We start from the raw sequence: 57671 nt of genomic DNA, 5'->3' as shown, positions 1-57671 counted from the left end.
GCGCGTGTAGCGACCGGAAAGCCGTCTTTCGGCTTCCTCGAAAATCCATTGATCGTCCGGCAGGGATGACAATGGCACGAGACCGCCCGCGCCATTCTCCTCAACCGTGACGAACAGACCGAAGCGTGTCACCCCCGAAATGCGCGCAGCGAACATGCTGCCGACGCGGGACGCCATGTGCAGCGTCAGGTAGCGCTCCACCGCCTCGCGCTCGGCCGCCGCGGCGCGGCGCTCGGTGCGGGTGATGTGCTCGCCGGTGTCGGGCAGGCGGGCGATCTCCTCCGGGGTCAGCCCGTCCGGGCCGAGCTTCAGGCCGCGGATCAGCGCCCGGTGCACGACCAGATCGGCGTAGCGGCGGATCGGGCTGGTGAAATGCGCGTAGCGCGCCAGGGCCAGGCCGAAATGGCCGATATTCTCGGGCGCATAGGCGGCCTGGGACTGGGCGCGCAGCACCGTCTCGTGCAGCAGCCGCGCCTCCGGCCGGCCTTCCATGCGCTCCAGCAGGCGGGCGAAGTGGATCGGCCGCAGCTCCCCCGCCGCCGGCAGGTCGAGATCGAAGGAATCGAGGAATTGCCGCAGCCCCTCCAGCTTGGCGTCGGAGGGTCGGTCATGCACGCGGTAGAGCAGGGGCTGGGCCAGCCGCTCCAGCTCCTCCGCCGCGCAGACATTGGCGGCGACCATGAACTCCTCGATCAGCCGATGGGAATCGAGGCGCTGGCGCGGCAGCACGTCGCGCAGCTGGCCATCGGGGTCGAGCAGCACGCGCCGCTCCGGCAGGTCGAGGTCCAGCGTGCCGCGTTTCTGCCGCGCGGCGTGCAGGGCGGCGAAGGCACCGTAGAGATTCGCGATCTCCCCGCCGGGCAGCTCGGACGGGGCGCCGTGGTCGCGCGCCGCCTGCACCTGCTCATAGGTCAGCCGGGCCAGCGAGCGCATCAGCCCGCGGCCGAAGCGGTGGCCGAGTTTTTGTCCGTGGGCATCGAAGCGCATCTCGACGAAGAGGCAGCCGCGCTCCTCGTCCGGGCGCAGGCTGCACAGCCCGTTGGACAGCGCCTCGGGCAGCATCGGCACGACACGGTCGGGGAAGTAGACGCTGTTGCCCCGGCCCCAGGCGGCGCGGTCCAGCGCGCTGCCGGGGCGGACGTAGTGCGCCACATCGGCGATGGCGACCACCACGCGCCAGCCGGCCTCTTCCGGCGCGGCCCAGACGGCATCGTCGAAATCCCGCGCATCCTCGCCATCAATGGTGACCAGGCGCAGGGCGCGCAGATCCTCCCGCCCCGCCAGCCCGACCGGGGCGGCGGCCTCGGCCTCTGCCACGGCCTCGGGCGGGAAGGCATCCGGGATGCGGTGGGCGTGGATGCAGAGGATGGAAACGGCACCGGCGGCCTCCATCGGTCCCAGCCGCTCGACGATGCGGGCAGGGCTCAGGCCGAAGGGGCGGCCGGGCAGGGGCTCGGCCAGCACCAGTTCGCCCGGCTCGGCGCCGGCGGCATCCTCGGGCGCCACGCTCCACTCGGCCTTCTGGCGGCGGTCGGTCGGCTGCAGCCGGCCCTCCTGGTAGACACCCAGGATGCGCGCCGTCTCGGATCGGCCGAGGCGCTTGAAGGTGCGCCCCTCATAGCGGAAGGGACCGATCGGCTTCAGCCGCGCCATCACCCGGTCGCCGGGGGCGAGCGCCGGCTGGCCGGGGCGCTCGGGCCGCATATGCACCAGGGGCGGGCGGCCCTCGCCGCGCCAGTCCAGCGGCCGCGCCAGCGGCTCGCCATCCGGATCGGTGCCGAACACCTCCACCGGCGCCATCTCCGGCAGCAGGGTGCTGTGCCGGACCTGCCGGCCGGTGTCGCGCAGCAGGGTGCCCTCCTGCTCCAGTTCCCTCAGCAGCGCGCGCAGCGCCGGGCGCTGCTCGGTGCCCAGGCCGAAATGGCGGGAGATCTCGGTCTTGCCGACACGGCCCGGCGCCTCCCGCAGGAAGCGCCGCAGCGCGTCACGCGAGGGCAGAGGGGCCGGGGGCGTGTCCCCGGCCACCCTTACGCCTTCGCCTTGGCGGGCGCCTTGACCTTGGCCGCTGCCTTCGGCTTGGCCGTGGCGCTCTTGGCCGTCTTAGCCGTCTTGGTCGTGGCGGCCTTGGTGACCGCCTTGGCGGGGGCCTTGCGCGCCGGCTTGGCCGCCGGCTCGGTGCCCTCGGCCGCCGGGGCGGCGGCCTTGGCGGTGCGCGCCTTGCCCTTGGCGGCGCCCTTCTTGGCGCCGAGCGGCGGCAGCTTCTTGCCCTTCTCGGCCAGCAGCTGCACCGCCTGCTCCAGGGTGATCTCCTCCATGGTCAGGTTGCGCGGCAGGCTGGCGACCATGCCGGCATGCTGGGCATAGGGGCCGAAGCGGCCGCGCTTGATCTCCACCGGCTCGCCATCCTTCGGATGCGGGCCCATGCTGCGCAGCTTCGCCTTGGCATCCGCCAGCAGCGCCACGGCGCGGTTGATGCCGACGGTCAGCACGTCGTCATCCTTGTCCAGCGACTTGTAGATGCTGCCCATCTTCACATAGGGGCCGAAGCGGCCGATGGCGGCCGAGATCTCCTCCCCCGATTCCGGATGCACGCCCACGATGCGCGGCAGGGCCAGCAGCGCCAGCGCTCGGTCGAGGTCGAGCGAATCCGGGTCCATGCCCCGTGCCAGGCTGGCCCGCTTCGGCTTGGTGGGCTTGCCCTTGGCGTCCGTCCCGGCCTCGCCGAGCTGGACATAAAGGCCATAGGGGCCGCGGCGCAGGGTCACCGGCGCGCCGGTCACCGGATCGGGGCCCAGCTCCTTCATGCCGCCGGCCAGCGCGCCCTCCTGCTCGGCCTCGGCGCCCGAGACTGAGAGCGGGCGGGTGTGGCGGCATTCCGGGTAGTTGGAGCAGCCGATGAAGGCGCCATTGCGCCCTAGCCGCAGGCCGAGCCGCCCATTGCCGCAGGCCGGGCAGGCGCGCGGGTCGCCGCCATCGGCCGGGGTGGGGAAGAAATGCGGCCCCAGCTCCTCGTCCAGCGCGTCGATGACCTCGCTGATGGTGAGGTCCTTGGTGGCGGCGATGGCGGCGTTGAAGTCGCGCCAGAACTGCCGCATCACCTCGCGCCACTCGGCGCGGCCGCCGGAGATGTCGTCGAGCTGCTCCTCCAGCGTCGCGGTGAAGCCGGTGTTGACGTAGCGCTCGAAGAAATTGACCAGGAAGGCGGTGACCAGACGGCCACGGTCCTCCGGCACGAAGCGCCGCTTGTCCAGCGCCACATAGTCGCGGTCCTGCAGCGTCTGCAGGATGGAGGCATAGGTGGAGGGGCGGCCGATGCCGAGCTCCTCCATCTTCTTGACCAGGCTCGCTTCGGAATAGCGCGGCGGCGGCTGGGTGAAGTGCTGGTCGGCCTGGGCGGCGGAGAGCTTCGCCGGGTCCTTCTCCCGCATCGGCGGCAGGGTGCGGGTGTCCTCCTCCTCGCCGGCGCTGGCGCCGGCCGGGGCGTCGTCCACATCCTCGCGGTAGAGCTTCAGGAAGCCGTCGAAGGCGATGACGCTGCCATTGGCGCGCAGCCGGGTGCGGCCGGCCTCGTCGGCCAGGTCGACCACGGTCTGGTCCAGCTCGGCCGACTGCATCTGGCTGGCGACGGCGCGCTTCCAGACCAGCTCGTAGAGCCGGCGCTGCTCGGGGTTCAGGAAGCGGGCCATCTGCTCCGGCGTGCGGGTCACGTCGGTCGGGCGGATCGCCTCATGCGCCTCCTGCGCGTTCTTGGCCTTGGAGGAATATTCGCGCGGCGCGGCCGGGATGTAGTCGGGGCCGAAGCTCTCCTTCACATGGTCGCGGATGGCGAACATCGCCTCCCGCGCCATCTGCACGCCATCGGTCCGCATATAGGTGATCAGGCCGACCGTCTCGCCCTGGATCTCGGCGCCCTCGTAGAGCTGCTGCGCCAGGCGCATGGTCTGCTGCGCGCCGAAGCCGAGCTTGCGCGAGGCCTCCTGCTGCAGGGTCGAGGTGGTGAAGGGCGGCGGCGGGTTGCGCCGGCTGCGCTTCTTCTCGACGCTGGCGATGCTGAAGCGCCCGGCCTCCACCGCGGCCTTGGCGCGCATCGCGCTGGCCTCGTCCGGCAGGTCGAACTGGTCGAGCTTCCTGCCCTCCAGATGCGTCAGCCGGGCGGAGAAGGGGGCGGCGTCGGCGGTGAGGAAACGCCCCTCGACCGTCCAGTATTCGCGCGCCTTGAAGACCTCGATCTCCGCCTCGCGCTCGCAGATCAGCCGCAGCGCGACCGACTGCACGCGCCCCGCCGAGCGGCTGCCCGGCAGCTTGCGCCACAGCACGGGGGAGAGGGTGAAGCCCACCAGGTAGTCCAGCGCGCGGCGGGCCAGGTAGGCCTCGATCAGCGGCGTATCCAGCTCGCGCGGATGCGCCAGCGCGTGCTGCACGGCGCGCTTGGTGATCTCGTTGAAGGTGATGCGGTGGACCTGCACCCCCTTCAGCACGCCCTTCTGGCGCAGCATCTCCTGGACGTGCCAGGAGATCGCCTCGCCCTCGCGATCCGGGTCGGTGGCGAGGTAGAGGTTGCGCGCGCCGCGCAGCGCCTTGGCGATGGCGGCGACCTGCTTCTCGCCCCGGTCCTCGGAGCTCCAATCCATCGCGAAGTCTTCCTCGGGGCGGACGCTGCCATCCTTGGGCGGCAGGTCGCGCACATGGCCGAAGCTGGCGAGGACGGTGAAATCCTGCCCCAGATACTTGTTGATGGTCTTCGCCTTGGCCGGCGATTCGACGACGACGACGTCGGTCATGGCGGGTGCGGTGCGCTCTCTCTTGTCGCCTGCGGGCATTGCGGCCTGGCGGTGTCTTTACCGTAATCCGCTGCGGACCACGCGGTTGCCTGGGAGGGCCTGGATCCGCCCTTCCAGCTCCAGATCGAGCAGGAGCGCCTGCACCGCAGCGGCAGAGAGGTGGCAGCGTCGCAACAGCTCGTCAACCACAACCGGAGAACTGCCTATCAGATCAAGCAGTTGTCCGGCCTCGTCCAGGGGCGAGGCGAGGGGGAGGGCGGCCTCCACCGGCGCCGGGCGCCGCGCCGCGCCCGCTGTCCGGCGCGGCGCGCTTGGCAGGGTGTCGAGCACGTCCCGCGCCCGCTCGGTCAGCTGCGCGCCATGGCGCAGCAGGTCGTTGGAGCCGGCGCAGCGCGGGTCGAGCGGGCTGCCCGGCACCGCATAGACCTCCCGCCCGGCCTCCAGCGCCAGGCGCGCCGTCATCAGCGTGCCGGAGCGCAGCCCGGCCTCGACCACCACCACGCCCAGGCTGAGCCCGGCGATGATGCGGTTGCGGCGCGGGAAATGCCGGGCGATGGGCGCGGTGCCGAGCGGTGCCTCGGCCACCACCAGCCCGCGCTCGGCGATCAGGGATTGCAGCTCGGCATGCTCGGGCGGGTAGGCGCGGTCCAGCCCGCCGGGGATGACGGCGATGGTCGCCCCGGTGCGCAGCGCGCCGCGATGCGCCGCCCCATCCACCCCGCGCGCCAGGCCGGAGGTGACCACCAGCCCGGATTCGGCCAGCCCCTCGGCCAGTTCCTCCGCCATGCGAAGGCCGAGCGCGGAGGCGTTGCGGGCGCCGACCAGCGCCACCTGCGGCTGGCCGAGAAGCTCCGTGTCGCCGATGCAGGCCAGGGCGGGGGGCGCGCTGGGCAGTTCGGCCAGCAGGGGGGGATAATCGTCGTCGCCCAGGAAGAGGAAAGCCCCGCCCATGCCCGCCACCTCCTCCATCTCGCGGTGGATGGCGTCGGCGGGGGGCGGGACGAGGCTGAAGCCGCGCTGCGGCAGCGAGGGCAGGGCATCCAGAGCGGCCTCGGCGGTGCCATGCCGCTCCAGCAGGCGGCGGAAGGTGAGGGGGCCGATCCCCTCCGTCCGCGCCAGGCGCAGAAGCGACAGCGCCGCCCTTGGCTTCACCTTGTCTTCTCGCCGATCCTCGGTTCGGTGCCGGCCATCAGGCGGCGGATGTTCTCATGATGCCGGGCGATGATCAGCAGCGCCAGCACCAAGGCGAAACCGGCCAGCAGAAAATCACCCGAGAGGAGAGCGACGACCGGCGCCGCGGCGCAGGCGGTGAGCGCCGAGGCGGAGGAGATGCGCGTCACCTTGGCCATCACCAGCCAGATCACGGCGCAGACCAGCCCGACCCACCAGGCGGCGGCCAGCAGCACGCCGGCGCCGGTGGCCACACCTTTGCCGCCCTTGAAGCCCAGCCAGACGGGGAAGAGATGGCCGACCAGCGCGGCGAGACCCGCGACCAGCCCGGCCTCCCGCCCCCACAGCGCGCCCAGCAGCAGCACCGGCACCACGCCCTTCAGCGCGTCCAGCAGCAGCGTCGCCGCCGCCACCTTCTTGTTGCCGGTGCGCAGCACATTGGTGGCGCCGATATTGCCGCTGCCGATCTGGCGGATGTCGCCGAGCCCGGCGGCGCGGGTCAGCAGCAGCCCGTAGGGCACCGAGCCGGAGAGATAGCCCAGCAGGGCCGCCAGCAGCAGCATCATGCGCCGAACACCCGCCGGCCGGCCTTCCAGGTGCCGAGCACCTTGCCCTCCAGCGCCCGCCCGTCGAAGGGCGAGTTCTGCGCCTTGCCGGGCAGCTTGCCGGATTCGACCTTCCAGGCGCGCTCCGGGTGGAACAGCACCAGGTCGGCCGGCGCGCCGCGCTCCAGCCGGCCGACCGGCAGGCCGAGCAGATCGGCCGGGCGGCAGGTCAGCAGCGCCAGGGCGGCACCCAGAGAAAGATCGCCGCCATGCACCCGCGCCAGGGTGATGCCGAGCAGGGTGGCCAGCCCCGTGCCGCCGGCCGAGGCCTGGGCGAAGGGCAGGCGCTTGTCGTCCGGGTCCGCCGGCTGGTGGTCGGAGGCGATGGCGTCGATCGTGCCATCCGCCAGGGCGGCGACCACCGCCAGCCGGTCCGCCTCCCGCCGCAGCGGCGGGGAGAGCTTGGCATAGGTGCGGAAATCGCCGATCGCCGTCTCGTTCAGGTCGAAATAGGGCGGCGCGGTGTCGCAGGTGACGCGCAGCCCCTCCGCCTTGGCGCGGCGGATCAGCTCGAGCGCCTCGGCGGTGGAGACATGGGCGAAATGCACATGGCCGCCGGTCAGGCGGGCCAGGGCGATGTCGCGTGCCACCATCATCGACTCGGCGGCGGGTGGAATGCCGGGCAGGCCAAGGCGGGTGGCCAACTCGCCCTCGGTCGCGGCGCCGCCGCGGGCCAGGCTCGGCTCCTCCGGGTGCTGCACGATGAAGCTGCCGAAGGCGCGGGCATAGGAGAGGGCCAGCCGCATGGCGCGGGCGCTGGCGATCGCCCTGGTGCCATCGGTGAAGGCGACCGCGCCGGCCTCCTTCAGCAGGCCGAACTCGGCCATCTCCTGCCCGGCGCAGCCCTTGGTGGCGGCGCCATAGGGCAGGATGGACAGGCTGCCGGTGGCCTCGCCCTTGCTGCGGACGAACTGCACCAGGGCGGGATCGTCCAGCACCGGCTGCGTCTCGGGCAGGGCGCAGAGCGTGGTGATGCCGCCCGCTGCCGCCGCCTGCGCCGCCGATTCGATGGTCTCGCGGTATTCGGCGCCGGGCTCGCCCAGCGCGGCGCGGAGGTCGACCAGGCCGGGCGCCAGCACGGCGCCGGCGCAATCGACCACCTCCGCCGCGTCGGGCTGGCCCAGGCTGCCGCCATGGTCGGCGATGACGCCGCGGCTGACCAGCAGGCTGCCCGGCGCGTCCAGCCCGGTGGCCGGGTCCAGCAGGCGGGCGTTGACGAAGAGGGTGTCAGGCATCGGGGTCATCACAGCCGGGCATTCCGCCGCGCATTGCGGGAGAGGATGTCGAGCACCGCCATGCGCACGGCGACGCCCATCTCCACCTGTTCGCCGATCACGCTGCGCGCCGGGTCGTCGGCGATGGCGCTGTCGATCTCGACGCCGCGGTTCATCGGGCCCGGATGCATGACGATGGCGTCCGGCCGGGCCACCGCCAGCTTGGCGGCGTCCAACCCGTAGAAGCGGAAATACTCCCGCGCCGAGGGGATCAGCCCGCCCGCCATGCGCTCCTTCTGCAGGCGCAGCATCATCACGACATCGGCGTCCTGGAGGCCCGCCTTCATGTCGTGGAACACCTCGACGCCGAGGCGCGTGGCCTCGGCCGGCATCAGCGTCGGCGGGCCGACCAGCCGGACGCGGCAATTCATCGCCAGCAGCAGGTGGATGTTGCTGCGCGCCACGCGGCTGTGCGCCACGTCGCCGCAGATGGCGACCACGAGGTTCTCCAGCCTGCCCTTGCGGCGGCGGATGGTCAGCGCGTCGAGCAGCGCCTGGGTCGGATGTTCATGCGTGCCGTCGCCGGCATTGATCACCGCCGCGTCCACCTTGCGGCTGAGCAGCGCCGGCGCGCCGGACTGGGCGTGCCGCACCACCAGCAGGTCGCAATGCATGGCGTTCAGGGTGGCGGCGGTGTCGAGCAGCGTCTCCCCCTTGTTCACGCTGCTGGTGGAGACCGTCATGTTGACGATGTCCGCGCCCAGCCGCTTGCCCGCCAGCTCGAAGCTGGTGCGGGTGCGGGTGCTGTCCTCGAAGAACAGGTTGATCAGGGTGCGGCCCTTCAGCAGGTCCCGCTGGGTTTTGCCGCTGCGGTTCAGCAGGGCGTAGGATTCCGCCAGATCCAGCAGATCGGCGATATAGGGCGGCTCCAGGCCCTCGAGGGCGAGGAGGTGCCGGTGAGGATAGGGCAGCATGAGGACCAGTCCGGCTAGAGGCGGGGGACCATACCGAGCCACGGCCCGCACCGGAAGGCCCCGCGCCCGGTGGGGTGCCACGCCATGGCTGCCACGCCATGGCTGCCACGCCCTGGGCGCCACGCTGCCGCCGCTAGGCCTCGGGCGGTGCCAGGCGCGGCAGGCTGAGCAGCAGGCGCAGCAGCTCGCCCTGCCTGTTGGTGCCGGTCTTGGCCAGCAGCGACTGCACCTGGCTGCGGATGGTGGTCAGCCGCACGCCGCGCGCCAGCGCCACCTCCTCGACGCTGAGGCCGGTGGCCAGGCTGGCCGCCACCTCGGCCTCGGCCCGGGTGACGTTGAACATGGCCATCACTTGGTCGCCGAGCTGCCCGGGCGCGGCGTTGGGGTCGGAGGCCAGCAGCAGCGCCAGCGGCCCCGGCACCGGCGGCAGGTCGGGCAGCGGCAGGCGGAACGGCACCAGCATCAGCGCCAGATGGCCCTCCGCGCTGGGACAGCGCATCGAGCCGGCGCGCGAGGGCTGCCCGGCGGTGGCCTGGCCCAGCAGGGTGGCGAACATCGCGTCCGCCGAGGGTTGCAGCAGCCGCAGCCGCCCGCCACCCGATTGCAGCATCGGCCCGCCGCGGCGCAGCAGCATCCGCCGCCCGGCGCGGTTCATGAAGATGCAACGGCGGTCGGCGCGCAGGATGGCGATGCCGCTCGGCAGCTCGTCCAGCGCGGCATAGCCGATGCGCGCCAGGGTGCGGCTGGCCAGCAGCTGCTCCTCCACCCGCATCGCCCGCATCAGGTGCGGCCAGAGGATCTGCAGCGTGGCCATCTGCTCGGGCGTGTAGGGGCCCATCTCGCGCGCCCGGTGCAGGCCCAGCACCAGGGTCTGGTCGCCCAGCGGCGCCTCGACGCCGGCCACGTAGAAGGCATTGCCCAGACCCGGCCGCAGCAGGTCGTTGTAGAATTCGGACGCCTCCACCTCGGCGTCGGACAGGTAGGTCTGGGTATAGAAGGCTTGGCCCTGCGGGGCGCGCGCCAGCCGCATCAGGGCGATGTCGCGGCTGAAGAAATATTCGCGATAGGCGCGCGCGGTCTCGGACGGGACGTTCAGCGTGGCCAGGATGGTCGGGCGGGGCAGGCTGCCGCCCTCGCGGTGCATCGACACATTCTGGGCACCCAGCAGGGAGGCCAAGCCGCGCAGGATGGCCGGCCAGCCTTCCTCCGGGCCACCGCCCGTCGCCAGGTCGTAGAGATCGCCGATCAGCCCGTGGACACTGGCTTCAGCCATGACGGACCGTGCCGTTTCGCATGGAAGGTATTATAACAATCCGTCAAGAACCTGGCCAGGATTGCGCGCTGGCGTCGAGAGCCGCCTGCAGCATGTAGGCCGCCGCCGCGGCATCCACCGCCTTGGCCCGCTTGGCCCGCGTCAGATCCGCCTCCTGGATCAGCATGCGGTTGACCGCCGAGGAGGAAAGCCGCTCATCCCACAGCGCGGCCGGCAGGCCGGTGGCCTCCGACAGGGCGCGGGTCCAGTCCTTGGCCGCCTGGGCGGCGGGCCCGAAGCTGCCATCCAGCCCGAGCGGCAGCCCGACCACCAGCCCCCCGGCCCCCTCCCTGCGGGCGATGGCGCCGATCTCGGCCGCATTGGCGGCCAGCTTGCCGCGCGCCAGGCCGCGATAGGGGCTGGCCAGCATCAGGGTCACGTCCGTCAGGGCGACGCCGATGATCTTCTTGCCGGGATCCAGGCCGATCAGCCTCTGGTCGGGGGAAAGGGCGGCGCGAAGCTCGCTCAGGTTGATGATGGGCATGGCGGTGTTTATGGTCCGCCCCCGTTTGCGCGCAAACCTGACCTGACCCTTTCCGGAAGAAAACACAGAATGTCGCTCGACACCGCCACAGTCCGGCGCGTCGCCTCGCTCGCCCGCCTCAGGGTGGAGGAGCAGGATCTGCCGCGCCTCGAGGCCGAACTGAACGGGATCCTGGGCTGGATCGAGCAGCTGCAGGCCGTCGACACCAGCGGCGTGGAGCCGATGGCCGGCGGCGGCGCCGAGCGCCTGCGCCTGCGCGAGGACAAGGTGACGGACGGCGACCTGCAGCAGCAGGTGCTGGCCAACGCCCCGGACCGTGCCGACACCTTCTTCGCCGTGCCCAAGGTGGTGGAGTAAGCCATGACCGCCCCGACCGACCTCACCATTGCCGGCGCCCGCGCCGCGCTCGATGCGCGCGAGATCAGCGCCGTCGAGCTGACCCGCGCCCATCTGGACGCGGTGGAGCAGCTGAACCCGCGGCTGAACGCCTATATCACCGTCACGCCCGAGCTGGCGCTGGCCCAGGCCGAGGCCGCCGATGCGGCGATCGCCCGCGGCGAGGCCGGGCCGCTCGCCGGCATCCCGCTGGCGATCAAGGACCTGTTCTGCACCGCCGGCACCCGCACCACGGCGGGCAGCAAGATCCTCGGCAATTTCGTGCCGCCCTATGAGAGCACGGTGACCGCCCAGCTGCTGCGCGACGGCGCGGTGTTCCTGGGCAAGGCCAATCTCGACGAATTCGCCATGGGCTCATCCAACCTCAGCTCCGCCTATGGCGCGGCCGAGAATCCGTGGAAGCGCGCCGGCGAGCCCGACACGGTGCTGGTGCCCGGCGGTTCCTCCGGCGGCTCGGCCGCGGCGGTGGCGGCGCGGCTGGCGCTGGGGGCGACGGCCACCGACACCGGCGGCTCGATCCGCCAGCCGGCGGCCTTCTGCGGCGTCACCGGCATCAAGCCGACCTATGGCCGCTGCTCGCGCTACGGCATCATCGCCTATGCCTCCAGCCTCGACCAGGCCGGGCCGGTGGCGCGCACGGTCGAGGATTGCGCCATCCTGCTGCGCTCCATGGCGGGCTTCGACCCGAAGGATTCGACCAGCGCCGACCGCGCCGTGCCGGATTTCGCCGCCGCCGTCGCGCGCGGGGTGAAGGGGCTGCGCATCGGCATCCCGCGCGAATACCGCCTCGAGGGCCTGTCGCCCGAGATCGACGCGCTGTGGCAGCAGGGCATGGAGTGGCTGCGCGCCGAGGGCGCGGAGCTGGTCGAGATCAGCCTGCCGCATGCCGGCCACGCGCTGCCGACCTACTACATCGTGGCGCCGGCCGAGGCCTCCTCGAACCTTGCCCGCTATGATGGCGTGCGCTTCGGCCTGCGCGAGGATGGCCGCGACCTCAAGGAGCTGTATGAGCGCAGCCGCGCCGCCGGCTTCGGCGCCGAGGTGAAGCGCCGCATCCTGATCGGCACCTATGTGCTCTCCGCCGGCTATTACGACGCCTACTACGTCAAGGCGCAGCAGGTGCGGGCGCTGATCAAGCGCGATTTCGACGAGGCCTGGGGCAAGGTGGACGCCATCCTGACGCCCGCCACGCCGACCGCCGCCTTCGGCCGCGACGAGACGCAGGACGACCCGGTGGCGATGTATCTGAACGACGTCTTCACCATCACCGCCAATTTGGCGGGCATTCCGGGCATGGCGCTGCCGGCCGGGCTGGACGCGAAGGGGCTGCCGCTCGGCCTGCAGATCCTCGGCCGGCCCTTCGACGAGGAAACCCTGTTCGCGATTGGCGGCGCCATCGAGCGCGCCGCGGATTTCAAGGCCACCCCGGCGGTGAGGGCTGCGGCATGAGCTACACGATCGAGGGCACGACCGGCCCCTGGGAAGTGGTGATCGGGCTGGAGGTGCATGCCCAGGTCACCTCCGAGGCCAAGCTGTTCAGCGGCGCCGCGACCGAGTTCGGCGCCGAGCCGAACACCCAGGTCAGCTTCGTCGATGCCGGCTTCCCCGGCATGCTGCCGGTGATCAATGGCGAGTGCGTGGCGCAGGCGGTGCGCACCGGGCTCGGCCTGAACGCGCAGGTCAATCTGTGGTCGCGCTTCGACCGCAAGAACTACTTCTATGCGGACCTGCCGCAGGGCTACCAGATCAGCCAGTACCAGTTCCCGATCATCGGCACCGGCCAGATCGAGATCGAGCTGGCCGATGGCACGCGCAAGCCGATCGGCATCACCCGCCTGCATCTGGAGCAGGATGCGGGCAAGTCGCTGCACGACCAGCACCCGACCAAGAGCTATATCGACCTCAACCGGTCGGGCGTCGCGCTGATGGAGATCGTCTCCGAGCCCGATCTCCGCTCCCCGGAGGAGGCCGGCGCCTACCTGACCAAACTGAGACAAATCCTGCGCTACCTCGGCACCTGCGACGGCAATATGGAGCAGGGTTCGCTGCGCGCGGACGTCAATGTCTCGGTGCGCAAGCCGGGCGAGGGGTTCCGCACCCGCTGCGAGGTGAAGAACGTCAACTCCATCCGCTTCGTCATGCAGGCGGTGGAGGCCGAGGCGCGGCGCCAGGTCGAGCTGTGGGAAGCCGGCGAGGAGGTGGTGCAGGAAACCCGCCTGTTCGACACCAGCCGCGGCGTGACGCGCTCCATGCGCTCCAAGGAGGATGCGCATGACTACCGCTACTTCCCCGACCCCGACCTGCCGCCGTTGGTGATCGAGCAGGCCTGGGTCGACCAGCTGAAGGCCGCCCTGCCGGAGCTGCCCGATGCCCGCCGCGCCCGCTATGTGGGCGAGTTCGGGCTGACGCCCTATGACGCGCATGTGCTGACGCTGGAGAAGGAGACGGCCGCCTTCTACGAGACCGTCGCCCGCGGCCGCGACCCCAAGGTCGCCGCCAACTGGGTGACCGGCGACTTCTTCGCCGGCCTGAACCGCACCGGCCACGGCATCGGCGACAGCCCGGTCAGCGCGGAGAATCTGGGCGCGCTGCTCGACCTGATCGCGGACAACACCCTCTCCGGCAAGCTGGCCAAGGAGGTGCTGGAGGCGATGTTCGAGACCGGCAAGGCGCCGGGCGAGATCGTCGAGGAGCGCGGCCTGAAGCAGGTGACCGACACCGGCGCGATCGAGGCGGTGATCGACCAGGTGATGGCCGCCAATGCCGGCAAGGTCGAGGAATACCGCAGCGGCAAGGACAAGCTGTTCGGCTTCTTCGTCGGCCAGACGATGAAGGCGATGCAGGGCAAGGGCAACCCGGCCCTGGTCAACGAACTGCTGAAGAAGAAGCTGGGCTGACCGGCCTGACCTGCCGGGGCTGACGCAGGCCCCGGCGCGTGCTTCCCTTCCGGCCCTGAAGCAACAGGGCCGGGAGGATTGCCGCGATGATCACACTCTACAGCTGGGACACCCCCAACGCGCGCAAGATCAGCGTCGCGCTGGAGGAGATGGGGCTGCCCTACACCGTCAAGCCGGTGGACATCACCCGCAACGAGCAGTTCGAGCCGGGTTTCCTCAAGCTCTCCCCCAACAACCGCATCCCCGCGATCGTCGACGAGGACGGGCCGGACGGGCAGCCGATCAGCGTCTTCGAATCGGGCGCCATCCTGCTCTATCTGGCCGAGAAGACCGGGCGCTTCCTGCCGGCCGATCCGCGCGGCCGCGTCGCCGTCTGGGAATGGCTGATGTGGCAGATGGGCGGCTTCGGCCCGATGCCTGGCCAGGTGCATCATTTCCTGACCCGTCCCGATGGCCCGGCGCGTGATTACGGGCTGGAGCGCTACCGCAGCGAGACGCGCCGTCTCTATGGCGTGCTGGATCGCCGCCTAGCGGGGCGTGACTTCGTGGCGACCGAAGGCGCGCCGAGCATCGCCGATTTCGCCATCCTGGGCTGGGCCTGGCGGCATGAGCGGCATCTGGGCAGCCTGGAGGAATTCCCGGCTGTGGCGGCGTGGTATGCCGGCATGATGGCGCGCCCGGCGGTGGCGCGAGGCATGGCAATCCCTCTGCGCTGAGCCAGGGCGGCGGAAGGGCGCTGCCTTTCCGCCGTCTATCCCCAGCTTTTTCGTCTCCACGGTGCCCAGGCCGTTTGACGTGGCCCGCCCGGACCGCTAGAAGCGGCCTCGCATACGCCGTGCAACTTCAACACCCTGCGGAGGGGTGGCCGAGTGGCCGAAGGCGGCGGTTTGCTAAACCGTTAAACGGGGATAACCCGTTTCGTGGGTTCGAATCCCATCCCCTCCGCCACCTATCCGCCATAAAATCCTGATTTTCTTACACTTCCTGTGGCGGCACTTTCTTGCACCCCCAACTCTACCCCCATTCCCGTCCTCGATTGGCATAGACGCCGGTGGATACCATGCGTGGGTCGAGGCACCGCGCACCTCCGCCTCGGGGCGGACCTGCCTCCCGGGGAATAGGCGGCTCAGGCGAGTGATCATTCGATCGGCGGCGGTCTGAGGGCGGCGGTCAGCCGCACGCAGCATTGCCCGTTCCATGGTGCGCAGAACCGCGCTGGCGAGCGCCATGGGTCGCGCCCGTCAGCTCCTCCCGGCCGAGATCCCGCAGCGAAAGCGCGCCCTGATCGACTGTCAGTCCTTGCAGGCCAGCGACGTCCTCGGCCTGGCGCCGATAGATGCGGCTGAAGCCGAGCGTTTCCGCCTCATCATTCCCCTGGCCGAGCTCCGTGATGCGGAAGCGGCCGGCCCTCTCTTGCTCGATCATCACCACCACCGAGGCGCCGGAGGGCAGCAGCATGGGCGTGCGGAGGTAGGCGCGGCCGCCGAAGACCTGGGCACTGGCCAGGCCACGGCTGATCTCCCACGCGATCTCGTCCAGGTCGGGCGCTGCCGGTGGCGTCGCGATGAAGCTTGTGATGGTCACCCGCCACGCCCTCCCCGTCGTGCCGTGTCCGCGAATGGCAGAAGGTCATACTGTTATGGCGGTGGGGGCAGCAAAGGAGCCGCGGTCGCCAGGTCGCGGGCGCGGGCGGCCATGGCCGCCTCCGTGTCGAGGAGGACCGTCTCCGGGCGGCCCATATTGAGGTAGCTGATCGCGGTTGACGCCGCGACCGCCTCGCGCAGGATGCGGCCCGCGACGGCCTCAGACAGCCCCTCGTTGACGAGGCGCGCGCGGACCGCGCTAAACGGATCGGGTGCACCCGCATTGATCTGGAGGTTCGCCCAGACGGCGATCTCCTCGTACTGATCCGCGCGGAGCGCGCCGGCCCTGACGAGCCCCCGGAGCCAGTCGGTCATCGCCTGCATGCGCAACATCCCTCCGACCACCTCGGTCCAGGTGACGGGCCTTCCGAGAATGCCGACCGCCGGCGGCACGAACCGCGCCACGCGGAGCAGCAGGCGCGCCACGAACGCCGCCGCGTCGGCTGCATGCAGGGGCAGCGCGGAGCCGAGCACGGCCCGGCACCCCAGCGCCAGGAAGCCGCTGGCGGAGGTCGCGTGGTTGCGGTCGGCCGCGTGCGTGTCGCAGGCGCTAAGCACGACGAGCGGGGGCGGGTTCGGCAGCTGCCGCTGCAGGCCCCACACCTCGCAGCGCTCGTCGCGCAGGTGCAGCACGGCCGCGCCGTCGGGGTCGTGCGACCCGTGTCCGTCGAAGACGACCAGCGCACCATCGAAGCGACGCAGCGCGTCCAATAGTGCGTCGCGGCTCGCCACCTCCACCGTCCGGAGGCGGATGGTGTCCTCCCACTGGGGTGCGCTGACCTCGAGGGCGGTGCGCATCATAGGGCCGATGGGATCGTCGCGCTTCAGGGCCGCGATGACGAGCACATTCCCCAGCGCCTCCGGGGTAAGCCACACGGGCGGCATCGGGAGCAGTTGCCCCACGAGGAGGTTCCCGGGCGTGGCTGGCACGCGCGACAGGTTGCGGCGGAGGCAGAGGGGCAGGCCGTCCATCTCCAGCCACTCCAGGTGGGCATCGGCGACAATGCGGATGTCTCCCTCGGCGTCGCGCAGGATCTCCCGGAAGCGCTGCGGCACGGAAGCCGTGATCCGCGACATCGCCGCTGCGAACGCCTTGGCCGTCTTGCCACCCCGCCGCGCTGTGGAGCGGAAGTGCTCAGCGTACTGGCGGACGGCGCCGATCGTCCGGTTGACCTCGTTCGGCAGACGCAGCACGGCGGAGGCATCCGCAGCGGCAAGGGCTGCCATCACCTCCGTCGCGGCCGACAGCTCCGCCGCCCGCACCCGCACGAGCGGATGCGGGTCCGGCCGGAACCCGGGCTTCCGCCACGCCGCCATCGGCGTCCTAAAAATCGCCGAAGCGGCCGCGTCATTGCGGAGCTCGAAGCCGTAGCCGCGCTGATCCGCGAGCATCCTCCACGCCACGTCGAAGCGCCTCTCTTCCTCGCGGGACGGCTGCCCGCTAAGCCGGGGCCGGTTCGCGGCGGGGAACATCGCGGGCGCAAAAAGCGTCAGCGAGGGACGGCGCGGTGCGGCCGAGTCCAGGGCCGTTCGTGGGAGCCGGGCACGCTCCTCCAGGACGAGGCTCGCCGTGCGCGCGATCGCCTCCACGTAGGGTCCGTCGCCGTTGCCGATCTCCCGGAAGGGCCCGTCCACCGGATCGTCGTAGCCGAAGGCCGCATGCAGGGCGCTCACGTTGGGTGCGACGGCGTTGTGGCCGCCAACTCGGAACGGCGGCGTACGCAGGACACGAGGCCGCCACCCCTCGATCGCGTCCCGCGCCCGCATGGCGTCGCCCGCCGCGGCCGTCCCGGGTGCGGCGGCGACGAGGCGATCGCAGGCGGCGAGCATCCAGGACCGGATGCCCTCGAGGTGGAGATCGGCCCAGGTGAGATCCCCGCCCGTCTCTGCGACGAGGCATGGCCGGCACGGGCCCGCGCCCGCCCACGCACGGTAGTCGCCCGCGTCCTCGCCGGGCCCGAGGAGGACGAAGGCGAAGGGCGCCTCTGCGAGCGGCGGCTCCGACCGCAGTGCCCGCGGGGAGATGGGGATCCAGTAGGGCCCGCCCAACCCGTTCGCGTGGCGCGCAGGCAGGCTGGCGTGGTGCTCCGGCAGCGGTTCGAGGACGTGCGACGGCAGGAGGCTCACCGCGCGGAGTAGGGAGGTAGATAGGAGCAAGCTCGGCGCGAAGCCCGTGAGTGGGGTGGCCTCCGCCGGCGCGTGGTCCGGGACGGTGACGAAGAAGAACAGCCGGGGATCGAGGCTTGCGAACGCACCGGCGTCCGCCGCCGGGCCGTCTACGTTCATCGCGCGCGGGCTGCCAAAGGGACCGCCCTCACGATAGGCGGGCCGCAACGGCGCGGAAGCGCGCCAACGCCGTCTCCAGGTCCTCGGCGATGCTGGCGGCGATCTCGGCGGGCGGCGGCAGGCTGGCGGGGTCGGTGGCGCCGTCCTCGCGCAGCCAGGTCAGGTTCAGGTCCAGCTTCTCGCGTGCGGCCAGCTCGGCGTAGGTGAAGCGCTTGAAGCGCTCCGTCTCCTGGCGCTTCGCGCGGTCGGAGAGCTTCGCCAGGCTCACGAACTCCGCCATGTCGGCGTCGCGCAGAGGGCGTTCCTTCAGGGTGAAGCGCTTGTTGGTGCGGAGGTCGTAGACCCAGAGGGCCTCGGTCCAGGGGGTCTTGCGGCGCGGGCGGGCCTCGAAGAACAGCACGTTCGCCTTCACGCCCTGGCGATAGAAGATGCCGGTCGGCAGGCGCAGCAGGGTGTGGCACTCGAACTCGTCGAGCAGGCGGCGGCGGATCTTCTCGCCGGCGCCGCCCTCGAACAGCACGTTGTCGGGCAGCACCACGGCGGCGACGCCGCCCGGCGCCAGCACGGTCATGATGTGCTGGACGAAGTTGAGCTGCTTGTTGCCGGTGGTGACATTGAAGTCGGGGCGCTGGTAGTCCTCGCGCTCCGTCTCCGCCTCGCCGTCACCGGTGAAGACCTGGATGGACTGGCGGCGGCCGAAGGGCGGGTTGGTCAGGATCACGTCCCAGCGCCGGCCCGGATCGGCCAGCAGCGCGTCCGCGCGGTGGATCGGCGTGACGTCGGCGCGGCCGAGGCCATGCAGGTAGAGGTTCATGGCGGCGAGCCGCGCGACGCCGGCGACGATGTCGTAGCCGGTGAAGCCTTCCTCCCGCATCCTGCGCCCCGTCTCGCGGTCGCGCGCCTCGGGCTTCTGGCGCATGTGCTCGAAGGCGGCGAGGAGGAAACCGGCGGTGCCGCAGGCGGGGTCGCAAATGGTCTGGCCGGGCCTGGGGTCCACCACCTCAACACAGGCCTGGATGACGGGGCGCGGGGTGAAATACTGGCCGGCGCCGGACTTGGTGTCGGAGGCGGTGCGTTCCAGCAGGCTCTCGTAGATCGCGCCCTTCACGTCGACGCCGAACCCCGACCAGTTCTCCGCGCCGATCATCCGCACCAGGCGGTGCAGGTGGGCCGGTTCCTCGATAGTGTTGCGGGCGCGGGTGTAGATGGTGCCGACGAGCCCGGGCTGGCCAGCGAGCGTCTCCAGCGTGCGAGCGTAGTGCTGCGCGAGTTCGCGGCCGGAGAGGGCGGCGAGGCGCGCCCAACGGCATTCCTCCGGCAGCAGGGAGGGCAAGCCGTCTTCCTCCCGCTCCGTGTCGAGCTTGAGGAACAGCAGATAGGTGACCTGCTCCACATAGTCGCCGGAGCCGACGCCGGCGTTGTTCATCACATGGGCGAGGTTCCAGACCTTTGCGGTCAGGACGTTCTCGGTATCGCTCATGCTGGTGTCTCGATCAGGTCGGGCTGCGTTGAGGTGCGACGCGCACGGGAACGGCGTGCCACAGCCGGCGCGGCGCGGAGGCGCGCGAGCAGGACGGCGGCGGGCTCGTCGGCCGGGTCTTGCGGGACGAGGCGGCCGGTAAAGGCGGCGTGGAGGATGGATTGGCGGAGGGCGGAGCCGTCAGCAATTGTGCCCACTGGCTCGACGGCCTCCGTATGCACATCGTCGACGGCACGAACGATGGCCTCGATCTCCATAAGGGGAGGCAAGGGCACGGCGACGGTGTTGAGAATTTCTAGGTTGATGTTCTTCTGTGCTGTAGCCGGAGCGTAAGCTTCCAGGTTGGCACGCGCCGTCTGCATGAACAGCTCGACATAGCGTGCAAGCGCTGCGTGCGGCGTGACCAAGCCCACGACGCTGTCGGGGAAGCACGCGTCGAACGTCAGGATTCCCGAAGCGGCGATGTTCGCTGCGATGGTGATGCACACGGTCCCGGCGGGCCAGACCTTGCTCTGCGCAACGCCGAAATCGCTATACATCCTGGACCAGGATGTGATTCGACCCCGGCTGCGGCTGACCTCTCCAGTCTGGATGAAGGGCATCGCAGCACCGTAGAGTCGTGCGTCGTCGCGCGGGCGGTGCTTCGACTTGCCGCGGCCGAACTCGCCGAGCTGCGGCAGCGACGCCCAGATCCAGCCTTCCGGCAGGGTCGGCAGCGTCGCCGTACCTACAGCGCTTGCTGCGGCGAGCGGCTTCAATCCTCGCGCGGCGCGCCACGCCGCGACTTCGGCCAGCAGATCGGCAGCGGTTTGATTCGTCGGGTTGGCAGTGCGCCAATCGGCGGTGAGGGCGCCGGTGCAGGCGGCGTGGAGGAGGCTGGTGCGGAACTGCGTCAGACCCTCGCGCGCCCGCGCCAGCGAGGCTTCGCCGGCCTCCACCTCGTCGAACAGCGCGTTCACCGCGGTGACGATGCGGTCCTGCTCGGCTCGTGGTGGCAGCGCGATGGGATACTTGGAAATGTCGGCCCACTCGACGCGTGGCCGGTCGCCCGACGACGCATGGCGCGCGAACTCCACAAAAGGCCGATGGTGGAGAAGCAGCGCAAGAAAGTCGGGGTGCACGCGACCAGATCGCGGGAGAACCAGGAACTCCGCAGAGGCAACGCCCTCGCGATCCGCGTGCCAGACCTTGTTCAAGTAGGGTCGCATCCGCGCGTAGAGGACGTCGCCCGGCGTGAAGGGTGACGCAGCACTCCGCATGTCACCGAAGCGGCCGAACCCATGCGGGCGCAAGGCGTGCGGCGCGATGTGCTCCAAGCCGACAAACGGCAGGTTGCTCTTCGCATCGGCAGGGACCCGGGCCCGTGGTTCGCCGGCGACCTCGCCGAGCGTTGTGTGCGCCCAGCCCGCCGGCAGCCCCTCAGTCGGCAGAGCATCCATGCTCACGCCACCAGCGCATCGGTCAGGTCATCCACCAGCGCCGGCAGCCGCTCCGCGCCGAACAGCGCGCGCGCCCGCGCGGTGCCGCCGCGCGACGAGAAATCCGAGGCCTCGCGCAGATCGGCCAGCGTCAGTTCCACATTGCTCGCCGCCCAGTCCTTCATCAGCCGCAGCCACTCCATCTGCGCCTCGGTGTAGTCGCGCCCGGCCTTCTTCTCGCGGCCGAGCCATAGCTCGAAATTGCGGTTCACATCCGGCGCGAAGGGGGCCAGCACCGCGCGCGCCCCTATGGCGTAGCGCACCAGCCCCACCAGGTCGGTCAGTAGCCCGGCTGGCGCGCGGGTCTGCCCCGCATGCAGGCGCCGGTAGCACGCCCACACCGCCTTGTCGTCCAGCAGCCAGGGCGGGCGCGCCATGGCCGCGCGCAGCTCCTGCAGCATCGCGTAGGTCAGGCGGCGCTGCGCATGCGGCCGGGCGTAGAGGATCGCCAGCGCGGCAAGCTGGTCGGCTTCCTCCGCCAGGAAGCGGCCGAAGCGCTCGGTGATCTCGGTCGCGCGGTTCAGGTCGAAATCGGCGGAGAGCACGGCGTCGGCCGTCAGCTCGTCCACGATGATTTCGTTCTGGCGCTGCGCCTCCAGGATGGTGCGGCGCAGGGCGGGGTTTGCGGCGAGCGGCCGGCAGGCCTCGGCGCGCAGAGCCTCGGCGGCGGCGTCCCATGCGGCTTCGTCGTCGGACGTCGCGGCGCCGGCCTCCCGCGCGCGGGCCTCGATGCGGACGGGGTCGGCGGCGTCCACCAGGGCGCGGGCAAGGTCGGTCAGGGTGGCACCCCCGGCAGTCTGCCTCAGCTCGGCGCGGGCGGGGTCGGGCAGGCGGCGTTCCAGGCGGGCTAGGCGGCCGGCAAGGGTCGCGCAGGTGTCCTCGTCGGTGTGGCCGAAGGCGACGCGCTCCAGCAGAGCTTCCAGGCTGAGGGTGCGGTCGCGCTCTAGCGGCTCGGTCGGCGTCTTCACGCTCTCCGTCACGCCGACCGCGTCCACGATGATGAAGCGGTCCTTCCGCTCGGCGGAGGGCGTGGCGCGTTGCAGGTCGGTGGGCAGGATGGTGCGGGCGCCGCGGCCGCGCATCTGCTCGAAATACTGGGCGCTGCGGACGTCGCGCAGGAAGATCACGACCTCCAGCGGTTTGATGTCCGTGCCGGTGGCGACCATGTCCACCGTGGTGGCGATGCGGAACAGGTGGTCGGTCCGGAAGTCCTGGATCAGCTCCTGCCCGCTGCGGCCGGTAGCGCGATAGGTGATCTTCTGGGCGAAGCGGGCATCGCCGCCGAAGACCTCGCGCGCGATCTCGGTCACCGTCTCTGCGTGGCTGTCGGACTGGCAGAAGATGAGGGTCTTCGGCACCTCCTGCCGGCCGGGGAAGAGCTGGGTTGGCAGGGCGTCGCGATAGGCCTGCAGCACAGTGCGGATCTGGTTCGGCACCTCCACGGCGCGGTTCAACTGGCCGGGAGTGTAGGGCAGGTCTTCGTCCAGCGCGGCGAGGCGGCGGCGGCGCGTCTCCTTGTCGCGGTGCGGGACGGTGAAGCCGGCGGGGATGGTGCCGCCGCGCTCGCCGACCTCGGTGCGGACGCGCCAGACCTCGAAATCCACGTTCACGCCGTCGGCGACGGAGCGCTCGAAGGGATACTGGCTGACCAGGTTCTGCTGGAAGAAGCCGATTGTGTGGCGGCCGGGCGTCGCGGTGAGGCCGACGAGGAAGGCGTCGAAGTATTCCAGCACCTGGCGCCAGTTGCCGTAGATGGAGCGGTGGCACTCGTCGACGATGATGAGGTCGAAGGTCTCGGGCGGGATGGCGGGGTTGTAGGTGACGGGGCGCTCGGCGTCGTCGGCGGCGCGCTCGAAGCCGCCGCGCTCGTCGTCGGCGTCATCGAAGGGCTGGCCGCGCAGGACCGAGTAGAGGCGCTGCACGGTGGAAATGACGACGCTGGCCGAGGGATCGATGGTGCTGCCCTGGAGGTGCTGGACCGTGAACTCCTCGCGGAACAGCAGGCCAGCGCCGCCGGGGGCGAAGGCGTCGAACTCGCGCTTGGCCTGGGTGCCGAGGTTGGCGCGGTCCACCAGGAACAGCACCCGGCCCATGCGGGCGGGCGGGGACAGCAGGCGGTGGGTGAGGGCGCAGGCGGTGTAGGTCTTGCCGGCGCCGGTCGCCATGGAGACCAGGGCGCGGGGCTTACCCTGCGCTAGGGATGCTTCGACGCCGGCGATGGCCTCGGCCTGGCAGGGGCGCAGGCGCGTCGGGTCGAGCGGCGGCAGGGTGCTCAGACGGGCGCGAAGGCTGCTGCCGGCCGCGAACATGGTGCACAGCGTCTCGGGCCGGTGCAGGGCGAAGACACGCCGCGGGCGGGCGAGCGGGTCGCGGGCGTCCTGGAACAGGGTCTCGGCGCCCGAGGAGACATAGACGAAGGGCAGCGGGTCGGCCCAGGCGGGATACCTGGCCGGGGCTGCGCGCGTGTAGTCGTCGCCCTGACGCACGACGCCTGAGAGGGTCGTGCCCTCGGGCTTCGCCTCCAGCACGCCGCAGGCGCGGCCATCGAGGAAGAGCAGATAGTCGGCGGGGCCTGTGGCGGTCGGGGTCTCGCGCACGGCGATGCCGGGGCCGGCGTGCAGGTTCACTTCGGCGCGGTCCTGGACGATCCAGCCCGCGGCCGCGAGGCCGGCATCAATGATCTGTCGCGCCCGTGCCTCTGGGGCTGCGTCGCGGCGCCCGCGCTCCTGGCCATCCATACCGGAAGGGTAACACAGGATCGGGAGATTTCGAGGGGCTGGCGCCTGAGGCGTGCTGGATTCAGGTGTCCGAGGCGTTCGCCCGAGCGAAGCAGTTGCTGAATATCCAAGCCCTGCGACACCGCAAAGATGAAGCAGAACAACGGGTTGAGGCTTGTAGGCTGGATCGGGCAGGTCCCGAGGTCCGGAGAGAAAAGCCCGGAGAGAGACGCACGCCGGGGCTCGCAACCCCACTCGAAGTCCCAAGGTGCGCACGGAAAACGTGGCGGAAGGCCGCGATTCCGCCGGGTGACGTCACAACGGAGAATGTGGTTCGGAAGATCGACTGGAGCAGCGGTGGGAACCGGGAAACGAAATTCTCTGGGCCAAATGGTGCCAGGCTGCGAGAGCGACGCCGCATCTGAAGACCTGCGGGAATCAATATTTGAACGCAGAAAACTTACCCTCCAGCCAAGATCAATAGAAATATCCACTCCGGTGAAATCTCGGATAGGCAGGCTGCGTAGGTGGCTGCCAGCCCTTTCCTGACATGAAGCCCTCCTGCCGCGACACGACCAAACTGCGCAGCCGCGCCACGCGGGTGTCGGTTTGCGGATGAGTGCGCAGCAGCGAAGGCTCCGGTATCCGGCGTCCAGGCAGGAAGATCTCCTCCCAGAAGCGGCCGGTGCGACGCTCGAGCTTGAGCAGCGCGGAGATCAGCCCCTCCGGATCGCCGGTCAGGCGGGCGGCGCCGAGATCTGCGTCGAATTCGCGCGACCGCGACAAGGCCAGTTGCAACAGCGCCATCACGGTCGGCGAGAAGACCAGCAGCAGCACCACGCTCCAGGGCACGACCGCGAGACCGGCCGCGAGCATCGGCAGGTTCAGGAGCAGGACGAGCTGGCCCACCCAGGAGGCGATGGAGACGAGGCGCGACATCGCATCCGCCAGCCCCATGATCCACAGGTCGCGATGGGCGATGTGCGCCACCTCATGCGCGAGCACCGCGGCGAGCTCGCGCCGGTCCAGCAGCCGCAGCAGCCCATCGGTCACGCAGATGGCGCTGTCCTCCGGCCGGCCCATGGCGAAGGCGTTCGGCAGACGGCTCGGGACGTACCAGAGTTCGGGCGTTCGCGGCAGCGCCGCGCGGCGCGATATCGCCGCCAGCATGGCGGTCCCGTCCGGGAAGGCCGCGGCATCGAGGCGGCGCGCCCGATAGGCCGAAAGCAGCGCACGCCGCGGCACGGCCGGCGCCGCCAGCATGGTCCCGAGCGCGACCAGCAGCGCCACCAGTGCCAAGTCCGGTCCGGCGACAAGCCGGACCATCAGCCACACCAGCAGCCCCATCCCCGCGAGGATGAGCGCCGCCTGCGCGAGGTTGTTGAGGCGATGGAGCAGGGAGGGCGACATGCGCCGTGCAGATGCGCCAGGTCGGATGCCGCGGTCAAGCACGGGCAGGCTGCCGCGAGGGCAGCCTGCTCAGCCGGTCAGCCGGCCTTCACCTCGACGCGCCGGACCTTGGCCTGGGCCTCGGGCGTCTGCGGCAGGCGGAGGGTCAGCACGCCGTTCTTGAACGAGGCCTCGGCCTTGCTGCCGTCAACGCCGGGTGGCAGCGGGATCGCGCGATAGACGGAACCGTAGCTGCGCTCGGAGAGATAGTAGCCCTTCTTCTCCTCCTGCCGCTCGATCCGCTTCTCGCCCTTCACGGTCAGCATGTCGTCGGCGACCGAGACCTCGATGTCCTTCATCTCCATCCCCGGCAGTTCGATGGAGATCTCGACCGCATTGTCGGTCTGCACCACGTCGGACTTCGCCTCCGACTGGCCCCAGGGCCAGTCGAGCGTGCCGAAGGGCCGGCCGAAGCGGGTCCAGAAGTTCTCGAACACCTGGTTCATTTCCCGCTGCAGGGAGGCGATGGGGTTCGTCTCGTTCGTCTTGCCCTCGGAAGCCTCGCCCTTGCGAGCCCAGGGGATCAGATCTTTGATTTGCATACTAGGTTCTCCTGCTTGCTTCAGGCGGCGCTGACGCGGATCGTCCGCGGCCGGGCCTCGGCCGCGCGCGGCAGCCTGAGCGTCAGCACGCCATCCTTCACGGTCGCCTCGATGCGGCTCTCGTCGAAGTCCTCCGAGAGCGTGAAGGCGCGCTCATAGTCGCCGGGCTCGTATTCCCGATGCACCGCGCGCAGCGCCTCCGGTTCGGGCTGGCGGCCCCGGCCGCGGATGGTCAGCACCCGGCGCTCCAGCGTGATGTCCACATCCTCCGGTGCGACGCCCGGCATCTCCAGCATCAGCACGATGCCCTCCCGCGTCTGCTGGATGTCGGCGAGCGGGCGCCAGACGGGCGTGTTGCGGGCCGCTTCTGGGGCGGCGGCGGGGGTGGAAGCGAGTTCCATCGTCATCTCAGACACCTCCTTTCAGCCGGCCTTGATGGCGATCCGCTGCGGGCGGTCCGCCTCGGGGCGGCGCACCGCGATCCGCAGCACGCCGTCGGTGAAGCGTGCGTCCACCTGGTCCGGATCCACCCGGAAGGGCAGGCGGATCGCGCGGCTGAAGCGGCCATAGGCACGCTCGCGCCGGAGCCATTCTGCATGCTCGGGCAGTTCGGGGGCACGGCGCTCGCCCGAAATGGTCAGGACATCCTCCTTGACGGTGATCTCAATGTCCTGCGGCCCGACGCCGGGAAGTTCGGCGACGATCGCCGCTGCCTCGTCATTCTGCCAGACATTCACCGCCGGAAAGGCCGGCGCCGGCCCGGCAAAGGCCACGCGATCCAGCGCGTCGCTGACGCGGCGCAACAGGGCGAAGGGATCGGCGGGATAGACGGTCATGGGCAAAGGCATGACTTCCTCCTTTCGCGGCCCGCGCGGCCCGCCATGACGGAAGTCGGCCCGGGGCATGTGTCATGCCCTGCATGGTCACGGCGCCAGATATGGTCCCCTGTTCGCGGCGGACCTCCAGCGGTCTGCCGTCACGGCCAGACCCGTCAATCTGCGAACCCCGCTTGGGCGTTCACGGGATGGATTGGGGAGTGGCAGCGGGCGTCTTCAAGGCGGCAGTCATGCGCAGCGTGCAATACTGACATTCGCGTGCGTGTGGGCGGGCCTTCGGCCTACGATCCAGCGCGCCGGTGTTGCAGACCCGATGCCGGGGCCGCAGCGCAGAAGCGGCGGTTTATCGGGGGCTGCGATCGTCTCAGGCGATCTGCGTTCCAGTCCATGCGGGGGGATCGCTGGCGGGAAAGGAGTCGCGGCTGGCCCGCTCGACGGGATCCTCCGCGGGCCCAGTGGCCAGGGGTCCCGGCGCAAGCCAGGGCTGCACGCGGGCGATCGCGCCACTGAGGTCGCACCGGAGCTGCTCGGCATAGCTCCGGTAGCGAAGCCCGCGGGGGGCAGGCTCCACCACCTCATGCGGCCATCCATGCCGTTCAGCGAAGGCCACCGCGCTCTCCCTGTCGGGAAAGCGCAGCCTGAGTTGGGCGAGCGGATCGGCACTGCCAATCCAGCCGGTCAGCGGGTCACGGAGTGGCGGCGCCGATGGGGGGAATTCGAGCAGCCACTCCCCGCGCCCGGATCCCGATTGAAGGACCGAACGGCTCGGCTGGTAGATGCGCACCGGCGGTCTGCTCCACGGCCCGGCGAGGCTGCCGCCGCCTGGCCGCAGAAGTGGCACGGCTACATGCGTGCCGTCCCGGCGCGAGCCGACCGCGTCGCCGCTGGATGGCGGAGCCCTGCCGGGCGCAAAGAGGCCCCGCGTCATGCCCCGTTTCCTGGCTATCCCGCTGCACCAGTCGCTTCCGCGGGCGCCTGCGAGGGCGCAGCCGCCGTCCGCGGCTCGATCACCACCTTCTCCGCCCCCGCATCCCAGCGCAGCGTCACCGCATCGCCCTTCGCGACCTCTCCGCCCAGCATGGCGCGGGCAAGGCGCGTCTCCACCAGGCTGCGGATCTGGCGCTTGAGCTCCCGCGCGCCGTATTCGGGCCGGTAGCCCTCGGCGGCGAGCATCGCGATCAAGCTCTCATCGAACTCGAGGCTCACGCCCTGGCTGGCGGCAGTGCGCTTCACCCGCTCGAGCTGCAGCAGCACGATCTGCCGGATCTCTGCCTTCGAGAGCGCGTGGAAGACGATGATCTCGTCTATGCGGTTCAGGAATTCGGGCCGGAAATGCCCGCGAAGCACCTCCATCAGCTCGGCCTTCAGCTTGTCAGGCTGCTCCGCCATCGTCCCGCGCAGGTGCAGCCGCTTCTGGATGCGGTCCGCGCCGAGATTCGAGGTGGCGATGATGATGGTGTTGGTGAAGTCCACCACCCGGCCCTTCCCGTCGGTCAGCCGCCCGTCGTCGAAAACCTGCAGCAGCACGTTGTAGACATCCGGATGCGCCTTCTCGATCTCGTCGAGCAGGATCACGGAATAGGGCTTGCGCCGCACCTTCTCGGTGAGCTGCCCGCCCTCGTCATAGCCGACATAGCCCGGCGGCGCGCCGACCAGGCGGGCGACCGCGTGGCGTTCCATGTATTCCGACATGTCGATGCGCAGCAGCGCGTTCTCGTCGCCATAGACCACCTCGGCCAGCGCCTTGGCGAGCTCGGTCTTGCCCACGCCGGTCGGGCCGAGGAAGAGGAAGGTCGCCACCGGCTTCGAGCCCTCGCGAAGCCCCGCGCGCGCCAGGCGCACCGCATCCGAGACGGCGCTGATCGCCTCCTCCTGGCCGATCACGCGCTGGTGCAGCCGTTCCTCCATCTTCAGCAGCTTCTCGCGCTCCGCCTCCGTCAGCTCGCTCACCGGGATGCCGGTGAGCTTCGAGACGATCTGCGCGACATGGCTTGCCCTGACCTCGGCCGAGCCGGTTGCGCGCTCCTTCTCCCACGCCTCCGTCAGTTCCTTGAGGCGCGCCTCCTTCGCCTCGATCTGCTTGCCGAGCTCAGCCGCCTTGTCGAAGTTCTTGCGTGAGGCGGCGTAATCCTGCTCGCGCCGGAGCTGGTGCAGCTCGGCCTCGATCTCCTGCACCTCGACGGGCCGCGCGGTGGCCGAGAGCTTCACCCGCGCCGCCGCCTGGTCAATCAGGTCAATGGCCTTGTCCGGCAGGAAGCGGCCCTGGATGAAGCGGTCGGAGAGCTCGGCCGCGGCGATGATCGCCTCGTCCGTGATCGTCACCTTGTGGTGCGCCTCGAAGGTGTCGCGCAGGCCGCGCAGGATCATGATCGCCTGCGCCACCGTCGGCTCGGGCACCATCACCGGCTGGAAGCGCCGCTCCAGCGCCGCGTCCTTCTCGATGTGCTTCTGGTATTCGTTGAGCGTCGTCGCGCCGATCAGGTTCAGCTCGCCGCGCGCGAGCATCGGCTTGAACACGTTGGCGATGTCGAGCCCCCCTTCGCCGCCGCCCTGGCCGGCGCCGACGATGGTGTGAATCTCGTCGATGAACAGGATCATCTCGCCCTGGTGCTCGGTGACCTCCTTGAGGATCTTCTGCACCCGCTCCTCGAATTCGCCACGGTATTTCGAGCCGGCGACCATCGAGTTGATGTTCAGCTCCACCAGCCGCTTGCCGCGCAGTGCCTCCGGCACCTCGTCGTCCACGATGCGCTGGGCAAGACCCTCGACGATCGCGGTCTTGCCCACGCCAGGCTCGCCGATCAGCACCGGGTTATTCTTCTTGCGCCGGGCCAGGATCTCGATCGTGGTCTCGATCTCCTGCGCGCGGCCGATCACCGGGTCGAGCTTGCCGTCGCGCGCCATCTTCGTGAGATCGCGGGAATACTTGTCGAGTTCCAGCGTGTTGGAGGGGGCCTCGGCCTTGCCTTCCTCGGCGCCCTGGCGGCCGACGACACGCGCCACCTGCTGGCGCAGCGCCTGCGGGGTCAGACCGAGCTTGCGCAGGATGTTCGCCGCCAGCCCCTCGCCTTCCTCGGCGAGGCCGATCAGCAGATGCTCCGGCCCGACATAGGAATGGCCCATATCCGTCGAGGCCGCGAAGGCGCGGCTCAGCGCATCCTTGACGCGCGGCGCGACGCCGACCTCGCCTTCATGGGGCGCCTTATCGCGCTTGGCCTCCTGCTCGATCTGGGCGCGCAGCTGTTCGGCCGAGATCTTGAACTGGCCGAGGACGGTGCGCACCACCTCGGAGCCGGTCAGGGCCAGCAGAAGGTGTTCGGTGTCCACCTCCGGCCGGCCCCACTCGGCGGCGTGCCGCGCCGCCTCCTGCAGCAGGCGCTCGCCTTGTTCGCTGATACGCGCAGCGAGGCCCCCGCCTGCCCGTCGGGCCGAGGCGCGGCGCTGACCGCGGCGCGGTGGTTCCGCCGCCCCCGCGTCGCCGAAGGTGGCGTCCACCACCTCATCGTCCTCCTCCGCGGCCGGCAGGTCGCGCCCGAGCCCGCCAAGCAGGCTGCCAAAGGGCCGGTCGCCGAAGAACTCCTCGAACAGGCCGCCATGGCGGCCGAACAGCGCCTCGAGCGGGGAGGCGGTGCGCCCCTGCTGGCGCAGCACCTCGCGATAGTGCTCGTCGCAGAGCTCGAGATCCTGCCGCCGCCCGTTGACGGAGGCGCGGACGCGCACCGTTGCGGGCCGTCCGCAGATATCGCACTTGCCGTCCATCAGGTCCTCTCCTCCGCTGGGTTCGCCGTGACATTCGGCGTCGTGATGTTCCGCCGATCACCCGCCGACTCCCCCTGCCGCAGCGGCGGGAAGTCATCCGGGGTGATGGTCTCGCGCTCGAGCAGCAGCCGCGTGCCCGCCTCCAGATCGACCCGGCGCTCCGCGAGCAGCGCCTTGGCGCGCAGATAGGCGGTGTCGATCAGCTCGCGCACCGCGACATCCACCTCGCGCGCGGTCGCCTCCGAATAGTCGCGCGGCGTCAGCGCCGGTACGCCCTCGCCGAGGAAGCTCTGCCGCTCCGGCTCCAGCACCGCCTGGCCGAGCCCGGGATGCATGCCGAAGCGCGTGACGATCTGGCGCGCGATGTCGGTCACGCGCGCGAGGTCGTCGGCCGCGCCGGTCGAGATCTCGCCGAGCACCAGCTCCTCCGCCGCGCGGCCGGCGAGCAGCACCGCCATGCGGCTTTCCAGATCGCGGCGGGTGATGAGGAAGCGGTCCTCGGTCGGTCGCGTCATGGTGTAGCCGAGCGCGCCGATCGAGCGCGGGATGATCGAGACTTTGTGCACCGGATCCGCCCCTGGCAGGGAGGCGGCGGCGAGCGCATGGCCCATCTCGTGATACGCGACCGCCTCGCGCTCCTTCGGGTTGAGCACGCGCCCCTTGCGTTCAAGGCCGGCGACGATGCGCTCGATCGCGGCGGTGACGTCGGCCATGGTCACCGCCTCGGCACCGCGCCGTGTCGCCTGGATCGCCGCCTCGTTCACGAGGTTCGCAAGCTCCGCGCCCGAGAAGCCCGGCGTGAGCGCCGCGATCTGCTCGAGATCGAGCCCCTCATGCTTCACCTTCTTCAGATGCACGCGCAGGATGGCGGCGCGACCGCCCTTGTCGGGGCGGTCCACCACCACCTGGCGGTCGAAGCGCCCGGCGCGCAGCAGCGCGGGGTCGAGGATCTCGGGGCGGTTGGTAGCGGCGAGCAGCACGATGCCCTCGCGCGGGTCGAAGCCGTCGAGCTCGGTCAGCAGCTGGTTGAGCGTCTGCTCCTTCTCGTCATGGCCGCCGCCAAAGGCGCCCGCGCCGCGCCGCTTGCCGAGCGCATCGAGCTCGTCGATGAAGATGATGCAGGGGGCGGCCTTGCGCGCCTGCTCGAACAGGTCGCGCACGCGCGCGGCGCCCACGCCCACGAACATCTCCACGAATTCCGAGCCGGAGATCGAGAAGAAGGAGACCCCCGCCTCGCCGGCGATGGCGCGGGCGACCAGCGTCTTGCCGGTGCCCGGCGGGCCGACCAGCAGGATGCCCTTGGGGATGCGCGCGCCGAGCCGGCCGTATCTCTCCGGCTGCTTCAGGAAATCCACGATCTCGCGGAGTTCGGCCTTGGCCTCGTCGATCCCGGCCACGTCGTCGAAGGTCACACCCGTGTCCTTCTCGACATAGACCTTCGCCTTGGACTTGCCGACCGACATCAGCCCGCCGAAGCCCTGCTTCTCGGCGATGCGGCGGAAGACGAACATCCACAGCGCGAAGAAGACGATGACCGGGACCACCCAGGAGAGGAGGTTGTTGAGGAAGGTGTTGGTGATGGTGCCGTCGAAGCGCGCGCGCGACTGCTCGAGCCGCCGGGTGAGGTCCTCGGGCACGATCGTGGTCAGGAAATGCGTGCGCCCCTCGATCGGCTCGCGGTAGCGGCCGAGGATGCTCTCGGGCCGCACCTGCACCTCGGCGATGCGGTCCTGTTCGAGGAGTTCGAGGAAGCGCGAATAGGGGATGCGTTCGGTGACGCTCGCGCCCTGCCACCAGCCCTGGAACATCAGCAGCAGGAGCAGCGCGCCGATCCAGTACCAGGTGTTGTATTGCTGCTGCTTGTTCACGGCATCCCCCGAGACCAGTTCGCAACAGGCTGCGCGGTCATGACGCCCGCTCCTCGGCGGCCTCGGCTTCGCGCCGGTCCTGGTCGCGCACCAGCCAGTAGACGATGCCGAGCGCCAGCATCGCCGCGCCCAAGGCGAGCAGCTTCATCGGCTCGGTCGTGCCGAGATCGAGGATGATGAACTTCCGCACTACGGCAAGCATGGCGATCATCACAACCGCACGCACTTGCACGATGCCGAAGCGGCGCTCGACCACAACCAGCAGCGAACGCTTGAACTCGAGCGCGATGACGACCGTGAAGATCGCCCCGAACAACGCCTGGAACACCGCAGGATCGGTGGGATCGAGGATGTTCACGAGCAGCAGGGATGTCACGACGAGCTTCAGCAGGCTCCACAGGGCGGCGACGACGATCAGCGCGATCAGCAGCGTCAGGACGAAGACGACCACCTGCTCGAAACGCTCATAGAGGCTGAGCGTGCGCCACAGGGCGAGACTGCGCAGCGGGGGCATGGGATCCTTCATCGGCCGGCGTCCAGTGTGACGGTGAGGTCGAGGCGCGCGCCGTCCCGCAGGAGCGTGAGCGTCACGACATCCCCCGGCGCGCGGCGATCGAGTTCGGCCAGCAGTTCCGTCGCGCGGCGCAGCGGGCGCCCGTCGATCGCGAGGATCACGTCGCCGGTGCGGAAGCCGGCTTCGCGCGACAGCCGCGCCGGCCGGATGCCGGCCCGTTCCGCCGCCGATCCCGGCTCCACGTCGAGCACGAAGACCCCCTCGATGCCGAGCCTCGCCGCGAGCGCCGCGTTCAGCTGCTCCTCCGCGCGGATGCCAAGCGAGGGGCGGATGTAGCGCCCCTGCGCGATCAGCCGCGGCACCACGCGGTTGACCGTGTCCACCGGCACCGCGAAGCCGATCCCGGCCGAGGCGCCGGAGGGGCTGTAGATCGCCGTGTTCACGCCGATCAGACGGCCCGCGGAGTCGAGCAGCGGGCCGCCCGAATTGCCCGGATTGATCGCGGCATCGGTCTGGATCAGGCGCTCGATCACCGCCCCGGTCTCGGTCGGCAGTTCGCGGTTGAGGGCGGAGATGATGCCGGTGGTGAGCGTCCAGTCGAGGCCGAAGGGATTGCCGATGGCGAAGACCTTCTGCCCGACGCGGAGGTCGTGGCTGGTGCCGATGGGCAGCGGCTCGGGCCGGCCGGTGCCGACCCCGATCCGCAGCACGGCGAGGTCATGCGCCGGGCTGGTGCCGACCAGGACGGCGTCGTAGGCGCGCCCATCGGCGAGGCGGACCACGGCGGCCGAGGCGCCGGCCACGACATGGTCGTTGGTCACGATATGCCCGAGATGGTCCCAGACGAAGCCCGAGCCGGTGCCCCGCGGCACCTGCAGCGCGTTGCGCGTCCAGGGGTTCACCAGCCGCTCGGTGGTGGCGATGAAGACGACCGAACCGCGGGCCTGCTCGAAGAGCGCGATGGTCGAGCGCTCATCCTCGGCGAGGTCGCCGCGCGGAGTGACGGCGCGCGGCTCCGCCCGGCTGGCGAGGAGTTCGGCCTGGATGAGCGGGATGCTCTGCCAGGCCGCCATCATGAGCAGCACCGCACCCGTCAGGATCAGGGTCCGGAACAGGAAACGACCATCGTGCAAAGGGAGCCACTCCGGATGGGTGCGCCTGGATCTGAATTTCAAGTTCCAAGACGCCTCAGCACTGCAAGCATGCCCCCATCCGTGCGCCCGCGAAAGAGGCAAACTTGGCCGCGGCACGCCATTGTTCGCCAGGCGCGGGCGCACCGGCTCGCTTCACTCACCATGGTCACGCCGCCGTGCGTCATCACCGCCGCCAACCTCCTCAAAGGGCGCGCCTGATCGGTGCAACGGCCGCACCAAGGGTGGGCTGAACTCCAGACTCCACGCCGTCTGCGATGGCCTGGGCCGCCCGGTCGTCATGATGGTCGTCGCAGGACAGATGAGCGACCAGACGCGCGCCGGAATCCTTGCCTGGGCCCATCCCGACTGAGCGGACACCTCTGATAGGGTGAAGGGCCCGGAGGTGATCATGGTGAACGATGTGAACCGGCGCCTGAGCTCTCCTGAAGCGTTCGAGCGGAAGACCGTGGCTGCGATCCGTGCTGGCTGGTCGGCATCACCGGTTGCCGCCGCGCTGAACTTGCCGGATTGGTTGGTGCGCTCGCGGTTGCGTTGGGCGGAGCCCACCAGGCCGGCCGCCATATGGCCGGCCAAGGGATCTGGGCGTGAGAGCGAGGGGGGCGGCAACGTCGCCGCACCCCTATCCGCTACGGCGCTCTCTCAAGCTCAAGGAATGCGCCGCTTCACCACCTGTACCGCCAGCGGCGTCGCGGCGAGGTCCACCGTCGAGGCGCTGACGTTCCGCGCCGTCACGCGCACGCTGTTGTTCGACCACACATGGCAGTCGAGCACGAAGGCGATGCTGCTGGTGTCGAGCGAGGCGTCGGCGAAGTCGCCCCGCCGCGCGCCAGGCACCGTGACGTCAACGTTCGCCGTCGCACCAGGACCGAGGCTCGGCAGGTCCCAGCTGGTCTCCAGCGCCAGCGTGCGCGTCCCCGCCGGCAGCGACGGGCAGCCATAGAGCACCGCCGGCGCGTCCTCCGGCAGGCCATAGAGCCGCAGCGCCTCGAGCTCGATCTGCCCGTCGAAGCCGATGATCCCGATCTGCGCGAACGCCACGCCCGGGCCGAGCCGCACCGTCATGCGCCGGTTCAGCGACGCGTCCGCCATGGTCGCGCCGCCGGTCCAGGCCTTCGACGGGACGTTCCACTGCATCGTGGTCAGCGAGGCCAGCACGTCGCCGGCACCCTGGCTCGACATGCGTGTACTGACCATGTTGGCTGTTCACCCTCGGCCTGGCTCAAGGGGGGCCGATTAGGACCGGGACGCGGCCCTGCTTCATGCCGTGGCTGACCCGGGCTAACCTCCCTCCACATGTGTGGACCGCACGAGTGACATCACGCTACGGTTTGGAGATCCGCGCTGCCAACGCCACCGAGGCGCCTGGCCTTGCCGACCTGCTCGCGACGGCCGGCTACGCCATCAATGCTCGCGATCTGGCAGAGCGGCTCGTGGCATTGCGCCAAGCCTCCGCGACGGCACTGGTGGCGCTGAAATGGGGGGCCGCCCAGCGGCCTCGTAGTGTTGCATTGGTATCCCACGCTCGAGGCGGCTCGCCCCAGGGCGCAGATCAGCACGCTGCTGGTCAGCCCCGAGGAGCGCCGCCAGGGAATCGGTCGGCTCCTGGTGAAGGCGGCTGCACAGGCTGCGCGCGTTGCCGGCTGCGGTGAACTGGAGATCATGACCACGCCGGATGCGCCAGCTTTGTGCGAATTCTGCCGGGCTACAGGCTTCGCCGAAACCGGCCCCCGGTTCATTCGATCACTGCGCAAGCAGGGATAGCGGTGCAGCCCTGCCTTCAGGCGCGCACGCTCATCAGCCCACTTCCGTCCCGCTTTCGCTGCGAAAACTGCGATTACTGGTCTGGCCCGACCATCGCCTGGTGCGGGTCGTCCGTCGGGAGATCGAGCAGAACGTTGGCGTCGACCAGGGTTGCGAAATGGGCTCTCAGTCCTCGCTGCGCGTCGAGGCCATGATCTGGTTCGTGGTCATACCAGGACCAGCAGTCCCTCGCAGCCGCGAAGCAGATCTGCCGGCGTGATGCAGCAATGGCCTGGGCGAGTAGAACCTGACCCTCAGGCGTCAGGCGAACTCGACTGCGCTGCCAATGATGCCCAGGAGATCGCGCGCTGGCTTCGGAATGGTCACCTGATCCTTGCTGGTCCAGTGTTGGCCATGCCGGCCTCCGGTACTACTTGTCAATTGGATGGTATTGCTGAGGGAACTCGCAGGCTATTGCCAAGGGTGTTTTGTCGCACGCGATACAGCGCGCCGGTGGCTTTTCCCCTCACACGAAGATCGGGTCGTGCAGGAACTCCCAGAAGCCCCCTTCCTCCTCCGCCGCGCTGGTGGCACGCCCCAGTGCCATGATGAGCGCCATGGCGGCGTCGATCTTCTGCTCGGGTCTGGCCTTGCGCGGGTAGACATTGCCGCGGGCGTCGTAGTGCCCGACCACATTGCCAATGCACCATTCCAGCACCGGATTGCCATCGTGCCGGACGCGACTGGCCAGCATCGCCGCGCCTAGCTCCTTGGTGGGCTCCGAGAGGTTGCCCGTGCGCATGTGGAACTCGACCACTGGCAGGCCGTCGGCGGCCAGAGCCTGGCGCATCTGCCGCGCCTGCCAAGGGTCAAAGGCCAGGCTCCTGACCTGGAAGCGCTCAGCCACGCCGCGCAGATCCTCTTCGATGGTCCGCATGTCCGTCTCGTTGCCCGGGGTGACGGTGAGCCAGCCTTCCGCCGCCCAAGCCGGATAGGAGGGATTCCTCGCCTCCAACACCGCCGCCTCGTTCAGGTAGCAACGGGCCAGGACGTCGTAGTGTGGCTTGCCATCAGGTCCCCGCCGCGGGAACACCAAGGCCAGGGCCGTCAGGTCTGTGGTAGCGGCCAGATCCACCGCCACATGGCATTCCTGCCCTGCCAGCGCATCCAGGGTGAGACCAGGGTCGACGCAGGCCTTCCAGGCTCGCGTACTGAAGAGCGCCTCGTCCGCGCCGACCCAGACGTTTAGGTGCCGAGTCTTGGCGGCGGCTTCCTGCGCCGGGTTGTTCCGGGCTTGGCGCATGATGGCGCGGATGGCATCGGGCTGCACCGCCTGGCCCCAGGATGGGTTGGCCTTAATCCAGGAGGCCTCGTCCCAAGGATCATCCTCATCATCGACGGTGTAGACCAACGCAAACAGCCGCTCATCCTGCTTTAGCCCTATCAGCACCCGAACCGCGTAGTCCCACATCTGCCGGCCGATGCCGCTGGTGTTGCCGGTTGCGGTGCTGATGGATAGCAGCAGCGGGTGGCGGCGCTTGCCCATGGCGGTGAGCAGCACGTCATAGACCTGGGCGGTCCGATGGCTGGCCAACTCGTCACAGACCGCCACCGCCACGTTCAGGCCATCGAGCGACTTGGCGTCGGAGGAGACGGGCACGAACCTGCTGGCAGTTTGCTCCTGGTAGATGGCGTTCGCCCGCTCGGCCACCCCGAAGGCCTGGCGGAACTTGGGGCTGCGGCGGACCATCTGCTGGGCGGCGTCGAACAGGATACGTGCCTGATCCCGCGTGACCGCGGCGGCGTAGCCCTCGGCGCCACCTTCACCCTCGATGAACGTCAGGTAGAGGGCGATGGGCGCGGCAAAGGTGGTCTTGCCGTTGCCCCGAGGAACGTAGACCACCGCCTGCCGAAATCGGCGGGTCGTGGTGCCACGCTCCACAAAGCCAAACAAATTGGCAAAGACAAAGCGCTGCCAGCTCATCAGGCGCAGGGGGTGACCGGCCTCCGGCCCCTTGATGTTGGGCAGCTGCTCGGCGAACAGCATCGCCGCCTCGGCGAGGTCGGGGCGGAACGCCCAGGGTCCCTCTCCAGCCTCCGCCGCGGCCTTGTCGGCCAGGAAGCGCTCAGCAGCCTGACGGACGTACTGGCAGGCCGGGATCGCGTGGCTAACCACAGCCTCGGCATAGGCCAGCGCCTCGGCCACGCCCGGACAAGGGTCAGGAGGCGTCTTTGCGACCATGGATCACCTGCAGCCGGGTCCAGGGGCTCTCCTCTTGGGCCGACGCTTCCGCCTGGCCCGTCGTTAGCCTCGGCCGGGCCGCCGGCGAGAAGCCCAGCTCGCTGGCCGCACGCAGCATGGCTTCGGCGGCGTGGCGGATGATACGGAGATAGGGCGAGGGGATCGGCTGGCCATCCTTGCCGCGGGTCATCAGCGGCAGGGTGGAGCTGGCATCGAGCTTGGCCTGCTGCTGCATGGCGGTGCGGTGCCGCTCCTCCGCCTCTACCCAGACCGCCAGTACGCCTCGGTCGAGCGGCTTGAGCAGGCCCCTCGGTGCGTGCGCCATGGCATAGGCCCAGCTCTCCCTCTGACCGGGGCTCATCCAGTCGGGGGCGGTGGCGGCAAGCTCTCCGTCCGGCGCGGGCTCCCCCGCTCGGCCACGGCCGTGGCGTGTGGCGTTGAACGAGCCTCGCAGCTGATGCAGCGCGGTCGGGATGGGTCTGGGGCCAGGGCGCGGCATCAGACGGCCACCCCCGCCCCAAGCTGGCGCGCAGGGGCGATTTCCGCGAAGATCCGGCCATCGCCCTCCAGCACCGCCTGCTGGCCTGTGAAGGCCTGCCAGCGCTGCACCGCCACATCGACATAGGCCGGATCGAGCTCTAGCGCGTGGCAGGCGCGGCCGGTCATCTCGGCGGCGATCAGCGTGGTGCCGGAGCCGCAAAACGGCTCGTAGACCGCCTGGCCGGCAGATGAGCTGTTCTCGATGGGACGGCGCATGCAGGCGACCGGCTTCTGCGTGCCATGGATGGTGGCCGCGTCCTGGCCGCGCTCGCCGAGCGGCTTCAGCGTGAGCATGGCGCGGGGCTGCCCGCCATGGCCCGGGCTCGGATCGGCGAGTTCGCCCGCTTCGATCCGGGTGGCATCGCGTTCCGCTACAGCCAGATCCGATCCGCGCCGGGCCGCGGGTTCGGCGCCATTCCGTTAGAGTCCCATGTCGATCTGGTGCACCTGCGTCGGACGATAGGGCCGATCACGCGGGGCCTGACGGAGCTCGTGCATGCGCTGAGGGTTGGCGATCAGCTCGCGGTGCTGCGGGCAGTCGCAACTATGGGGGCCGCTGAAACGCATGGCGGACGAGATTCGAACTGACAGGGCACTGCGGTCCCCGCAACGCCTTGTTTTTTCCCATTTTGTTGCGGCGTACTAAATCGGCCAGGTCAGGACGTCCGGAGAGAAAGGGCGGCCGGAGAGCCGAACTCGGCCTTCGTTGCGGTCCTGGCGGTCAACAGGACCGGCGGCAAACCTTGGCGGAAGCTGGGGGATTTCGGCGTCGGCATCCGCGGTAGAGAGGCTGACGCGGGGAGCACTGGCGGAGCAGCTGGGATTCGAGCTCCCGGTACGCTGTCCGCCCACCCCCTTGGTGGCCGAAGCGAGATTCTCCGCTCTCCGAATCCTAGGTGGAGCGATAGAAATGCTGAAGTCTAGGCGAGGAGCCGTGCCAGAGATCGACTAAAAACAAGGCGTTAGACCTTGTTGGCAAAATCGGCTAACCCTCAAGGCGGGGAGAGTCTCCGGCATTTCAGAGAGAAAAACTGCCCTTGTCCTGCCCTTGCACCATCAAGGTCAGGGCCGAAAACCGCAGGAAACCTGCGCCTCAGCGCGGCGCCCTGGTCAGGAGAGACAGGTTGTAAGGAGATCGACTGGAGCGGGTGAAGGGATTCGAGCCCTCCGCCCCGACATCAGCCAAGGCGTAGCCAGGTTGCCCAGGTGCTGGGGCATAATCAGGTATCCTCCGCCTCGCCATCCACAATCTGCGCCGGCTTGAGCGCGCGGCCCTGTACCTCCTGGATGAGAAGCGTCAGCGGGTTCTCGTTGCTCCCCGCCATCTCTACCTTGTTGCCATATACCCTCGGCGCCAGCTTCGCTGCCCGCCACTGCCGCGCCCAAATGCGAAGCTTGACCACCTGCCAATCCTCAGGCGTGGCGGCGTCGGCCATCTCGATCGTCTCGTCGATGATCGCGTGCTGCTGGGCTTCCCTCGCGCGCGCGATAGTCGCCCGGAACGCTGCGTCCGCCGCCATCTTCGTGTAGACCGCCGTGCGGCTCGGGCTATCGTCCCGCGCGCAGGCCTCGCTCATGCTCATGCCGCAGATGAGAAGGTCGCACAACCGAGCCACCGCCTCGGCATCGTCCACGGATGGCTTGACGGGTGGGCGACCGATATGGCGAGGCGCTGCGGCCTTCGGCGCTGCGCCGGCGGGCTTGGCGCGGGGCGTGGTCTGAGGCATCGGGTCCTTCCGAATGAGCGAAACGGACCGCACTCCTGCGCGGCAGATGCTGCCAGCATAGCACGGCCGCCGGAGCGCCTTCCACGAAGGTGGACTGCCCAACGGGGCACCTCGCCAGAACCCGCCCAGGAGGGTCGTGAGCGGGCTTTCTGGTGCCTGCTGCTGGTTGGCCCTTGCCTGCTCGGGACAGAACGCCTCCAGCGCCCTGCTGGGCGGCTTCTCGCCCTACGTGCTGCCGACAGAGGGTAGGACGCTATGATTCTCAGCCCGTCAGTGCCAGCGGAAGGAGCTTCGCGGCTTGGAACCTGGCCCCATGGTAGGCGAGAGGCTGGGATAGTGGGACGGCGCCTCCTATGGCGTGCCGCAAGAGCCCCGCGCCTCGGCGACGCTCAATCCGGGGCACACGCGGGAGCGGCTAAGACGCATCGGCCATTCGCGGAGCGATCTGACGATGCCCCGAGCCGCGCACAAAACCTATTCGACCACGGGGGGCATGCCTCAGGTGGCGAGAGGCATTCCCCCCCCGTAGGGGGAGAGACCAGAAACGTGGGAATGTCAGGTTTTCTGCGGGTTTCAGCGTTCCCGGGAACAAAACGGGCGGGAATGAAGATCTGAGTCATTTTCCCTTGGTTTTCTGCCGCTTTTTTCGTTCCCGGGAATCATCAGGAATGTCTCGTTTCCGATAATTCCCAAGATCTTCGGGAATGATGGCCGCCGGTTGGGCATGCCCGCGGCGGCGATACTGCGCGAGGGCCTCACGCCTTGAGCCTGCGTTGGTCACCACCGGCGGCCCCTTCGCGTAAGGGCCGCCCGGGACATCCAAGCAGTCCGGTGTCCTGCTGTTCGGCCCCTTACATTTCACCAAGTGCCTGGCTTCTACCGCCTGCTTGCCAAGAAGCTCGAGCTTGTTCTTCGACAGCGTGGAGAGCGGTTCGGGCAGATCAGCCTGCCCGGCATAAAGCCCCGCCGCGCCGGTCAATTTGAAAGGAATGCCCGCCGCCGCATAGTCAGCACACGCGGCGACCAAGGCCTCAATCAGCGCCGCGTCGGGCTCGGGCGGAGTGATGCGCCGGCTTTCGTCGATCAACCGTCCGGTCTCGGCGCACCGCACGAAGACACGATCCCGATGTGTGGGGGCTCCCGCATGGTTCGCTTTCACAAGCTGGCCAATCACGATAGATGCTTCCTTCACGCCTGCGCGCCTCAACTGGCCAATAAGAGTCTTCTCCCTTTGGGGATCGGGGCGACGGAGGCTATAGGCAAAGCGGCTATTCGCCACCCAAGCCCCGCTGCCGCGCATGCTGGCCCCACTCGCGCCCTTCGCCACATGCCCAAGGAGAAGAATGGTGCAGCCATGGGCGCTGGCCTTTTCTCGGAGCAGGCGCATGAGGCGCTTGACGTGCGTGGCGTCGTTCTCGTCACCTTCCAGGAAGTCCCCAGCCGGGTCCAGGATCAGCAGCCGTACGGGGTGCCCGCCACTCCGCGCGATATTTGACAACAGCGTGTCCAGCCCGGCCGCCGCGAAACTGGTCAGCACCGCGACGCGCCCTCGGTCGGTCGTCACCAATGCCGGATCGAAGCCGGGCAAATCGAGCGCCGGGATGACGAAGCAAGGCGCGCCATCTCGTTCGCGGTGGGGGTCCAGCGCATTAGCGCGGCGGTGTAGCTCGGCTTTGTCGTCCTCCAGGGTGATGAAGACAGAGGCGCCTGCCGCGTGCTGCGTCATGGTTCCTCCCAGCGGCCCCAGCAACCGCTCCGCCAGGCCACAGCCCCGCGTGGCGCGGGCGGTCAGGAGAGCGAGGTCGAGAGCCACCATGCTCTTGCCCAACCCTCCCTCGCCGAACAGGAGCCCCACCGTGCCCAACGGCATCAGCGGCTCGAGAAGGAAGCGCCGCGGCGGCGGCTCGCCTTGGGTCATTAAATCCAGCCGGAAGCTCTCCGTGTCTGCCCAAGCGTTCGCGGTATCGGCGCCCGCCTCGGTGCGTTCGTCCAGCTTCTCGCGCGCGGTGCTCACGGCGCGGGGAATGTCGTCATAGCGCGACTGCCACCGGCCCGCCTGGAAGATGCCGCCCTTCACCTCGCGGATGTCGGGGGGCACGCTATTCATGATCCCGCGAAGCGTGAGCACCACCTGGGCATCCGCCATGCCGCCCTTTAGGTAGCGCATTGCCAAGGCCACCAGCGGGGCATGGTAGTCCTGCGCCGAGAGGATTGCGGGGATCAGTTCCTCAGTCTCCCGCTCCTCGCCCGCGCCCAGATCGCCTGCAGGAAGGGCGCCAGCCGTCCTTCTCACCTCCGCGGCGCCGGTGGCCTTGAACGCCTGCTCAAGCCACTCCATGGCCTCCTGGAGGTCAATTTCGGCACTCGGATTGAAGGCGACGATGCGCGAGAGACGCGGCTCCCCTTTCCGGTGCCAAGTGCCCGGCCAGCGGATCGGGTGGACGATCGGCTTGTTGCTGGCGTCGCCACCAACGAGCGCCGCAGCCAGCGCGCGGGCGCGCTTCAATACCGCGTGCTCGTCGTGCTCGAAGGTCGGCTCATTTAACCGCCAGTGGAGGTGCAGCTTGGGCTGCACCTCTCCTGTCTGCGGGTCCGCCCACTCGCCGCCGCTGGCCACCACCACAGTTGCCGGACCGATAAGGCTTTCCAGCTTAACGCGGGCCTGAAGCGGCATCGCATCGCACTCCACCGAGAGCGCGAGGCCGTTCAGCAGGCTGGCCTCATCCGCCTTCTCGGAATTGGTGAAGGTCGCGACGGGGGGGCAGAACACTACGGGAAACGGGGCGTTGGCGGCTCGCGTAGCGAGGCTGACCGCAGCACCAGCGAGCTCACCGAGCTTGTCCACGCCGATGCGGTGCGCACTCACGTCGAAGACCCCGTTCGCGCCCTCGCGGAACGCCCGGAGGCTGACGCAGCCCCCGGGCGTGGCGTAGCGAAACAAAGCATCCACGAAGCGCGCGATCTCGGAATAATTCACCGAGCGGAGCCGCGCGGTATCGGTGACGCTCGCAACGTACGGAGGCACGGAACCCGAGGCGATACCGTGCGTGTCCATCCTTGCTACTCCTCGCTGAAGGCGGGCGGCAGCGGGGCAAGGCTGAGCCCGCAGCGGAGGTGGTCGAACAACATCGAGGGCGTGGTGCGGCCCAACCCGCGCATGAGCGGGCGGAGGTCACGGGCCGTGAGGTTGCCTTCGCGGAAAAGTCGCGCGGCGACGGCGGCGATGCGATCGTTTTCCTGGCTCACAAGCACTGTCACCTCGATCAGCAGGCGTTCGTGGATCGTCGCTCCCGCCGTGGCATCGCCGCCCGCCGCCTCCGTCGCGGCGAGCACATCCGCCCTGGCATTCGCCAGGGCGCGCACATCGCACTTGCGGAGCAAGAAGCGGTCCTGTGGCAGGGCGGGGCGCGCCATAAAACCCGCCAGCACCGCCGCCGCACCCAGGAGGCGATGTGCGGGGTTGGGCAGGGCGGGCCAGTGCAGGCGCCCGAGCCAGCTGGCGCTCTCGTGGTCGTAATCGAAGGAGCATTGCGGCGCCGCGCCAAGCCAGAAGGCGGCAACGGTCGCGCCCGCCAGGTCGCGCGCCTGGGCTTCAAAGTTGTTCCCCGGCTTGGGGATGATGGTGTTGTTCATCTTTCGGCTCCTGACTGGTGGAGCCGGAGCCATTGGGCCGCGGCGTTCGGCGTTGCGCTTCGCGAGTAAGTGGCTGTCGAGGTCACTTCCAGGGCGATCGCGCATGCTTCCCGCCGGGGCCGCAAGGCTCCGGCGGTTTCGCTTAGGCGGTGTGTTGGCGCTTCCAGGGCGGGATGCTGCCCGGCCCCTCGACGAGAGGCTTCGGCTCGGGCTCGGGGCTGGTCTGGTCGGGGTTCGGCGAGACGCGGCCGATCCCCGGCTTGTAGCCGCACATCAAGCACTCGGTCGTGCGCATCGCCATTTCGGGGTCCGGCGCCCCGCAGTCGTGGCAGACGGGGAAAGGGAGGTCGTCCGGGTAGTTGTCGATAGCACGCGGCACGGTGCGCGGGGTTTCCATACCGGGCATTAGACGGCCTCCTGCAGCGCAGCCGCCTGCACTTCCGAACGCCGCCAGCGCGGGCAGCGGGGGAGCGGATAGGTCGGCGCGGGGAAGCGGCCCGACTTCACATGCTTCCACCAGGTCGAGAGCGCGACGCCCGCTTCGGCGGCAGCCTCCTGGGCCGTCAGCAGCGGATCGGTTGCGAGGGTGCGCGCCTCAGCGCGATTGGCGCGAATGGCATTGCGGCGCGATGTGTCCGCCGTGGTGCTCGGGACAAACGACGCTGTGGCCAGCGGGGCCTGTCGCGGGTTCGGGTGATTCATAGCCGCCTCTCCATGTTTCGTGGGGCGGCTGACCATCTACTGAGCTATTCTCGCGTATTCTACCAAAACAAATTCTGATTAATCTAGGTCCCTTACCGTACGAGCAGCGGCCTCTGCCTTTAGTTCCCTGTTGGCCTTATCGTAAGCCGCTTCGGCGGTCTTGAAGTTCATGCGGTATTTGGACATGATTTCGTTAATTAAATCCACGCGTTTCCAGTCTCGCCGTCCAGGTAAAATTCGGCCGAACATCAGCAGATAGCGAATGTCACGTGCGCGTTTTGTGCGCGCTGGCTGCCCTCGGCCGCGCTTGGGGAAGCCAGCTTCCACAGCATTGGCAAGTGCAGCGATTTCGTCCGCATCGAGGTATCGCGCCCCGCGAATAAGGTCGGCGCAGGTCTTTCTGTATTCCTCGACCGACTCTGCTGCGATGAGGTTTTCGAATAGATACTCGACGAGCTGCGTTGGCGACACATCTGGATTGGTCCAGATGTCGTCAGGTGCTCGATGTTGCTCGTCAGTCATGCTCGCCTCTCCGATGGGAGCTCCGAGGGGTAGGTCGGCGCGGCAACCCAGATCGGAGGTCCGGGCGCTCGGCGGCCAAACCTAGCCGAGCCAAGGGTAGTCTATGCGACTGCGTTCATTGCGTCAGTGGCGAAGTCTGCGCTTCGCCCAGCGCAACGAAGGCCTCCATCAGCGTGAACTGCAGGAGGTCGGCCATCCCGGGCCGCGAGGCTGGCATCCACGTCCCGGTCGGCCAGTGCCTTCGCGACACGGGCGCGGGCGATGAGGCCTGGCAGCGTGCGAGGCGTGAAGGCGGCCAGATGCTCGGTGGCCTGCTCGCGCTGGCGTGTGAAGCGGTGCCGCTCGGGCTCGCGCGCCGCCTCGCCCTCGAGGGTGACTGCCGGCGGCTCGAAGGTTGCCGACCAGGCGGCTTCGCTCCGTCCCACCTCGGCGGCCAGGCGATGGATTAAGCCTATGGCCCGCCTCTCTTTCGCCGAGGGTGCCGCCCGGCTCGGGTTCTTGCGCGACGACGCACGCCGGCCCCGCTGCACGCCCCGCGGGGAGTCGGTGGGGCTGGCTTGCGCGCCGGGCATGGGGTCACGTCCGCCCGGCGACGCGGCGGGCGCGGGCTGCAGCGAGGCTGGCGGGGACGGCGGGCACTGTTGTGCAGTGTTCGGCCCAGGCATCCATCATCGGCCGGCGCTGCTCCAGCATGTCCTCGCGCGCATAGGCCGCCCGCACCTTGTCCTTATCGATATGAGCGAGAGCTAGTTCGGACAGGGGGTCAGGGAAGCCCGCCGCCAAGCTCCACCCTTTGAACGTCGCGCGAAACCCATGGGGCACCACCGCTCGCCTCTCGATGTCACGCCAGCGCGGGGGTTCATGCTCAGCCAATCCGTCGGAGGCCATGCCCCGCACCAACATCGACAATGCCATGTCCGACAGGGGGCGCCCCACACGCGCGCCTGGAAACACCAAGTCGTCAGGCTTCCGCGCCAGATCCTTCACGCTCTCCACCAGCGCGAGAGCCGCGGGCGAGAGGGGTGTGCGGTGCGGCTTCTTCGTCTTCATGTTGGTGGCCGGCGCGGTCCAGACCGCGGCCACCAGATCGAGCTCTCGCCACTGCATGAGCCGCACCGCGCCGGTGCGGCTGCCGGTCAGGATGGTGAAGGCAAGGGCTTTGGCCGCCATGCCCTTGTGCTCCGCTAGCGCCTCCATGAAGCCGCCCATCTGTTGCCACGGCAGCGATGGATGGTGCTGTACCGCCCGCACCTTGCGGGGAGGCGGCAGCGTGGCCGAGAGATGCCCCTTCCAGCGAGCCGGGTTGGCCAGGTTCTCCGGCCGCCAGCCCTTCACGCGTGCGTCGTCCAGCACCGCCTCGATGCGCTGACGCAGGCGGGATGCCGTCTCCGGGATCGTGTCCCAGATAGGTCGGAGCACGGCCAGCACGTCCTCCGTTCCGATCTTCGCCACGTGCTTCTTCCCAATCAACGGGAAGGCGTGCTGTTCGAGCGTAGTCAGCCATTGCGCTGCGTGCTTCGCGCTGCGCCACCCGGCGCGCTTGTTCTCCACCAGCGCGCGGGCAGCCGCCTCGAAGGTGCAAGCCGTCGCGGCGATGATCTCGCGCTTAACCGCCTCTCGTTTCTCCTGCCGTTCCGCGATGGGGTCACGGTCGTCCGCCAGCATCGCGCGGGCTTCGCGTGCCAGGTCGCGGGCGCGGGCAAGCGAGACGCCGCCGGCCTTCTCGTCCTTGTCGGTGAGCGCCGCCCAGCCCAACCCCATTTCGCGGGACTTGCCGTGCAGGGTGTAGCGGAAGAGCCAGGACTTCGTATCGCCAGGCGCGACCTGGAGGTAGAGGCCGTCGCCGTCTCCGAAGCGCACCGGGCGGCTTCCCTTCGCTGGATCATGGCGAAGGGTCTTTACCACCACCGCAGAGAGCTTGCCCATCGTACCTACCCCCATCGCCTTACCCCCTACTCTACCCCCAAATGTCTCGGGGGTAGCGGTGAACGGGGATAGATGAGTGTAGAGGTAAGCTCGGAAGATACACAAGAAAAAACATATACTTCTGGTCGATCATGGATCGGGATAGATCAGACTGTGGCGGACATCCCCTCCGCCACTTCCCCTGTTTCGCTTTGCCAGGCTACCTTCCAGCGGGCCATCCCAAGCTTCTGATGCGGCTCGGATTTTTTGTTTCGATTTCGGTTCAGGTGCTGGCTTCACCTCGTCCCTGTTGTGGGCCACATTGTGGGGGCTGGACATAAGGCTGGGAGAAGGGTGCTGACATGGCTCGGCTTGTCAGAGGGCAGCCAATCCCCACGAAGCCGGGGCGCTATAGCGCCGGGAGTAACCTGTGGCTGCAGGTGCGCGGCGCCGACACAATATCGTGGCTCATGCGCTACTCATTCAACGGACAGCCGAGAGAGCTAGGGTCTGGTAGAGCTTGATCCAGTGAGCGGCGGCTGCAAGGCAGAGAATGCCGAGGAAGGAACGGGCGGCCTTCTCGTGGCGGGTGGCGACGAGACGCCATTCTTTCAGTCGCGCCCAGAGGTTCTCCACACGCGCACGGTTGTTGCAGATCCAGGCGGGACAGGCGATCGGCGCATCCGTGCGCTTGGGTGGAATGGCGGGACGTACGCCCATCTTCCAGATCTGAACCGCCCGCGAAAGGCATCGGAGGCATAGCCGCGGTCTCCGATGATCCAGCCCGGCGCGTCCGGCAGGCTGTCCAGCAGACCTGACGCCAGAGGCAGTTCATGCGCCTGGCCGGGCGCGAGAGCGAAGGCAATGGCCCGCCCACGCCCGTCAGCGATCACGCAAGCCGTGGTGCCATAGCCGCCGCGGGATCGGCCAAGCGCCTCGCGCCAGTCTCGCTCTCTGCCATGGGCTCTTTTTTCCGCACCCTCCGCATTGTGGTGAGCGCGCATGCTGGTGCTGTCGAGGAAGCTCATGCCGAGCGCCACGCCACGCTGCTCGCCACAGGTACCCGGGCGCAGGGCTCCGGGTCGCCCAGGCTCATGGGGTCACCGGAGCCGCTCCGCTTCGCCGAACCCGCCACCCAGGGCCGTGAACAGGGCGACCGTGTCGACATAGCGGGCGGCCTGGGCGCGGATGGCGGCGATGCGGGCCCGGGCATCCGCCTGCTGCGCCGTCAGCACCTCCAGCGTGGTGATGCTGCCGAGCCGCTGCTGCCGCCGCGCGATCTCCAGCGACTGCGCCGCAACCCGCGCCGCCTCGCGCTGGGCGCGCAAGGTCTCGGCGTCGAGTTCCAGGGCGCGCAGCGCATCGGCCACGTTCTTGAAGGAACGCAGCACGACACCGCGGTACTGGGCGGCGGCGGCATCCCGCGCCGCCACGGCGGCGTCGCGCTGGCGGGCCAGCCTGCCGCCCTGGAACAGCGGCTGGGTCAGCCCCGCAGCCACCGACCAGATCAGCCCCTGCGGCGTGAAGGCGTCCACCCCCGGCGCCCGGGCCGTGCCGTAGCTCGCGGTGAGCGTCAGCTGTGGCAGCATGTTCGCGGTCGCCACGCCTATGCGGGCATTTGCCGCCCGCAGCGCGGCCTCGGCGGAGAGGATGTCGGGGCGTTGCCGCACCAGCTCAGAGGGCAGCCGTACCGGCAGGGTATCGGGCAGGCGTAGCGCCTCCAGGGAAGGGAGGGGCAAAGGCGGCTGGTCCGTGGTGCGGCCGGTCAGCACCGCGATCAGGGTGCGCTGTTCCCCGGCGGCCTTCAGCAGCGCGGGGAGGTCGGCGCGGCGCTGCGCGACCTCGGCTTCCTGCAGCAGCACCTCGCTCTGGGCGGCCGCGCCCAGCGCCGCGCGGCGGCGCAACAGGCGGAGGCTGTCCTCGGAGGCGGCGATGACCTCAGCTGTTGCCTGGATCTCCGCCCGCAGCGCCGCCTCCTGGATCACGGCGCTGGCCAGGTTCCCGGCGACGGTGAGTGCCGCCGCCTCCAGCTCGAAACGCTGGCGATCCGCCTCTGCCACCAGCTCCTCGACCTCGCGCCGCGTGCCTCCGAAGACATCCGGCGCGTAGCTCACCTCCACGCGGCCGGTGTGCAGCGAGTAGGGCGGCAGCCCGCCCGGGGCGTCACCGGCCGGGATGGGCTCCGCCTTCTGGCGGGCCGATTGCAGGCTCGCCCCGAGTGTCGGCCAGAAGCCGCCGCGCCCGGCGGCAGACAGCGCCTCGGATTGCCGCAGCGTGGCGCGCGCCGCCGCCAGCTCGGCATTGTTGGCAAGCGCCGCAGCGACCAGGTCATCCAGCTCCGGCGCGCCAAAGGCGCGCCACCATTCGGCGGCCACCGGCGCGCCGGGCACGAGGCGCTGCACGGCACCCCCGGGGCCGTCCGCGCTGGCGGTGTTCGCCGCCATCGGCGCCGCCATGTAGCCGGTGGCCTCCGGCGCGGCCGGGCGCTCGAAATCGGGGCCGACGGCGCAGCCCGCGAGCACGGCCAGCGCGGCCCCCGAGAGAAGGATTCGCGGTCGCTTCATGGTCAGTGAGCCTTCTCGGAGGTGGCGGGCGCAGGCTCGTGCCCGGGCTTGGGGAGCGGCCCGGCCTTGCCCGCGAACCACGTGTAGAAGAGCGGGATCAGGAACACGGCGAGGAAGGTGGCCGCCAGCATGCCGCCCACCACGGCGGTGCCGATGGAGACGCGGCTGCCGGACCCCGCGCCGGTGCTGATGGCCAGCGGCACGCAGCCCAGGATGAAGGCCAGCGAGGTCATGATGATGGGCCGGAAGCGCAGCCTGGCCGCCGCCAGCGCGGCGTCGAAGGGCGACTTGCCCGCCCGCCGCTCCAGCACCGCGAACTCGACGATCAGGATGGCGTTCTTGGCGGCCAGGCCCACCAGGGTGATCAGGCCGACCTGGAAGTAGATGTCGTTGCTCAGCCCGCGCAGCCAGACCGCCAGCAGGGCGCCGAACAGGCCGAAAGGCACGGCCAGCAGCACCGCGACCGGCAGGGTCCAGCGGCCATACTGGGCGGCGAGGATCAGGAACACCATGACCACACCGAAGCCCAGCGCCAGCGCTGCGGCGCTGCCGCCCGCCACCTCCTGGTAGGCGGCGCCGCTCCAGGCGATGCCGAATCCTTGCGGCAGGGCGGCCGCGAGTTCCTGCATCGCCTGCAGCGCCTGGCCCGAGGAGTAGCCCGGCGCCGCCGAGCCGTTGATGGTCGCGGCCGGGTAGCCGTTGAAGCGCTCGGCCAGATCGCTACCGACCACGCGGGTGAGGGTCAGCATCGTGCTGGCGGGCACCATCTCGCCATGCGCCGCACGGACGAAGACGCGGCTGAGATCCTCAGGCTCCCGGCGGTACGCGCCCTCGGACTGCAGGTTGACGCGGTAGTTGCGGCCCAGCAGCGAGAAGTCGTTGACGTAGAGGCTGCTGAAGGTGCTCTGCACCGTCTCGAACAGGGCGGTGAGCGCCACGCCATGCGCCTTGGCCGCGTCGCGATCGATGTCCAGCCGGTAGCGCGGCACGTTGGACTGCAGGGTGGTGCTGACACCCGCCAGCTCCGGGCGCCCCTGGGCGGCCGCCACCAGGCCCTGCACGGCGGCCGCCAGGGCCTCCGGCCCGGCGCCGTTGCGGTCGAGCAGCTTCATCTCGAAGCCGCCAACGGTGCCGAGGCCCTCGATCGCGGGCGGGTTGAAGGCCAGCGCGATGGCATCGCGAACCCCCGACAGCGTGCCGAGCAGCGAGCCCGCCAACACGCGCGCGTCCTGCTCCGGCGCGCGGCGCTCCGACCAGTCCTTCAGCTCGACAAAGGCGGCGCCCGCGCTGCTGCTGTCGGCGTTGGAGAGCAGGTTGAAGCCCGAGAAGGACATCACCGAGCGGACGTTCGGGTCGGCGCGGAGGATGTCCACGACCTCGCGCCCGGACGCATCCGTGACGTCCAACGCCGTCGCGGGCGGCAGGCTCCAGACCACGAAGAGGTTGCCCTGGTCCTCCTCCGGCACCAGGCCGCCCGGCACCGCGCGGAACAGCACCACGGTCAGGCCGCACACCATGGCGAGCGAGAGCAGCCCCAGCAGGCCGCGGCGCAGGAACAGGCGCACCCCGGCGGTGTAGCCGCGCGTGAGCAGGCCGAAGCCGCGGTTGAAGAGGCGGAAGGGCAGCATTGGCTGGCCATGGCCGGGCTTGAGCATGACCGCGCAGAGCGCGGGCGTCAGCGTCAGCGCCACGACACCGGACAGGATGACGGAGACGGAGATGGTGATGGCGAACTGCTTGTAGAGTTGGCCGGACAGTCCGCCCAGGAAGCCCACCGGTATGAACACGGCGCAGAGCACCAGCACGATGGCGATGACCGGCCCGGTCACCTCCTGCATGGCCTTGATGGATGCCGCCCTGGGGGACAGGCCTTCCTCGGTCATCAGGCGCTCGACATTCTCCACCACGACGATGGCGTCATCGACCACGATGCCGATGGCCAGGATCATGCCGAACAGCGTCACCATGTTGATGGAGAAACCCAGCGCGTACATTCCCGCGAAGGTGCCGATGATGGACACGGGGATGGCGAGCAGGGGGATCACCGTGGCGCGCCAGTTCTGCAGGAACAGGAAGACCACCACGACCACGAGCGCCAAGGCTTCCAGGAAGGTCATGATGACCTGCCGGATGGAGACCTTGACGAAGGCCGTGGTGTTGTAGGGGATGGTGTATTCCATGCCACGCGGCATGGCGGCGGCCAGCTCGTCCATCCGCGCGGTGACCGCCGCCATGGTTTGCAGCGCGTTGGCGCCAGGCTGCAGGTAGATCCCGAAGGGCGCGCTCGGCTTGCCGTTCAGGCTGCCGGTGAAGTCGTATTGCTGGGCGCCGAGCTCCACGCGCGCCACGTCGCGCAGCCGCAGCGTCGATCCGTCCGGCCGCGCCTGCAGGATGATGTTGCCGAAGGCTTCGGCGTCCGGCAGGCGGCCCTGTGCCGTCATGGCGTAGGTGTAGGCGCCGCCCGTGCCCGGGGCCTCGTTCAGCTTGCCCGCGGCGAATTGCTGGTTCTGCTCGCGGATGGCGGCGGAGACATCCGACGCGGTCAGGGAGAACTGCGCCAGCGCATCCGGCCGCAGCCAGACGCGCATGGCGTATTCCTTCTGCCCGAACAGCGCGGCGTTGCCGACGCCGGGGACACGCTTGATCTCGTCGATGACGTTCCGCAGCGCGTAGTTGCTGAGGAAGATCTCGTCGAACCGCTCGTCCGTCGCGGTGAGCGACACCACCGCCAGGAAAGCGGTGGACTGCTTGTTCACGGTGACGCCGACGCGCTGCACCTCGCCCGGCAGCGTGGCGAGCACGCCCTGCACGCGGTTGCTGACATTGATGGTCGCCTGGTCCGGGTCGGTGCCGATCTCGAAGCTGAGGTTCAGCGTCATGCTGCCGTCGGTATTAACCGACTGCATGTAGATCATCCCCTCGACGCCGTTGATGGCGCGCTCCAGCGGCGCGGCAACCGTCTGGGACACCGTGTCGGCATCGGCGCCCGAATAGGTGGTGGAGACGACGACCTGCGGCGGCACGATCTCAGGATATTGCGCGACGGGCAGCCCGCGCATGGCGACCAGACCGGCCAGCACAATGGCGATGGACAGCACCCCGGCCAGCACCGGGCGCTCGATGAAGAAGCGGGCGCTCACGGGCGTGCCTCCGCCGCCTGAATGAGCGACGCCTCGAGGAGCGCGCCCTCGACCACCTTCACCACCCCCTCGGCGACAACGCGGTCACCCGGCCGGAGGCCGTCCTCGATGATCCACTCCCGGCCCAGGGTCCGGCCAAGCCGCAGGGCACGCCGCTCCGCCTTGCCGTCGGGGCCGACCACATAGGCGAACGGGCCCTGGACGTCCTGCTGCACTGCCGCCTGCGGGACCCGGATGATCCGCCGCGCGGGGCCGGAGACGCGGATGCGGACGAACTGGCCCGGGATCAGGCGCCGGTCGGTGTTGGCGAAGGTGGCGCGGCCGCGCACCGTGCCGGTCGCCGGGTCCACGGTCGCCTCTGTGAAACTCACCCTGCCCTCGGGGCCGCCGTCCCGGCCCAGCAGAACCTGGACCGGCAGATCCTGCACGCCCCCGGCCGAGAGGGCCGCGAGGTCGGGTCCGTTGAAGGCGAAGGTCACGTGGACCGGGTCCATCTGCGTGATGGTGGTCAGCAGGGAGTTGTCGCCTCCGGCGCTGACCAGGCTGCCCTCGGGCACCGCCTCCAGGCTGGTGACGCCGGAGATCGGTGCGGTGACGGTGGTGTAGCCGAGTTCCAGGCGCGCGGTGGCCAGACGTGCCCGGGCCGCGGCCAGGCTGGCCTCGGCTTGTGCCAGGGCGGAGATGGCGTCGTCCCGGTCCTTCTGGCTGCCCGCATCGGCCCGCAGCAGAGCCGCCGTGCGGCGCTGGTCGCGGCGGGCGCGCTGCACGGCGGCCTCGGCCTCCTGCACCTGCGCCTGCGCGAGGTCGGCCGCCGCCTGATAGGTGGCCGGGTCGATGCGGAAGAGCACATCGCCTGCACGGACCTGGGCGCCTTCCGTGTAGGCGCGCTCCAGGAGGATGCCGCCAACGCGCGCGCGCACCTGGGTCTGGCGCACCGCGGTGACCCGGCCGCCATATTCGAAGGCCACAGGGGTTGGCAGCGGGTGGGCCTCGACAACGCCAACCTTGGTGGGGGATGGGGTCGCTTCAGGAGGCGCCGCCTCGCCGCAGGCGGCGAGCAGCAGAAGCAGGGACAAGGAATGGCGGCGTCGCATTGGGATTCACCGGACTTGTGGAGTCGAAGGGTCAGGGCGCTTGCCGGAGGGCCTTCGATCCTATAAATCCATACGTACGTATTTTAACTTGGTCAAGGAGGTTACCCATGGGCCGTCCGCCGACGATCGACCGCGACAGGGTCCTGGACCTCGCGGAGCAGATCCTGCTGAAAGACGGAACGGGCGCGTTGACCATCGACGCCGTGGCCAAGGCGGCGGGCGTCTCCAAAGGCGGCATCCAGTCGCGCCTGGGGACCAAGGACGACCTGATCAAAGCGATGCTGGAGCGCTGGACGGGGGAGTATGAGGCGCAGATGAGCGCGATGATTGGCCCGGATCCGGGGCCGATGGCGGTCGCGCGAGGCCATATTGAGATCACCATGGCCACGGACGCCACCGAACGCGCCAGGGCGGCGGCCTTCATGGCAACCCTGATCAACAGCACGCGTCACCGAGCGGAGTGCAGGTCCTGGTACGCGGAGCTTTTCGGCGGGCTCGACCCCCACTCCATCGAGGGGCGGCGCGCCAGGATGGCGCTGCTGGCCACCGAAGGCGCGTTCCTGCTGCGCACCTTTGGCCTGATGGAGTTCAGCGACGATGAATGGGCCGATCTTCAGGAGGGGCTGCGGGCCCTTCTCAACGGCACGATCTAGGCGAAACTGGAGTTGAAGTTTCCCCGCTTCCGTGGACGGTTGGCGGGTAGGGGGCCATCGTTCTCGGCCATGGCTCTGGCTCCGTATTCGATGGGGGAGAGGTAGCCCAGGGCCGAGTGGCGTCTTGCGGGGTTGTAGAAGCCTTCGATGAAGGCGAACACCGCCATCCGGGCCTCGGCCTGGGAGCGGAAGCTGCGCCGGTCCAGCAACTCGCCCTCGAGGGTGGCGAGGAAGGCCTCGGCCATGGCGTTGTCATACGCATCGCCGACCGAGCCGGTGGAGGGGCGGGCGCCCGCTTCCTTGCATCCGCAGCCGAACGCCACGGATGTGGATTGGCTGCCCTGATCCGAGTGGTGCATGACATCGGTGGGTTTCCGCGCCGTCACCGCCATGTCGAGCGCGTTCAGCACCCAGCGCGTGCGCAGGTCGGTCGCCATGGTCCAGCCGACGATCCGGCGCGACCAGACATCGAGCACGACGGCGAGGAACAGGAAGCCCGCCGCGGTCGGCACGTCGGTGATGTCGGCCACCCACAGCCGGTTCGGGCCAGCGGCCCGGAAGTCGCGGCCGACCAGAGCATTGGCGGGGCTGTGGCCCGGCTCCCGCTGCGTCGTCGTCGGGAAGCGACGCCGGGAGACACCGCGCAGCCCGGCCCCGCGCATCAGCCGCGCCATCCGCTTGCGGGCCATGGCCGTGCCCTCCGCCTGGCGGACCCCATTCCAGATCGACTGCGCCGTCGGCTCGAACTCGCGCGACAGCTCCTCGGGCGTTCGCCCTGATCGGACCAGCTCCACCATCTGCCGCCGGAACGCCGGCGGGCAGGGAACCCTGAATTTCGGCATCTTCGACACCTCCGTCTCAAGCCTCGGGGTGTCCACGGAAGCGGGGCAACTCCACCGCGCTGCCAGGGCGTTGCCGCTCCGGTGGCATGATGGCCGGGCAGTCCCCACCGGCGTTATCCGCCCTGGCGTCACGGCCATGATGCCGCCATGACGATCCTGCAGATGGAAGCGTAAACCCGGCCGCCATGGCCGCGTTAGCGCTTGCGCCGCGAGTAAGGATTGATCATGCGCGCTCTTGCGACGACCCTGTTCCTGTCCTGCGCCATCCTGGCCGGCCCCGGCTGGGCCGGGCCGGCCCTGGCGCAATCGCCTCTGGCTCCGCTGCTGCCGGGGCCGGTGCCGGGCGACAGCGCGCCGCCGCCCGATCCGCGCGGCACCTTCACCTTCTCCATCGAGAACGACATGTTCGGCGGCAGCGACCGCTATTACACCAACGGCTTCCAGTTCGCCTGGCGTTCGCCCTCGGCCGACCTGCCGGAGCCGTTGACCTGGCTGAACGACCGGCTGGACTGGATGATGGGCCCGGGCACGCTCCGCTGGGGCGTGGCGCTGGGCCAGAGCCTCTACACCCCGCAGGACACCGAGACGACGCAGCCCAGCCTGCGCGACCGCCCCTATGCCGCCTTCCTCTACGGCGCGGTGACGCTGAACCGCGTCACCGAGCGCACCTCCAGCACCTTCGAGCTGCAGCTCGGCGTGGTCGGTCCCTCGGCGCTCGGCGAATTCGTGCAGAACAACTACCACGACCTGATCAATGTCGATCAGGTGAATGGCTGGCGCACCCAGCTGAAGGACGAGCCGGCGATCAACGCCATCATCGAGCGCAAGCTGCGCCTGCCGCTGGGCGAGGTGGCGGGCATGCAGATGGAGGCCATCCCCTCGGTCACGCTGAGCCTGGGCAATGTGGCGACCTATGCCGGGGCGGGTGGCCTGCTGCGCATCGGCCAGGGGCTGGAGGCGGATTACGGCCCGCCGCGCATCCGCCCGGCGCTGGCCGGCTCCCACTGGATCCAGCCGCGGCAGGATTTCGGCTGGTATGCCTTCATCGGTGCCGATGGCCGGGCCGTGGCGCGCGACATCTTCCTGGACGGCAACACCTGGCGCGACAGCCGCAGCGTCGACAAGCGCATCCTGGTGGGCGATTTCCAGGCCGGCGTCGCCGTGCTGTGGCGCGGCATGCGCTTCGCCTACACCCAGGTCTGGCGCTCGGAGGAGTTCTACGGCCAGCAGGGCACGCAGAGCTTCGGCTCGCTCAGCGTATCCTTCCGTTTCTGAAGGCCGTAGCCGGTTGCGGGGAGGGGGCCGGCCGTGGCACCTCTCCGCCATGCCGATGCGCCGCACCCTGCTGACCCTGACCCCGGCGCTGGCCCTCGCGGCCGCTGCCCCGGCCCTGGCCGCGCAGGAGAGCTTCGAGGCCTTCCTCCGCGGCGTCTCGCGCGAGGCGGAGGGGCAGGGCGTCTCGCCCGCCCTGCTGCGTCGCGCCTTCGCCGACCTCGCGCCCAACCAGCGCGTGCTGGAGCTGGACCGCCGCCAGGCCGAGTTCACCCTGACCTGGGAACGCTACCGCGACGGGCGGCTGGTGCCGCAGCGCATCGGCCAGGGCCGCCGCATGGCCGAGCAGCATGCCGAGCTGCTGCAGCGCATTTCCGCGCGTTATGCCGTCTCCCCCCGCATCATCCTGGCGGTCTGGGGGCTGGAGACCAATTATGGCGGCTTCACCGGCAGCTTCAGCACCATCCAGGCGCTGGCGACGCTGGCCTGGGATGGCCGCCGCAGAGCCTTCTTCCGGCGCGAGCTGCTGGCGGCGCTGCAGATCCTCGAGCAGGGTGATGTGACGCCGGAGAAGATGCGCGGCAGCCATGCCGGCGCCATGGGCCACCCGCAATTCATGCCGACCAGCTTCCAGGCGCTGGCCGTCGATTTCGACGGCGACGGCCGGCGCGACATCTGGGACAGCCGCGCCGACGCCCTGGCCTCGATCGCCCATTACCTTTCCCATCATGGCTGGCGCGGCGATGAGCGCTGGGGGCGGGAGGTGACGCTGCCGCCCGGCTTCGACACCAGCCAGGCCGGGCGCGACACGCGCCGCCCGCTGCGCGACTGGCTGAGCCAGGGCATCGCCGCCGCCGATGGCAGCGAATTGCCGCCGCTGGAGATGGAGACCTCCATCCTGCTGCCCGGCGGGCCGGGCGGGCAGGCCTTCGCGGTCTATCCGAATTTCCATGTGATCCGGCGGTACAACCCCTCCGATTTCTACGCCCTGGCGATCGGGCTGCTGTCCGATCAGGTGGGCTGAGGCACCATGCTCCGCACCCCGTTCCTGCTGCTCGCTTTGGCCATGGCCGCCGGCTGTGTCCGCCAGGCGCCGCCGCCGCCCGCCGCCCAGCCGCGCTACATGCTGGGCGAACCCTATGCGATGGGCGGCGTCTGGTCCTACCCGCGCGAGGATTTTGCGCTGCAGGAGACCGGGCTGGCGGCGGTGATCGCCGACCCCCGCGCCGGCCGCCGCACCACCAATGGCGAGATCTGGGACCCGGCCGCGCTGGTCGCCGCGCACCGCACCCTGCAACTGCCCGCCATCCTGCTGGTGACCAATCTGGAGAATGGCCGCCAGCTGCGCGTGCGGGTGAACGACCGTGGCCCGGCCCAGCCGGGGCGGGTGCTCGGCCTGTCGCGCCGCGCCGCCGAGCTGCTGGGCGTGCCGGCGGCAGGTGGCACCCAGCTCGCCATCGCGGTCGATGGCGAGGCCTCGCGCGCCCTGGCCAGCGCCCTGCCGCAGGCGGAGAACCGCGCGCTGGCCGTGGCCAC

At 69.7% G+C, this 57671-nt stretch carries 46 protein-coding genes, 1 tRNA gene and 2 pseudogenes (1 of these 49 only partly in view); 11 read left to right on the top strand and 38 right to left on the bottom strand.

The features are described from left to right. From rnr to ruvX, 8 genes are all read right to left on the bottom strand, one after another. The coding region annotated (gene rnr, locus HMPREF0731_RS01860) for a ribonuclease R (RefSeq protein WP_007002297.1) crosses the window boundary (this coding region is incomplete at its 3' end): on the bottom strand, positions 1-2025 show 2025 of its 2214 nt. The annotated region extends 189 nt beyond the left edge of the window. Between the two features lie 2 nt (positions 2026-2027). Next, positions 2028-4781, bottom strand: a complete 2754-nt coding sequence (gene topA / locus HMPREF0731_RS01855; protein WP_040611837.1) for a type I DNA topoisomerase — start codon at positions 4779-4781, stop codon at positions 2028-2030. A gap of 57 nt (positions 4782-4838) precedes the next feature. Then, positions 4839-5933, bottom strand: a complete 1095-nt coding sequence (gene dprA, locus HMPREF0731_RS01850; RefSeq protein WP_007002295.1) for a DNA-processing protein DprA — start codon at positions 5931-5933, stop codon at positions 4839-4841. Continuing rightward, complete coding sequence (gene plsY, locus HMPREF0731_RS01845) at positions 5930-6517, bottom strand: glycerol-3-phosphate 1-O-acyltransferase PlsY (RefSeq protein ID WP_007002294.1); 588 nt, start codon at positions 6515-6517, stop codon at positions 5930-5932. The genes dprA and plsY overlap by 4 nt, the downstream gene beginning before the upstream one ends. After that, the gene (locus tag HMPREF0731_RS01840) at positions 6514-7791 is read right to left on the bottom strand and encodes a dihydroorotase (protein ID WP_040612166.1); all 1278 of its coding nucleotides are present in this window, start codon (positions 7789-7791) and stop codon (positions 6514-6516) included. The genes plsY and HMPREF0731_RS01840 overlap by 4 nt, the downstream gene beginning before the upstream one ends. Before the next feature lie 8 nt (positions 7792-7799). Then, entirely contained in the window at positions 7800-8744 is a 945-nt protein-coding gene (locus HMPREF0731_RS01835) for an aspartate carbamoyltransferase catalytic subunit (protein WP_007002292.1), read from the bottom strand. A 133-nt stretch (positions 8745-8877) separates the two neighbouring features. Next, entirely contained in the window at positions 8878-10017 is a 1140-nt protein-coding gene (locus tag HMPREF0731_RS01830) for a helix-turn-helix transcriptional regulator (RefSeq protein WP_007002291.1), read from the bottom strand. Between the two features lie 43 nt (positions 10018-10060). After that, the gene (gene ruvX, locus HMPREF0731_RS01825; RefSeq protein ID WP_007002290.1) at positions 10061-10540 is read right to left on the bottom strand and encodes a Holliday junction resolvase RuvX; all 480 of its coding nucleotides are present in this window, start codon (positions 10538-10540) and stop codon (positions 10061-10063) included. Positions 10541-10609: 69 nt separating this feature from the next. On the opposite strand from ruvX, the gene gatC reads away from it, so the two are divergent. The 5 genes from gatC to HMPREF0731_RS01800 all read left to right on the top strand — a co-directional run bounded on the left by gatC (position 10610) and on the right by HMPREF0731_RS01800 (position 14781). Next, positions 10610-10897 carry an Asp-tRNA(Asn)/Glu-tRNA(Gln) amidotransferase subunit GatC gene (gatC, locus tag HMPREF0731_RS01820; RefSeq protein ID WP_007002289.1) on the top strand — a complete coding sequence of 96 codons (288 nt, stop codon included), beginning with the start codon at positions 10610-10612 and terminating at the stop codon, positions 10895-10897. A gap of 3 nt (positions 10898-10900) precedes the next feature. Beyond that, entirely contained in the window at positions 10901-12385 is a 1485-nt protein-coding gene (gene gatA, locus HMPREF0731_RS01815) for an Asp-tRNA(Asn)/Glu-tRNA(Gln) amidotransferase subunit GatA (RefSeq protein ID WP_007002288.1), read from the top strand. Further along, positions 12382-13833 (top strand): Asp-tRNA(Asn)/Glu-tRNA(Gln) amidotransferase subunit GatB, encoded by a 1452-nt coding sequence (gatB, locus tag HMPREF0731_RS01810; RefSeq protein ID WP_007002287.1) that lies wholly within the window; start codon positions 12382-12384, stop codon positions 13831-13833. The genes gatA and gatB overlap by 4 nt, the downstream gene beginning before the upstream one ends. 86 nt (positions 13834-13919) lie before the next feature. Then, positions 13920-14549, top strand: coding sequence for a glutathione S-transferase family protein (locus tag HMPREF0731_RS01805; protein ID WP_007002286.1), 630 nt, complete (start codon positions 13920-13922; stop codon positions 14547-14549). Between the two features lie 139 nt (positions 14550-14688). Beyond that, positions 14689-14781, top strand: a tRNA-Ser gene (locus tag HMPREF0731_RS01800). Between the two features lie 222 nt (positions 14782-15003). Here the strand turns inward: HMPREF0731_RS01800 and HMPREF0731_RS01795 are convergent. The 15 genes from HMPREF0731_RS01795 to HMPREF0731_RS01725 all read right to left on the bottom strand — a co-directional run bounded on the left by HMPREF0731_RS01795 (position 15004) and on the right by HMPREF0731_RS01725 (position 34714). Beyond that, complete coding sequence (locus HMPREF0731_RS01795) at positions 15004-15417, bottom strand: hypothetical protein (protein WP_007002285.1); 414 nt, start codon at positions 15415-15417, stop codon at positions 15004-15006. 53 nt (positions 15418-15470) lie between these two features. Beyond that, positions 15471-17762 (bottom strand): CHAT domain-containing protein, encoded by a 2292-nt coding sequence (locus HMPREF0731_RS26315; RefSeq protein WP_007002284.1) that lies wholly within the window; start codon positions 17760-17762, stop codon positions 15471-15473. A 28-nt stretch (positions 17763-17790) separates the two neighbouring features. Beyond that, the gene (locus tag HMPREF0731_RS01785) at positions 17791-19242 is read right to left on the bottom strand and encodes a type I restriction-modification system subunit M (RefSeq protein ID WP_007002283.1); all 1452 of its coding nucleotides are present in this window, start codon (positions 19240-19242) and stop codon (positions 17791-17793) included. Then, positions 19239-20681: a restriction endonuclease subunit S gene (locus HMPREF0731_RS23005; RefSeq protein ID WP_007002282.1), complete on the bottom strand. Its 1443-nt coding sequence runs from the start codon at positions 20679-20681 to the stop codon at positions 19239-19241. Before HMPREF0731_RS23005 ends, HMPREF0731_RS01785 begins: the two co-directional genes overlap by 4 nt. 2 nt (positions 20682-20683) lie before the next feature. Then, positions 20684-23347 (bottom strand): type I restriction endonuclease subunit R, encoded by a 2664-nt coding sequence (locus tag HMPREF0731_RS01775; protein WP_245538224.1) that lies wholly within the window; start codon positions 23345-23347, stop codon positions 20684-20686. Between the two features lie 567 nt (positions 23348-23914). Next, positions 23915-24847 (bottom strand): zinc metalloprotease HtpX, encoded by a 933-nt coding sequence (locus HMPREF0731_RS01770; RefSeq protein WP_040611835.1) that lies wholly within the window; start codon positions 24845-24847, stop codon positions 23915-23917. Between the two features lie 77 nt (positions 24848-24924). Further along, positions 24925-25428, bottom strand: a complete 504-nt coding sequence (locus tag HMPREF0731_RS01765; protein WP_007002279.1) for an Hsp20/alpha crystallin family protein — start codon at positions 25426-25428, stop codon at positions 24925-24927. Positions 25429-25448: 20 nt separating this feature from the next. After that, the gene (locus tag HMPREF0731_RS01760) at positions 25449-25835 is read right to left on the bottom strand and encodes an Hsp20/alpha crystallin family protein (protein WP_007002278.1); all 387 of its coding nucleotides are present in this window, start codon (positions 25833-25835) and stop codon (positions 25449-25451) included. 15 nt (positions 25836-25850) lie between these two features. Then, entirely contained in the window at positions 25851-26333 is a 483-nt protein-coding gene (locus tag HMPREF0731_RS01755; protein ID WP_211207878.1) for an Hsp20/alpha crystallin family protein, read from the bottom strand. Positions 26334-26628: 295 nt separating this feature from the next. Next, positions 26629-27192 carry an ETC complex I subunit gene (locus tag HMPREF0731_RS23510; protein WP_083854412.1) on the bottom strand — a complete coding sequence of 188 codons (564 nt, stop codon included), beginning with the start codon at positions 27190-27192 and terminating at the stop codon, positions 26629-26631. Between the two features lie 14 nt (positions 27193-27206). Continuing rightward, complete coding sequence (locus HMPREF0731_RS01745) at positions 27207-30023, bottom strand: ATP-dependent Clp protease ATP-binding subunit (RefSeq protein WP_007002275.1); 2817 nt, start codon at positions 30021-30023, stop codon at positions 27207-27209. Continuing rightward, a complete protein-coding gene (gene ftsH / locus HMPREF0731_RS01740; protein ID WP_007002274.1) occupies positions 30023-31891 on the bottom strand; it encodes an ATP-dependent zinc metalloprotease FtsH in 1869 nt (622 codons plus the stop codon). Before ftsH ends, HMPREF0731_RS01745 begins: the two co-directional genes overlap by 1 nt. Before the next feature lie 37 nt (positions 31892-31928). After that, positions 31929-32405: a phosphate-starvation-inducible PsiE family protein gene (locus HMPREF0731_RS01735; RefSeq protein ID WP_245538223.1), complete on the bottom strand. Its 477-nt coding sequence runs from the start codon at positions 32403-32405 to the stop codon at positions 31929-31931. 8 nt (positions 32406-32413) lie between these two features. Next, positions 32414-33682 carry a S1C family serine protease gene (locus tag HMPREF0731_RS01730; RefSeq protein WP_245538222.1) on the bottom strand — a complete coding sequence of 423 codons (1269 nt, stop codon included), beginning with the start codon at positions 33680-33682 and terminating at the stop codon, positions 32414-32416. Between the two features lie 522 nt (positions 33683-34204). After that, positions 34205-34714 (bottom strand): hypothetical protein, encoded by a 510-nt coding sequence (locus HMPREF0731_RS01725; RefSeq protein WP_245538221.1) that lies wholly within the window; start codon positions 34712-34714, stop codon positions 34205-34207. A gap of 345 nt (positions 34715-35059) precedes the next feature. Between HMPREF0731_RS01725 and HMPREF0731_RS26445 the strand changes: the two genes are divergently transcribed. Beyond that, entirely contained in the window at positions 35060-35320 is a 261-nt protein-coding gene (locus HMPREF0731_RS26445; RefSeq protein WP_211207877.1) for a GNAT family N-acetyltransferase, read from the top strand. A 505-nt stretch (positions 35321-35825) separates the two neighbouring features. Here HMPREF0731_RS26445 and HMPREF0731_RS01720 read toward each other — a convergent pair. From HMPREF0731_RS01720 to HMPREF0731_RS01710, 3 genes are all read right to left on the bottom strand, one after another. Further along, the gene (locus HMPREF0731_RS01720; protein WP_157135884.1) at positions 35826-37505 is read right to left on the bottom strand and encodes a terminase large subunit; all 1680 of its coding nucleotides are present in this window, start codon (positions 37503-37505) and stop codon (positions 35826-35828) included. Between the two features lie 13 nt (positions 37506-37518). After that, on the bottom strand, positions 37519-37866 hold the full coding sequence (locus tag HMPREF0731_RS22995) for a P27 family phage terminase small subunit (RefSeq protein WP_157135883.1): 348 nt from the start codon (positions 37864-37866) through the stop codon (positions 37519-37521). Between the two features lie 173 nt (positions 37867-38039). Continuing rightward, complete coding sequence (locus HMPREF0731_RS01710) at positions 38040-38297, bottom strand: DNA methyltransferase (protein ID WP_245538220.1); 258 nt, start codon at positions 38295-38297, stop codon at positions 38040-38042. Between the two features lie 24 nt (positions 38298-38321). On the opposite strand from HMPREF0731_RS01710, the gene HMPREF0731_RS24840 reads away from it, so the two are divergent. Further along, on the top strand, positions 38322-38669 hold the full coding sequence (locus tag HMPREF0731_RS24840; RefSeq protein WP_169312239.1) for a hypothetical protein: 348 nt from the start codon (positions 38322-38324) through the stop codon (positions 38667-38669). 632 nt (positions 38670-39301) lie between these two features. On the opposite strand, the gene HMPREF0731_RS01700 is transcribed toward HMPREF0731_RS24840, so the two are convergent. From HMPREF0731_RS01700 to HMPREF0731_RS01660, 11 genes and pseudogenes are all read right to left on the bottom strand, one after another. Then, positions 39302-39715: a terminase small subunit-like protein gene (locus HMPREF0731_RS01700; RefSeq protein WP_007002266.1), complete on the bottom strand. Its 414-nt coding sequence runs from the start codon at positions 39713-39715 to the stop codon at positions 39302-39304. A gap of 709 nt (positions 39716-40424) precedes the next feature. Then, positions 40425-42863 (bottom strand): AAA family ATPase, encoded by a 2439-nt coding sequence (locus HMPREF0731_RS01695; RefSeq protein WP_007002264.1) that lies wholly within the window; start codon positions 42861-42863, stop codon positions 40425-40427. A 5-nt stretch (positions 42864-42868) separates the two neighbouring features. Then, complete coding sequence (locus tag HMPREF0731_RS01690) at positions 42869-43441, bottom strand: hypothetical protein (protein ID WP_007002263.1); 573 nt, start codon at positions 43439-43441, stop codon at positions 42869-42871. A gap of 142 nt (positions 43442-43583) precedes the next feature. Next, a complete protein-coding gene (locus HMPREF0731_RS23960; protein ID WP_169312244.1) occupies positions 43584-43820 on the bottom strand; it encodes an ADP-ribosylation factor GTPase-activating family protein in 237 nt (78 codons plus the stop codon). A 26-nt stretch (positions 43821-43846) separates the two neighbouring features. Then, on the bottom strand, positions 43847-44143 hold the full coding sequence (locus HMPREF0731_RS01680) for a helix-turn-helix transcriptional regulator (RefSeq protein ID WP_007002261.1): 297 nt from the start codon (positions 44141-44143) through the stop codon (positions 43847-43849). Between the two features lie 78 nt (positions 44144-44221). Further along, positions 44222-44665 carry a hypothetical protein gene (locus tag HMPREF0731_RS23955; protein ID WP_007002260.1) on the bottom strand — a complete coding sequence of 148 codons (444 nt, stop codon included), beginning with the start codon at positions 44663-44665 and terminating at the stop codon, positions 44222-44224. 576 nt (positions 44666-45241) lie between these two features. After that, a complete protein-coding gene (locus HMPREF0731_RS01675) occupies positions 45242-46591 on the bottom strand; it encodes a tyrosine-type recombinase/integrase (RefSeq protein ID WP_007002258.1) in 1350 nt (449 codons plus the stop codon). Between the two features lie 462 nt (positions 46592-47053). After that, positions 47054-47622, bottom strand: a pseudogene (locus HMPREF0731_RS23495) (IS5 family transposase); the annotation flags it as partial. A gap of 48 nt (positions 47623-47670) precedes the next feature. Beyond that, positions 47671-49134 carry an efflux transporter outer membrane subunit gene (locus tag HMPREF0731_RS01670; RefSeq protein ID WP_040611834.1) on the bottom strand — a complete coding sequence of 488 codons (1464 nt, stop codon included), beginning with the start codon at positions 49132-49134 and terminating at the stop codon, positions 47671-47673. Positions 49135-49136: 2 nt separating this feature from the next. After that, entirely contained in the window at positions 49137-52274 is a 3138-nt protein-coding gene (locus HMPREF0731_RS01665) for an efflux RND transporter permease subunit (RefSeq protein ID WP_007002254.1), read from the bottom strand. Then, complete coding sequence (locus HMPREF0731_RS01660) at positions 52271-53350, bottom strand: efflux RND transporter periplasmic adaptor subunit (protein ID WP_245538219.1); 1080 nt, start codon at positions 53348-53350, stop codon at positions 52271-52273. The genes HMPREF0731_RS01665 and HMPREF0731_RS01660 overlap by 4 nt, the downstream gene beginning before the upstream one ends. A 125-nt stretch (positions 53351-53475) precedes the next feature. Between HMPREF0731_RS01660 and HMPREF0731_RS01655 the strand changes: the two genes are divergently transcribed. Continuing rightward, positions 53476-54021, top strand: coding sequence for a TetR/AcrR family transcriptional regulator (locus HMPREF0731_RS01655; RefSeq protein ID WP_007002252.1), 546 nt, complete (start codon positions 53476-53478; stop codon positions 54019-54021). Between the two features lie 83 nt (positions 54022-54104). Here the strand turns inward: HMPREF0731_RS01655 and HMPREF0731_RS01650 are convergent. Next, positions 54105-54818 (bottom strand): annotated as a pseudogene (locus tag HMPREF0731_RS01650) (IS3 family transposase); the annotation flags it as partial. Between the two features lie 270 nt (positions 54819-55088). Between HMPREF0731_RS01650 and HMPREF0731_RS01645 the strand changes: the two are divergent. The 3 genes from HMPREF0731_RS01645 to HMPREF0731_RS01635 form a co-directional block, all read left to right on the top strand. Then, entirely contained in the window at positions 55089-56138 is a 1050-nt protein-coding gene (locus HMPREF0731_RS01645; protein ID WP_007002250.1) for a lipid A deacylase LpxR family protein, read from the top strand. 49 nt (positions 56139-56187) lie between these two features. Beyond that, positions 56188-57159: a lytic murein transglycosylase gene (locus tag HMPREF0731_RS01640; RefSeq protein WP_007002249.1), complete on the top strand. Its 972-nt coding sequence runs from the start codon at positions 56188-56190 to the stop codon at positions 57157-57159. 6 nt (positions 57160-57165) lie between these two features. After that, positions 57166-57671 (top strand): septal ring lytic transglycosylase RlpA family protein (locus HMPREF0731_RS01635; protein WP_007002248.1); only part of this gene is annotated, 506 nt, incomplete at its 3' end.

It is taken from the genome of Pseudoroseomonas cervicalis ATCC 49957 (genome assembly GCF_000164635.1).
Classification (GTDB): domain Bacteria; phylum Pseudomonadota; class Alphaproteobacteria; order Acetobacterales; family Acetobacteraceae; genus Pseudoroseomonas; species Pseudoroseomonas cervicalis.
This window is presented reverse-complemented; position numbering and strand designations above follow the sequence as displayed.

Excerpts from the sequence above, each read along its gene's own strand:
- topA (WP_040611837.1), bottom strand. The coding sequence starts at position 4,781 with ATGACCGACGTCGTCGTCGTCGAATCGCCGGCCAAGGCGAAGACCATC.
- plsY (WP_007002294.1), bottom strand. The coding sequence starts at position 6,517 with ATGATGCTGCTGCTGGCGGCCCTGCTGGGCTATCTCTCCGGCTCGGTG.
- HMPREF0731_RS01840 (WP_040612166.1), bottom strand. The coding sequence starts at position 7,791 with ATGCCTGACACCCTCTTCGTCAACGCCCGCCTGCTGGACCCGGCCACC.
- HMPREF0731_RS01835 (WP_007002292.1), bottom strand. The coding sequence starts at position 8,744 with ATGCTGCCCTATCCTCACCGGCACCTCCTCGCCCTCGAGGGCCTGGAG.
- HMPREF0731_RS01830 (WP_007002291.1), bottom strand. The coding sequence starts at position 10,017 with ATGGCTGAAGCCAGTGTCCACGGGCTGATCGGCGATCTCTACGACCTG.
- ruvX (WP_007002290.1), bottom strand. The coding sequence starts at position 10,540 with ATGCCCATCATCAACCTGAGCGAGCTTCGCGCCGCCCTTTCCCCCGAC.
- gatC (WP_007002289.1), top strand. The coding sequence starts at position 10,610 with ATGTCGCTCGACACCGCCACAGTCCGGCGCGTCGCCTCGCTCGCCCGC.
- gatA (WP_007002288.1), top strand. The coding sequence starts at position 10,901 with ATGACCGCCCCGACCGACCTCACCATTGCCGGCGCCCGCGCCGCGCTC.
- gatB (WP_007002287.1), top strand. The coding sequence starts at position 12,382 with ATGAGCTACACGATCGAGGGCACGACCGGCCCCTGGGAAGTGGTGATC.
- HMPREF0731_RS01805 (WP_007002286.1), top strand. The coding sequence starts at position 13,920 with ATGATCACACTCTACAGCTGGGACACCCCCAACGCGCGCAAGATCAGC.
- HMPREF0731_RS26315 (WP_007002284.1), bottom strand. The coding sequence starts at position 17,762 with ATGAACGTAGACGGCCCGGCGGCGGACGCCGGTGCGTTCGCAAGCCTC.
- HMPREF0731_RS01785 (WP_007002283.1), bottom strand. The coding sequence starts at position 19,242 with ATGAGCGATACCGAGAACGTCCTGACCGCAAAGGTCTGGAACCTCGCC.
- HMPREF0731_RS23005 (WP_007002282.1), bottom strand. The coding sequence starts at position 20,681 with ATGGATGCTCTGCCGACTGAGGGGCTGCCGGCGGGCTGGGCGCACACA.
- HMPREF0731_RS01770 (WP_040611835.1), bottom strand. The coding sequence starts at position 24,847 with ATGTCGCCCTCCCTGCTCCATCGCCTCAACAACCTCGCGCAGGCGGCG.
- HMPREF0731_RS01765 (WP_007002279.1), bottom strand. The coding sequence starts at position 25,428 with ATGCAAATCAAAGATCTGATCCCCTGGGCTCGCAAGGGCGAGGCTTCC.
- HMPREF0731_RS01760 (WP_007002278.1), bottom strand. The coding sequence starts at position 25,835 with ATGACGATGGAACTCGCTTCCACCCCCGCCGCCGCCCCAGAAGCGGCC.
- HMPREF0731_RS01755 (WP_211207878.1), bottom strand. The coding sequence starts at position 26,333 with ATGCCCCGGGCCGACTTCCGTCATGGCGGGCCGCGCGGGCCGCGAAAG.
- HMPREF0731_RS23510 (WP_083854412.1), bottom strand. The coding sequence starts at position 27,192 with ATGACGCGGGGCCTCTTTGCGCCCGGCAGGGCTCCGCCATCCAGCGGC.
- HMPREF0731_RS01745 (WP_007002275.1), bottom strand. The coding sequence starts at position 30,023 with ATGGACGGCAAGTGCGATATCTGCGGACGGCCCGCAACGGTGCGCGTC.
- HMPREF0731_RS01735 (WP_245538223.1), bottom strand. The coding sequence starts at position 32,405 with ATGCCCCCGCTGCGCAGTCTCGCCCTGTGGCGCACGCTCAGCCTCTAT.
- HMPREF0731_RS22995 (WP_157135883.1), bottom strand. The coding sequence starts at position 37,866 with ATGGCGCACGCACCGAGGGGCCTGCTCAAGCCGCTCGACCGAGGCGTA.
- HMPREF0731_RS01710 (WP_245538220.1), bottom strand. The coding sequence starts at position 38,297 with ATGCGCCGTCCCATCGAGAACAGCTCATCTGCCGGCCAGGCGGTCTAC.
- HMPREF0731_RS24840 (WP_169312239.1), top strand. The coding sequence starts at position 38,322 with ATGGATGGTGGCCGCGTCCTGGCCGCGCTCGCCGAGCGGCTTCAGCGT.
- HMPREF0731_RS01695 (WP_007002264.1), bottom strand. The coding sequence starts at position 42,863 with ATGGACACGCACGGTATCGCCTCGGGTTCCGTGCCTCCGTACGTTGCG.
- HMPREF0731_RS01690 (WP_007002263.1), bottom strand. The coding sequence starts at position 43,441 with ATGAACAACACCATCATCCCCAAGCCGGGGAACAACTTTGAAGCCCAG.
- HMPREF0731_RS01680 (WP_007002261.1), bottom strand. The coding sequence starts at position 44,143 with ATGAATCACCCGAACCCGCGACAGGCCCCGCTGGCCACAGCGTCGTTT.
- HMPREF0731_RS23955 (WP_007002260.1), bottom strand. The coding sequence starts at position 44,665 with ATGACTGACGAGCAACATCGAGCACCTGACGACATCTGGACCAATCCA.
- HMPREF0731_RS01675 (WP_007002258.1), bottom strand. The coding sequence starts at position 46,591 with ATGGGCAAGCTCTCTGCGGTGGTGGTAAAGACCCTTCGCCATGATCCA.
- HMPREF0731_RS01670 (WP_040611834.1), bottom strand. The coding sequence starts at position 49,134 with ATGAAGCGACCGCGAATCCTTCTCTCGGGGGCCGCGCTGGCCGTGCTC.
- HMPREF0731_RS01655 (WP_007002252.1), top strand. The coding sequence starts at position 53,476 with ATGGGCCGTCCGCCGACGATCGACCGCGACAGGGTCCTGGACCTCGCG.
- HMPREF0731_RS01645 (WP_007002250.1), top strand. The coding sequence starts at position 55,089 with ATGCGCGCTCTTGCGACGACCCTGTTCCTGTCCTGCGCCATCCTGGCC.
- HMPREF0731_RS01640 (WP_007002249.1), top strand. The coding sequence starts at position 56,188 with ATGCCGATGCGCCGCACCCTGCTGACCCTGACCCCGGCGCTGGCCCTC.